At 58.5% G+C, this 56,775-nt stretch carries 54 protein-coding genes (1 of these 54 running past the window's edge); 20 read left to right on the top strand and 34 right to left on the bottom strand.

The genetic code is table 11. From position 1 onward, the window contains the following. Nucleotides 1–52: 52 nt before the first annotated feature. Nucleotides 53–901, top strand: coding sequence for an acyl-homoserine-lactone synthase (locus ACR0IK_RS00810; RefSeq protein WP_480640118.1), 849 nt, complete (start codon nt 53–55; stop codon nt 899–901). 100 nt (nt 902–1,001) lie between these two features. Here the strand turns inward: ACR0IK_RS00810 and tig are convergent, their stop codons facing one another. The 3 genes from tig to ACR0IK_RS00795 all read right to left on the bottom strand — a co-directional run bounded on the left by tig (nt 1,002) and on the right by ACR0IK_RS00795 (nt 5,489). Next, nucleotides 1,002–2,333 (bottom strand): trigger factor, encoded by a 1,332-nt coding sequence (tig, locus tag ACR0IK_RS00805; protein WP_480640116.1) that lies wholly within the window; start codon nt 2,331–2,333, stop codon nt 1,002–1,004. Between the two features lie 182 nt (nt 2,334–2,515). After that, on the bottom strand, nt 2,516–3,640 hold the full coding sequence (locus ACR0IK_RS00800; RefSeq protein WP_480640114.1) for a porin: 1,125 nt from the start codon (nt 3,638–3,640) through the stop codon (nt 2,516–2,518). 304 nt (nt 3,641–3,944) lie between these two features. Next, on the bottom strand, nt 3,945–5,489 hold the full coding sequence (locus ACR0IK_RS00795; RefSeq protein WP_480640112.1) for an NAD(P)H-hydrate dehydratase: 1,545 nt from the start codon (nt 5,487–5,489) through the stop codon (nt 3,945–3,947). Nucleotides 5,490–5,658: 169 nt separating this feature from the next. Between ACR0IK_RS00795 and ACR0IK_RS00790 the strand changes: the two genes are divergently transcribed. The 5 genes from ACR0IK_RS00790 (at nt 5,659) to ACR0IK_RS00770 (ending at nt 10,152) form a co-directional block, all read left to right on the top strand. Next, a complete protein-coding gene (locus tag ACR0IK_RS00790; RefSeq protein ID WP_170354532.1) occupies nt 5,659–5,997 on the top strand; it encodes a P-II family nitrogen regulator in 339 nt (112 codons plus the stop codon). Nucleotides 5,998–6,029: 32 nt separating this feature from the next. Next, nucleotides 6,030–7,436 carry a type I glutamate--ammonia ligase gene (glnA, locus tag ACR0IK_RS00785; protein WP_480640110.1) on the top strand — a complete coding sequence of 469 codons (1,407 nt, stop codon included), beginning with the start codon at nt 6,030–6,032 and terminating at the stop codon, nt 7,434–7,436. A gap of 102 nt (nt 7,437–7,538) precedes the next feature. Further along, nucleotides 7,539–8,183 carry an MSMEG_1061 family FMN-dependent PPOX-type flavoprotein gene (locus tag ACR0IK_RS00780; RefSeq protein ID WP_480593372.1) on the top strand — a complete coding sequence of 215 codons (645 nt, stop codon included), beginning with the start codon at nt 7,539–7,541 and terminating at the stop codon, nt 8,181–8,183. A gap of 66 nt (nt 8,184–8,249) precedes the next feature. After that, nucleotides 8,250–9,038, top strand: a complete 789-nt coding sequence (locus tag ACR0IK_RS00775) for a lytic murein transglycosylase (RefSeq protein ID WP_480593370.1) — start codon at nt 8,250–8,252, stop codon at nt 9,036–9,038. Nucleotides 9,039–9,237: 199 nt separating this feature from the next. Beyond that, complete coding sequence (locus ACR0IK_RS00770) at nt 9,238–10,152, top strand: hypothetical protein (RefSeq protein ID WP_480640107.1); 915 nt, start codon at nt 9,238–9,240, stop codon at nt 10,150–10,152. Between the two features lie 36 nt (nt 10,153–10,188). Here ACR0IK_RS00770 and ACR0IK_RS00765 read toward each other — a convergent pair whose 3' ends face one another. After that, nucleotides 10,189–10,929 (bottom strand): heme-dependent oxidative N-demethylase family protein, encoded by a 741-nt coding sequence (locus ACR0IK_RS00765; RefSeq protein WP_480640105.1) that lies wholly within the window; start codon nt 10,927–10,929, stop codon nt 10,189–10,191. Nucleotides 10,930–11,051: 122 nt separating this feature from the next. Here ACR0IK_RS00765 and dddP point away from each other — a divergent pair, with 122 nt between their 5' ends. Continuing rightward, entirely contained in the window at nt 11,052–12,395 is a 1,344-nt protein-coding gene (gene dddP, locus ACR0IK_RS00760) for a dimethylsulfonioproprionate lyase DddP (RefSeq protein ID WP_480640103.1), read from the top strand. Nucleotides 12,396–12,399: 4 nt separating this feature from the next. Here the strand turns inward: dddP and ACR0IK_RS00755 are convergent, their stop codons facing one another. Further along, nucleotides 12,400–12,588 carry a hypothetical protein gene (locus ACR0IK_RS00755; protein WP_480640101.1) on the bottom strand — a complete coding sequence of 63 codons (189 nt, stop codon included), beginning with the start codon at nt 12,586–12,588 and terminating at the stop codon, nt 12,400–12,402. Between the two features lie 236 nt (nt 12,589–12,824). On the opposite strand from ACR0IK_RS00755, the gene ACR0IK_RS00750 reads away from it, so the two are divergent. Next, a complete protein-coding gene (locus ACR0IK_RS00750; RefSeq protein WP_480640099.1) occupies nt 12,825–14,039 on the top strand; it encodes a bifunctional alpha/beta hydrolase/OsmC family protein in 1,215 nt (404 codons plus the stop codon). A 10-nt stretch (nt 14,040–14,049) separates the two neighbouring features. Here the strand turns inward: ACR0IK_RS00750 and ACR0IK_RS00745 are convergent, their stop codons facing one another. Both ACR0IK_RS00745 and ACR0IK_RS00740 read right to left on the bottom strand, forming a co-directional pair. After that, the gene (locus ACR0IK_RS00745; protein ID WP_480640097.1) at nt 14,050–14,388 is read right to left on the bottom strand and encodes a hypothetical protein; all 339 of its coding nucleotides are present in this window, start codon (nt 14,386–14,388) and stop codon (nt 14,050–14,052) included. A 12-nt stretch (nt 14,389–14,400) separates the two neighbouring features. Further along, complete coding sequence (locus ACR0IK_RS00740) at nt 14,401–14,961, bottom strand: hypothetical protein (RefSeq protein WP_480593355.1); 561 nt, start codon at nt 14,959–14,961, stop codon at nt 14,401–14,403. A gap of 350 nt (nt 14,962–15,311) precedes the next feature. Between ACR0IK_RS00740 and purB the strand changes: the two genes are divergently transcribed. From purB to ACR0IK_RS00715, 5 genes are all read left to right on the top strand, one after another. Then, nucleotides 15,312–16,616: an adenylosuccinate lyase gene (gene purB / locus ACR0IK_RS00735; protein WP_480640095.1), complete on the top strand. Its 1,305-nt coding sequence runs from the start codon at nt 15,312–15,314 to the stop codon at nt 16,614–16,616. Nucleotides 16,617–16,739: 123 nt separating this feature from the next. After that, a complete protein-coding gene (locus ACR0IK_RS00730) occupies nt 16,740–16,892 on the top strand; it encodes a chitin-binding domain-containing protein (RefSeq protein ID WP_480640093.1) in 153 nt (50 codons plus the stop codon). 103 nt (nt 16,893–16,995) lie between these two features. Next, the gene (locus ACR0IK_RS00725; RefSeq protein WP_480640091.1) at nt 16,996–17,541 is read left to right on the top strand and encodes a tetratricopeptide repeat protein; all 546 of its coding nucleotides are present in this window, start codon (nt 16,996–16,998) and stop codon (nt 17,539–17,541) included. Between the two features lie 68 nt (nt 17,542–17,609). Next, entirely contained in the window at nt 17,610–18,698 is a 1,089-nt protein-coding gene (locus ACR0IK_RS00720) for a flagellar motor switch protein FliG (RefSeq protein WP_480640089.1), read from the top strand. 92 nt (nt 18,699–18,790) lie between these two features. Beyond that, nucleotides 18,791–19,714, top strand: a complete 924-nt coding sequence (locus ACR0IK_RS00715; protein ID WP_480593347.1) for a lysophospholipid acyltransferase family protein — start codon at nt 18,791–18,793, stop codon at nt 19,712–19,714. Here the strand turns inward: ACR0IK_RS00715 and ACR0IK_RS00710 are convergent, their stop codons facing one another. Then, nucleotides 19,715–20,416 carry a DUF1223 domain-containing protein gene (locus ACR0IK_RS00710; protein ID WP_480640087.1) on the bottom strand — a complete coding sequence of 234 codons (702 nt, stop codon included), beginning with the start codon at nt 20,414–20,416 and terminating at the stop codon, nt 19,715–19,717. Between the two features lie 239 nt (nt 20,417–20,655). Between ACR0IK_RS00710 and acnA the strand changes: the two genes are divergently transcribed. Continuing rightward, on the top strand, nt 20,656–23,346 hold the full coding sequence (acnA, locus tag ACR0IK_RS00705) for an aconitate hydratase AcnA (RefSeq protein ID WP_480640085.1): 2,691 nt from the start codon (nt 20,656–20,658) through the stop codon (nt 23,344–23,346). Nucleotides 23,347–23,461: 115 nt separating this feature from the next. Here acnA and ACR0IK_RS00700 read toward each other — a convergent pair whose 3' ends face one another. The 10 genes from ACR0IK_RS00700 to yajC all read right to left on the bottom strand — a co-directional run bounded on the left by ACR0IK_RS00700 (nt 23,462) and on the right by yajC (nt 30,369). Then, the gene (locus ACR0IK_RS00700) at nt 23,462–23,998 is read right to left on the bottom strand and encodes a DsbE family thiol:disulfide interchange protein (RefSeq protein WP_480593341.1); all 537 of its coding nucleotides are present in this window, start codon (nt 23,996–23,998) and stop codon (nt 23,462–23,464) included. Next, complete coding sequence (ccmD, locus tag ACR0IK_RS00695; protein ID WP_480593339.1) at nt 23,991–24,149, bottom strand: heme exporter protein CcmD; 159 nt, start codon at nt 24,147–24,149, stop codon at nt 23,991–23,993. The genes ACR0IK_RS00700 and ccmD overlap by 8 nt, the downstream gene beginning before the upstream one ends. Continuing rightward, nucleotides 24,146–24,919 (bottom strand): heme ABC transporter permease, encoded by a 774-nt coding sequence (locus ACR0IK_RS00690; protein WP_480593337.1) that lies wholly within the window; start codon nt 24,917–24,919, stop codon nt 24,146–24,148. The genes ccmD and ACR0IK_RS00690 overlap by 4 nt, the downstream gene beginning before the upstream one ends. A gap of 61 nt (nt 24,920–24,980) precedes the next feature. Further along, nucleotides 24,981–25,637, bottom strand: a complete 657-nt coding sequence (gene ccmB / locus ACR0IK_RS00685; RefSeq protein ID WP_170399925.1) for a heme exporter protein CcmB — start codon at nt 25,635–25,637, stop codon at nt 24,981–24,983. After that, entirely contained in the window at nt 25,634–26,248 is a 615-nt protein-coding gene (ccmA, locus tag ACR0IK_RS00680) for a heme ABC exporter ATP-binding protein CcmA (RefSeq protein WP_480640082.1), read from the bottom strand. The genes ccmB and ccmA overlap by 4 nt, the downstream gene beginning before the upstream one ends. A gap of 66 nt (nt 26,249–26,314) precedes the next feature. Continuing rightward, nucleotides 26,315–26,668 carry an Mth938-like domain-containing protein gene (locus tag ACR0IK_RS00675; RefSeq protein WP_480640080.1) on the bottom strand — a complete coding sequence of 118 codons (354 nt, stop codon included), beginning with the start codon at nt 26,666–26,668 and terminating at the stop codon, nt 26,315–26,317. Between the two features lie 9 nt (nt 26,669–26,677). Further along, nucleotides 26,678–27,436 (bottom strand): TSUP family transporter, encoded by a 759-nt coding sequence (locus ACR0IK_RS00670; RefSeq protein WP_480640078.1) that lies wholly within the window; start codon nt 27,434–27,436, stop codon nt 26,678–26,680. After that, nucleotides 27,417–28,385, bottom strand: coding sequence for a protein translocase subunit SecF (secF, locus tag ACR0IK_RS00665; protein WP_480593329.1), 969 nt, complete (start codon nt 28,383–28,385; stop codon nt 27,417–27,419). Before secF ends, ACR0IK_RS00670 begins: the two co-directional genes overlap by 20 nt. A gap of 1 nt (nt 28,386) precedes the next feature. Then, nucleotides 28,387–30,048: a protein translocase subunit SecD gene (gene secD, locus ACR0IK_RS00660; protein WP_480593327.1), complete on the bottom strand. Its 1,662-nt coding sequence runs from the start codon at nt 30,046–30,048 to the stop codon at nt 28,387–28,389. Between the two features lie 33 nt (nt 30,049–30,081). Beyond that, on the bottom strand, nt 30,082–30,369 hold the full coding sequence (yajC, locus tag ACR0IK_RS00655; RefSeq protein WP_170399935.1) for a preprotein translocase subunit YajC: 288 nt from the start codon (nt 30,367–30,369) through the stop codon (nt 30,082–30,084). Between the two features lie 202 nt (nt 30,370–30,571). Between yajC and ACR0IK_RS00650 the strand changes: the two genes are divergently transcribed. Together ACR0IK_RS00650 and serS are read left to right on the top strand one after the other, a co-directional pair. Next, entirely contained in the window at nt 30,572–32,236 is a 1,665-nt protein-coding gene (locus tag ACR0IK_RS00650; protein WP_480640076.1) for a mechanosensitive ion channel family protein, read from the top strand. Between the two features lie 72 nt (nt 32,237–32,308). Continuing rightward, a complete protein-coding gene (serS, locus tag ACR0IK_RS00645) occupies nt 32,309–33,601 on the top strand; it encodes a serine--tRNA ligase (protein WP_480593321.1) in 1,293 nt (430 codons plus the stop codon). Between the two features lie 54 nt (nt 33,602–33,655). Here the strand turns inward: serS and ACR0IK_RS00640 are convergent, their stop codons facing one another. The 5 genes from ACR0IK_RS00640 to ACR0IK_RS00620 all read right to left on the bottom strand — a co-directional run bounded on the left by ACR0IK_RS00640 (nt 33,656) and on the right by ACR0IK_RS00620 (nt 39,183). Then, entirely contained in the window at nt 33,656–34,393 is a 738-nt protein-coding gene (locus tag ACR0IK_RS00640; RefSeq protein WP_480640073.1) for a helix-hairpin-helix domain-containing protein, read from the bottom strand. Between the two features lie 92 nt (nt 34,394–34,485). Continuing rightward, nucleotides 34,486–35,472, bottom strand: coding sequence for a fatty acid desaturase (locus ACR0IK_RS00635; RefSeq protein WP_480593316.1), 987 nt, complete (start codon nt 35,470–35,472; stop codon nt 34,486–34,488). A gap of 164 nt (nt 35,473–35,636) precedes the next feature. After that, a complete protein-coding gene (gene der / locus ACR0IK_RS00630; RefSeq protein ID WP_480593314.1) occupies nt 35,637–37,100 on the bottom strand; it encodes a ribosome biogenesis GTPase Der in 1,464 nt (487 codons plus the stop codon). Nucleotides 37,101–37,148: 48 nt separating this feature from the next. Further along, entirely contained in the window at nt 37,149–38,471 is a 1,323-nt protein-coding gene (locus ACR0IK_RS00625) for a PQQ-like beta-propeller repeat protein (protein WP_480640071.1), read from the bottom strand. Nucleotides 38,472–38,511: 40 nt separating this feature from the next. Then, on the bottom strand, nt 38,512–39,183 hold the full coding sequence (locus ACR0IK_RS00620; protein WP_480640069.1) for a hypothetical protein: 672 nt from the start codon (nt 39,181–39,183) through the stop codon (nt 38,512–38,514). Between the two features lie 224 nt (nt 39,184–39,407). On the opposite strand from ACR0IK_RS00620, the gene ACR0IK_RS00615 reads away from it, so the two are divergent. After that, nucleotides 39,408–40,640, top strand: a complete 1,233-nt coding sequence (locus ACR0IK_RS00615) for an efflux RND transporter periplasmic adaptor subunit (protein WP_480640067.1) — start codon at nt 39,408–39,410, stop codon at nt 40,638–40,640. Further along, the gene (locus tag ACR0IK_RS00610; protein WP_480640065.1) at nt 40,637–44,410 is read left to right on the top strand and encodes an efflux RND transporter permease subunit; all 3,774 of its coding nucleotides are present in this window, start codon (nt 40,637–40,639) and stop codon (nt 44,408–44,410) included. Before ACR0IK_RS00615 ends, ACR0IK_RS00610 begins: the two co-directional genes overlap by 4 nt. 45 nt (nt 44,411–44,455) lie before the next feature. Here the strand turns inward: ACR0IK_RS00610 and ACR0IK_RS00605 are convergent, their stop codons facing one another. The 4 genes from ACR0IK_RS00605 to ACR0IK_RS00590 all read right to left on the bottom strand — a co-directional run bounded on the left by ACR0IK_RS00605 (nt 44,456) and on the right by ACR0IK_RS00590 (nt 48,543). Continuing rightward, nucleotides 44,456–44,779, bottom strand: coding sequence for a hypothetical protein (locus ACR0IK_RS00605; RefSeq protein ID WP_480640063.1), 324 nt, complete (start codon nt 44,777–44,779; stop codon nt 44,456–44,458). Nucleotides 44,780–44,933: 154 nt separating this feature from the next. Further along, complete coding sequence (locus ACR0IK_RS00600) at nt 44,934–45,338, bottom strand: DUF2147 domain-containing protein (RefSeq protein WP_480593303.1); 405 nt, start codon at nt 45,336–45,338, stop codon at nt 44,934–44,936. A gap of 54 nt (nt 45,339–45,392) precedes the next feature. Further along, nucleotides 45,393–47,216, bottom strand: coding sequence for an ABCB family ABC transporter ATP-binding protein/permease (locus ACR0IK_RS00595; RefSeq protein ID WP_480640061.1), 1,824 nt, complete (start codon nt 47,214–47,216; stop codon nt 45,393–45,395). A 61-nt stretch (nt 47,217–47,277) separates the two neighbouring features. After that, nucleotides 47,278–48,543: a LysM peptidoglycan-binding domain-containing protein gene (locus ACR0IK_RS00590; RefSeq protein WP_480640059.1), complete on the bottom strand. Its 1,266-nt coding sequence runs from the start codon at nt 48,541–48,543 to the stop codon at nt 47,278–47,280. Nucleotides 48,544–48,669: 126 nt separating this feature from the next. Between ACR0IK_RS00590 and ACR0IK_RS00585 the strand changes: the two genes are divergently transcribed. Then, the gene (locus ACR0IK_RS00585) at nt 48,670–49,221 is read left to right on the top strand and encodes an LOG family protein (RefSeq protein ID WP_480640057.1); all 552 of its coding nucleotides are present in this window, start codon (nt 48,670–48,672) and stop codon (nt 49,219–49,221) included. Between the two features lie 44 nt (nt 49,222–49,265). On the opposite strand, the gene ACR0IK_RS00580 is transcribed toward ACR0IK_RS00585, so the two are convergent. The 3 genes from ACR0IK_RS00580 to ACR0IK_RS00570 all read right to left on the bottom strand — a co-directional run bounded on the left by ACR0IK_RS00580 (nt 49,266) and on the right by ACR0IK_RS00570 (nt 51,406). Next, nucleotides 49,266–49,715, bottom strand: coding sequence for a host attachment family protein (locus ACR0IK_RS00580; RefSeq protein WP_480640055.1), 450 nt, complete (start codon nt 49,713–49,715; stop codon nt 49,266–49,268). A 209-nt stretch (nt 49,716–49,924) separates the two neighbouring features. Then, complete coding sequence (locus tag ACR0IK_RS00575; RefSeq protein ID WP_480640053.1) at nt 49,925–50,803, bottom strand: metallophosphoesterase; 879 nt, start codon at nt 50,801–50,803, stop codon at nt 49,925–49,927. Between the two features lie 3 nt (nt 50,804–50,806). Next, nucleotides 50,807–51,406, bottom strand: coding sequence for a superoxide dismutase (locus ACR0IK_RS00570; RefSeq protein ID WP_480593284.1), 600 nt, complete (start codon nt 51,404–51,406; stop codon nt 50,807–50,809). A gap of 100 nt (nt 51,407–51,506) precedes the next feature. Here ACR0IK_RS00570 and ACR0IK_RS00565 point away from each other — a divergent pair, with 100 nt between their 5' ends. Next, nucleotides 51,507–52,268, top strand: a complete 762-nt coding sequence (locus ACR0IK_RS00565; RefSeq protein WP_480640050.1) for an FkbM family methyltransferase — start codon at nt 51,507–51,509, stop codon at nt 52,266–52,268. Nucleotides 52,269–52,301: 33 nt separating this feature from the next. Here the strand turns inward: ACR0IK_RS00565 and ACR0IK_RS00560 are convergent, their stop codons facing one another. The 4 genes from ACR0IK_RS00560 to ACR0IK_RS00545 all read right to left on the bottom strand — a co-directional run. Then, nucleotides 52,302–52,745, bottom strand: a complete 444-nt coding sequence (locus ACR0IK_RS00560; protein WP_480640049.1) for a hypothetical protein — start codon at nt 52,743–52,745, stop codon at nt 52,302–52,304. 368 nt (nt 52,746–53,113) lie between these two features. Beyond that, nucleotides 53,114–53,680 carry a sarcosine oxidase subunit gamma gene (locus tag ACR0IK_RS00555; RefSeq protein WP_480640047.1) on the bottom strand — a complete coding sequence of 189 codons (567 nt, stop codon included), beginning with the start codon at nt 53,678–53,680 and terminating at the stop codon, nt 53,114–53,116. Continuing rightward, on the bottom strand, nt 53,673–56,702 hold the full coding sequence (locus tag ACR0IK_RS00550; protein ID WP_480640045.1) for a sarcosine oxidase subunit alpha family protein: 3,030 nt from the start codon (nt 56,700–56,702) through the stop codon (nt 53,673–53,675). Before ACR0IK_RS00550 ends, ACR0IK_RS00555 begins: the two co-directional genes overlap by 8 nt. A gap of 67 nt (nt 56,703–56,769) precedes the next feature. Then, nucleotides 56,770–56,775, bottom strand: the 3' portion of a protein-coding gene (locus tag ACR0IK_RS00545; RefSeq protein ID WP_480597076.1) for a sarcosine oxidase subunit delta. It continues 324 nt past the right edge of the window; only the last 6 of its 330 coding nucleotides appear in the window; the start codon falls outside the window, past its right edge; it ends in the stop codon at nt 56,770–56,772.

Below are 56,775 nucleotides of genomic sequence, written 5' to 3'. Positions count from 1 at the left end.
CACGACTTGGTTAACTCTTGAGTCACGGTAACCAGACTGTAGGGGGATGGAAATGATCATCGTAATTGATGGTATCAACCAACATAAGTTTAAAGACGTCCTGGACGAAATGTTCAAACTGCGGGCACGCGTGTTCGGAGATCGCTTGGGCTGGGAAGTCAACATCGTGGATGGCCGCGAACGGGACATGTTCGACGACCTGAATCCCGCACACGTGGTCAGCATCAACGACGAGGGGGACGTCGTTGGGTGCATGCGCCTGTTGCAAACCACAGGGCCGCATATGTTGTCGGACGTATTCAATTCGATCCTGGATGGAGAACCGCCGTTGCGCAGCTCGCAGGTTTGGGAGGCGACACGGTTTTGCGTCGACACCAAAAAACTTGGCCGCGGACGCGGCAAGAACTCAGTTTCTTATGTCACCAGCGAAGTCATGATCGGTTCGTTCGAATACGCAAAAACGGCTGGTGTGCTGGATTCAATCGCCGTGATTGATCCGGTCATGAACCGCGTCCTGCAGCGATCGGGCAACGCACCCTATGACTACCTCGGCACCGCCAAACCGATGGGCAAGGTGGTTGCAATGGCTGCGATGATGGATTGTTCGGACGAGCGTATCACGGGTATTCGCGATTATGCGGGGATCGAACATGATGTCTTTCTGACGGAAGAACAGGCCCTTGCACTTTTTGCCCGCAGCCGGACCGAATCTCCTGCCAATGTTGATCACCAGCCGCTGACCGAGCTTGAAAAATACTTTGTCGAACAGATGCATTCGGCAAGGACGAAAGATGAGGTCAACGATGTACTGAAATTGATCGAGGCCCTTTCGGACCGTTTCACGCCAGAGCAGAAAAGCGCTCTGCTAAGTACCCCCCGTGCTTTTGCTCATGAGGCTTGACCCCCTCACCTCATAGTACAAAAGCCATCCACCGGAGCCGTCTGATTACCAGGCGGCTCCGCTTTTTTTGGTGCCCATGTTGTAGATGGGCGGAAGAGGGTTACTCCTCTTCCAGTGCCTCAACGGCTTTCTGCAGGTCGTCTTTGCTGACTTCCTTGTCAGCGACCTGAGCCAGTTCGACGATGTAGTCGATGACCTTGTCTTCGAAGATAGGGGCGCGCAGTTGCTGCTGCATCTGAGCGTTCTGCTGCACGAACTCAAAGAACTGACGTTCCTGGCCAGGGTACTGACGCGCCTGGTTCATGATCGCTTGGGTCATTTCAGCATCAGTAACCTCGACCTCGGCCTTCTGACCCAGTTCGGCCAGCAGCAGGCCCAAACGCACGCGGCGCTCGGCCAGCTTGTTGTGCTCGTCGGTCGGCTCGATCTCACCGTGGTCGTGGCCTTCCACATCCGGGTTTTCCTCGTGGAACAGCTGATGCGCAATCTGCTTGGCTTCTGCTTCAACCAGCGAGGGCGGCAGGTCGAAAGAAACCTTCTCGTCCAGAATATCCAGCAGAGCGCGCTTCATAACCGCGCGCGATGCACCTGCGTATTCGGCTTCCAGACGCTCTGCAATTTGGCCTTTCAGCGCTTCCAGATCTTCGGCACCGAACTTGGTGGCCAACTCGTCATTGATCTCGGCCGCAACGGGCTCCTTCACCTCTTTCACGGTGCAGGTGAAGACAGCGTCTTTACCGGCCAGATGCTCGGCACCATATTCTTCCGGGAATTTGACGTTGACGTCTTTTTCTTCCTCGGCCTTCACACCAACCAACTGCTCTTCGAAGCCGGGGATGAAGCTGTTGGAACCCAGAACCAGCGGGTAGTCTTCGGCCGATCCACCTTCGAACTCTTCGCCGTCCACTTTGCCAACGAAGTCGATCACGACCTGATCGCCGTCCTTGGCTTTGGAACCTTTGCGACGCGCTTTGAAGTTCTGAGCGGTTTCGGCCAGGTTGTTCAGTGCTTCATCGACGGCCGCGTCATCGGCTTTGACGACCAGCTTTTCAAGCTCGACCGACTTCAGGTCAACTTCTGGAATCTCGGGCAGTGCTTCATAGGACATTTCGACGTGAACGTCGTCGCCCTCTTTCCAGTCCTCGTTGGTCATTTTGACCTCGGGCTGCAGCGCAGGACGGTCACCGCTGGCTTCAAAATGCTTATTCATGGCGCCGTCGATGCTTTCCTGCATCGCTTCACCCAGCAGGCGCTGACCGAACTGCTTTTTCAGCAGTGCCATCGGCACCTTGCCTTTGCGGAAACCCTTCATCTCGACTTCAGGCTGCGCTTCGACCAGCTTTTCATTCACTTTGTCATCCAGCTCAGCCGCGGATACGACGATGTTGTAACCGCGTTTCAGACCTTCGTTCAGCGTCTCGGTAACCTGCATTATGGTAGTCCCCATAGGATTCGGGGCGCGCAAAACGGCGCGCCGGGCAAATTTGACGCCTTCTATTTGCCCAGCCGCCCACGTGCAAGGGGGCAATGCCCAATCGGCCTTGTTTTACCGACGATTTGAACAAAAAAACGCCCCGGACATAACCGGGGCGCTTGTTTGTCATATGGGCTGGATCAGAATTTCCAGAGCGCGCCCAAAACCCATGCTTCGTTGTTGTCAAAGTCGACCGTGTCGTCGAAATCGTGGTTGCGGTATTTCAGGTACGCATCGGTATTGATGCTGTCGATGCGCTGCACGACAGCGATGCCCCAGGATTTGGTGCTGGACCCGGAGTTTTCAAAATCCGAGCCGTCAAAGTAATCGATACCGACACCGGTTTTGCCCCAGGACACCCAGTCTCCTTCATAGGCCAGTTTGGTGTACCAATAGTCAGGATCGCTGGCCCCTGTCGCCGTGTCGTCACGCGTGCCCAATGCGGCCGTAAAGCTGAACCCGCTGGGCAACAGAACCGAAGCGGACCCGATTGTATCCTTCCGCTCACCCGAGCTATCATCGAAATCGCGGACCGCATATGCCACACTGGCGGCAAACTCGACGCCATTGGCGAATGTGTTTCCGTAGGAAATCGCGATATCGTAATAGTCGTCGTCATCGCTGCTGGACAGGATGTTCTGACCATAGGCAATCGCGGCCGAGAACCCGTTGAAATCGGGCGTGTCATAGCGAATACGCCCGCGACGCGCGCCATCAAAGTTGCTGGACGAGTCACCCACTGTGATATCGCTCAGGACACCGTCTGTCCCGCGATAGAAGAAGGCACCGTTTTCATCGTTAGTGAACGAGTACAAAGCCGTTCCGACATAGGACAGGTCAACCTCGGCGGCCCCGTCCGAGGCCATGCTACCTTGACCGGCCGAGAACTTGCCGTAACCACCCTTCAACGAGAAATCGACGTGGCGGATGTCTTCACGGGTCCAACCATTGGTATTGGTACCATCTTGGTTGGCCGTTCCGGTGCTTGGCAGACCCAGCCCGGTTTCAAAGCGGAACATGAACTCGTTGCTTCCGTAGGGCTGCATCAGCCGCAGGCCGACACGGCTGTTGGAAAGGTCGTTGTCCAGCAAACGAGTTTCTGTTTCTTCGCCGTCATCAACGGATACGATCGCCGGATCGAGTTGACCGTACAACAGCACATAGCCGCCGCTGCTATTTTCGTACTTCAATTCGGCTGCGGCAGGAATTGCCGTTGTCGCGGCCAGCACAGCCGCCATTGAGGACAGTTTTAGTTTCTGCGTCATTTCATTCACCTTCAAAATTCCGGCTTCCGTTGCCCCTGAATCGCGTAGTTATCGCGGACGTTCCAGCAGTTGAAACCGATACTTTCAAAGTATTGCAAACCTGCCACTCAGATCGCGAAAGCCGGACGCAATTTCTATTTTAATCAACAATTTATCTGCCACAACACCGCAGCCAGAGATCCACGCCTAAGGAATTCTGACGCCCGGCCATGCGACTGGCAAACACTCGCTTTGATCGCAGCACAAACCCATCGGCCAGTTGCCGCCGATCATCGGGTAGATCGGCCAATTACCGCTCAAGCAATCAAGTATTCAGTTCTTTAAGAATCTTAGGCAGTTGTTCGGGCAAGTCTTCGGCAATCAAACCCGGGCCAAATGCACGCGCGCACTCCACATGCAGCCATGCTGCCGTCTCCGCCGCTTGCTTCGGGCCGAACCCTCGGGCCAGCAATCCGGTGATAAACCCGGCCAGCACATCGCCCGATCCTGCGGTTGCCAACCACGGAGCGGCGAGTTCGTAGAAAGCCGCATTGATCGAACATTGCCCGTTCGGCGCGGCGATCACCGTGTCCGGCCCTTTGAACAGCACCACACACCCTGCCCTTATTGCGGCCTCACGCGTAGCATCCACCTTGGAGTAGGCCGGACCTTTGGTTGGTATTGCTGCCAGCTTTTCGGCAATGTCCGGGAACAGCCGCGAGAATTCTCCGCCATGTGGCGTCAGAACACAGTTTTTGTGGAGTAAGGAAAACAGCGCAGCCGGATCATCCGCGAACGCCGTCAATGCGTCGGCGTCCAGAACCGTTGCGCGTTCGGCCTCAAGGGCAGCCGGCACCAATTCTCGCGCACGCTCTATGCCCAATCCCGGACCGAGACACAAAGCATTCAACCGCTCATCCTTCAGCACGTCTGTCAGACCATCCGCGCCTTCAACCCGCTGCAACATGATGGCCGTCACCTGTGCCGCAACCTCCATCTGAGCAGCCGGAGGCACTGCCAAGGTCACCAAACCCGCCCCAATGCGCAACGCCCCCCGCGCCGCCAGCCTCGCGGCCCCGGTTTTCGCGGAGCCGCCTGAGAGGATGAGGGCGTGACCATGCGCGTATTTGTGAGTCTGAGGAAGTTTTTTTAAACGTTTTGGTACACCTTCAACCAAACCTAAGATCGCCCCGTCCGCCTTCTCATTCCAAACTTCATTTATGCCAATTGATTTCACGACCAGCCGACCCGATTGATTTGGTCCGCGATCTAAATAATGACCCCGCTTGGCCCGGTGAAACGCGACTGTCAGATCAGCGACCGCGAACACACCAAGCGACTTGCCACTATCTGAGCAAAGCCCAGACGGAGCATCGATGGCGACAACTTTGATCCCCCTTACTTCGATCAAGGCGTCGAAAGACTGCAAAACTTGCGCAAGCTCCCCTTCAATACGGCGAGCCAGCCCGGTTCCAAAAACAGCGTCAATGATTAGGTCTGGTTCCTTAGTTTTTGAAAGTGGCCCCTTACTTCGAAGATCGCCGACAGCGCCCAACACGCGCCAGCGCTCGTAGTTGGCTCGCGCATCTTCAGGAAGCTTCTTAGGGTTGCCATACAGAAAGACTTCGACCTCCCAACCCTGTTCTTTCAACAGCCGCGCGACAACAAATCCGTCACCGCCATTGTTCCCCGGCCCGCACAGAACCACAGCCCGGCCAGGCGATTTTGCTAGTTCCGGCCACTCTTCAAAAATCGCCTCGACAACGCCCTGCCCGGCCCACTCCATCAACTCCAGCCCAGTCACTTCACCGGACTCAATTGCGGCCTGTTCGATGGTCCGCATTTGCGCTGCAGTCAGCAATTCCGTCATCTCAAATCCCTCAGCGATTCAATTCTGATTACTTTTTGTGCAAGTCGATCAAAATTTCACCTGCCGCATATTTTCTCGGCACGCGCACGCTGCCATTTTCGCAATCAGATTGCCGACCGATCTTAGACGTGATCAGTGCCATCCTGACAAGTGTTATAGGGAGCCCGGGATGAAGAAGATCGAAGCGATCATCAAGCCGTTCAAACTGGACGAAGTGAAAGAGGCGCTGCAGGACGTGGGTGTCCAGGGCCTCAGCGTGATCGAGGTCAAAGGTTTTGGCCGCCAGAAAGGCCACACCGAACTCTATCGTGGCGCGGAATACGTCGTGGACTTTCTGCCCAAGGTGAAAGTCGAGGTCGTTTTGGATGACGATCAGGTCGATGCCGCCATCGACGCTATCGTCTCTGCGGCTAAGACGGACAAAATCGGCGACGGCAAGATCTTTGTCTCGCCCGTTGAACAAGCCATTCGCATCCGTACCGGCGAGACCGGTTCGGAAGCTCTGTAATCGAACGCACTCAAATCAGAGGAATAGAGAGTATGAGCAAGGACGCAGTTCTTCAGCTGATCAAGGACGAAGGCGCCGAATACGTCGATGTTCGCTTTACCGATCCGCGCGGCAAGTTGCAGCACGTGACCCTGATGGCCGACCAGGTTGACGAAGACTTCCTGGAAGAAGGCTTCATGTTCGACGGTTCGTCCATCGCGGGCTGGAAGTCGATCGAAGCATCGGACATGAAACTGATGGTCGATACCGACAGTGCCTATGTCGACCCATTCTACGCCGAGAAAACCATCTGTGTACACTGTTCGGTCGTCGAGCCCGACACAGGCGAAGCCTATGAGCGCGACCCGCGTGGCACCGCCCAGAAAGCCGAAGCGTACCTGAAAGCATCGGGCATCGGCGACGTCGCCTATATGGGCCCCGAAGCCGAGTTCTTCCTGTTCGACGACGTGCGTTTTTCGAACAGCATCAACAAGGTATCCTACGAAGTTGATGCAACTGATGCATCGTGGAACACTGACACCGAGTACGAGATGGGCAACATGGGCCACCGTCCGGGTGTCAAAGGTGGTTACTTCCCGGTCAACCCGATCGACGAAGCACAGGACCTGCGTTCGGAAATGCTGTCGACTATGAAGCGTCTGGGCATGAAGGTCGACAAGCACCACCACGAGGTTGCGTCCTGCCAGCACGAACTGGGCCTGATCTTTGACAGCCTGACCAAGCAGGCCGACGAACTGCAGAAGTACAAATACGTCATCCATAACGTTGCACACGCCTACGGCAAATCGGCCACTTTCATGCCGAAGCCGATCGCTGGTGACAACGGCACCGGTATGCACGTGAACATGTCGATCTGGAAAGACGGCAAGCCTCTGTTCGCTGGCGACAAATACGCCGACCTGTCGGACGAAGCGCTGTACTTCATCGGCGGTATCCTGAAGCACGCCAAGACCCTGAACGCATTCACTAACCCGGCGACCAACAGCTACAAGCGTCTGATCCCCGGCTTCGAAGCTCCCGTTCTGCGCGCCTACTCCGCCCGAAACCGTTCGGGTTGCGTCCGTATTCCGTGGACCGAAAGCCCGAAAGCCAAGCGCGTCGAAGCCCGCTTCCCCGATCCGGCTGCGAACCCCTACCTGGCGTTTGCCGCTCTGCTGATGGCCGGTCTGGACGGCATCAAGAACAAGATCGACCCGGGCGAAGCCATGGACAAGAACCTGTACGATCTGCCTGCCGAAGAATTGGCCGGCATCCCGACCGTATGCGGCTCGCTGCGCGAGGCTCTGGAAGCGCTGGCTTCGGATCACGACTTCCTGCTGCAGGGCGACGTGTTCACCAAAGACCAGATCGACGGCTACATAGCACTGAAGATGGAAGAGGTTGAAACCTACGAGCACACCCCACACCCGGTTGAATACGGCATGTACTACAGCTGCTAATCCGGTTCCGGGTTTTCATCTGCAAGGGCGTCCAATCGGGCGCCCTTGTTTCGTTTGGCACAATCTTACACATTTGTGACCATTCCGGTCAGGAGAGATTCAATGCGAACTGACGACCCCTTCTCGCAATTCTCGAACTTCGTGACTTCGGCAGAAGAACTCGAGCGAATAACCGGTGCCCCTCTGCCCCAGATCCTCGCCAAGGAAATATCGGCGCTGGATCAGATGTGCCGCGACTTTATCGCGGCCTCACCATTTTGCCTGATCGCTTCGGCCAATCCGGGCGGGCATCTGGATATTTCGCCGCGCGGAGACCCGGCAGGTTTCGTTCAGGTCATTTCGGATACGCTGATCGCCATCCCGGACCGGCCAGGCAACAAGCGCGTGGACACCTTTCATAACGTCCTGCTGGACCCGCGCGTCAGCCTGATCTTTTTTGTCCCCGGCAAGATGGAAACATTGCGCATTCGCGGCGTCGCCCGGATCTGCGCCGATCCTGAGTTGTTGAACGGGATGGCAGTGAAGGATCATGCGCCCAAGCTGGCCCTGCTTATCCTTGTCAAAACGGTGTTCGCCCATTGCCCCAAATGCGTCGTCCGTTCGAACCTGTGGCAGCCGGAAAAATGGCCGGATTCGTCGAACCTACCGAATATGAACGCGATGATGGTCAAACACGCCAAAATCGACAAAACGCCCGAGGAGTGGTTCGAGTCTATGAAAAATACCGGAGAGCTGGACCTGTATTAACTGCTTTGCGGATCGCAAGATGCAGCTTACCCTTAATCTTAGCCATTGTTTGACCGGATTTCGCTGATGTTTCGATTTGCCTTGATTTTCGCCCTGTCCTTGCCAACGCTTGCTACCGCTGCCCCCTGCGGCAACACCAGCAGCGGCTTCGAGTCCTGGAAGCAGGATTTCGCAAGGCAGGCCAAGCGGGCCGGTGTGAAAAAGAAGGGGCTGCAAGCCTTGGCGCAAACCCAATATGCCACGCGCACTATCGCGGCGGACCGCAATCAAAAAAGCTTTAAGTATTCCCTGGACAAATTCATGCGAGTGCGCGGTGCCGATACTATCGTGGCGCAGGGGCGCAAGCGCAAGGCGCGCAACCCGCAATTCTACGCCGCTCTGGAACGACAATACGGTGTCCCCAGCGGTGTGCTGATCGCCATTCACGGAATGGAAACCGGATTCGGAAACTTTATGGGCGACAGTCAGGTTGTTTCCGCAATTACGACACTGGCCTATGATTGTCGCCGATCCGAGTTCTTTATCCCCCATGCCATCGGGGCACTGAAACTGGTCGATCAAGGCAGCATTACGACGGCCACCAAGGGGGCGAAGCACGGCGAATTGGGGCACACTCAGTTTCTACCAGGCAATGCACTAGCCTATGGGGTTGATGCCACCGGCGACGGCCGCGTGGATTTCTACAACATGACCGATGCGTTAGCCTCAACAGCGAATTTTCTTCGTCAAAAAGGTTGGAAACCGGGGCGCGGCTATCAACTGGGGCAACCCAATTTCAAGGTGATTCAGGAATGGAACGCAGCCTCGGTCTATCAGCAATCCATTGCAATCATGGCTGCCCGAATCGACGGGTGAGACGCACCATTTTCCAACGCCAAGCCACCGCAATCCGGCCACATTATTGCCACAGATCTTAAGTGGCCGCTAAAATGTCTAGGTTTCCAAAGAGTAATCAATCCTTCTGATTTTTCTTTTTTTTCCATTTTCGCCAAATTCTGCCCCAGATCCGTTGTTAACCTGTTTCTCAGGACAAGATACGACAAAGGAATGCGTGGTGACTTCGCAGCACAGCTATCACGGCGGTCTTCAGTTCAACGGGGAAACCGAGGGCGCGATTGAGCGTTTCGGCGCCATCGTTGCAACGACTTTGGGAGACTATGGCCACTTGGTCGAACGCAAAAACGTGCTGAGCGAGACCGAGGCCAGCATCGTATCCAGCCAGTATTTGGTTCGCCTCACGTTGGACACTCAGGTGGTCGCCGCAGAAGACCGGTTCGGGCGCTTGGACCGTGCTGCGGGGCTAAAGACAGTGAACAGACCAGTCGTGACACTGCCGAAGAACCGGCTGACGATCACGCTTTCACCGGTATCTCCGTTGTTGGATGACAGCGAAATCTCCGAGCTCATGCTGGTGGTCGTCCTGTATCGGATGGTTGACATCTGCGCGACGCAGCGTGTCGAGTGGCTGTCACCCAACACCATTCTGACCGTTGAACAATTCATGAGCGCTTTCGACACTTTGGCGCCTTCAAAACAACGAAACAGAAAACAGATTTTCGAGGCAGTGACAGGCCCGTTCGCGGGGCTGAACATATCTGACGAAGAGAACCTGGAAGAGCCACAAAAAAAGGCGCTGACACCAGCAGCCCGGCCGATCCAGCTGTCTGATGAGCAGTTGCTCAGCATCGCTTTTCGGACAGATACTAACGAGCAGCCTACTGATGGGGACAAGGACACGCGACCCCTCGACCACGAAAAACCCAGTGATATCCTTCGACTATCCAGTTGGGGATTGACCGGGGCCGTGGCCAGCGTGTCAGTACCCATTGCGGTCTCTGTGGCCGCGGTGAACCTGATCAGGGGCGAAGATTTTCGCCTGAACACTCAGGTTCTTGCCTACACCGTCGCAATCTCCGCTCTCAGCACAAGCGGAGCTTTCGCTGGTGTCGCCAATGCGTTGGGCATGTAGAACTCAACTTCAATACCCTCCTAGGAGGCCCCGCCATCAGGCGGGGTTTTCCGTTTTGTACAGGCGCTGCACCTCCAACACGTAGGTATGTATCGTAAATACCACCGCCCGCGTTTTCGGCAGGCGCAACAATGTCTGACGTTCGCTGCGCAGGAACCGGGCAGCCCCCGGATCGCCAACCTCGCGCCGGTCATTGGCGCTGCGGGGTTGGTGCAGTTCGGCATCTTCATACCACAAAGCATTGAACCGCCAGAGCGGCCGCCCCGGTTGTATCCCGTCAAACAGGCGCTGCACCCGCCGCGCAATATTGGCGTCGTAGCCGGACACCGGGATGTGAATATCGATCAATGGTCGCATGAACTTTTCCGACAAGCACCAACTGGCGGGAAAACACAGAATGGCACCGGTCAGGACGTGTTCATCCCGGTGCTTTTGCAGGATGCAGAAATCCTCCTGAACCAGACGACACAACGTATCCAGCGGGCGTGTGTGGTCGATTTCGACGACCTGCCCGTCCGGACGGAAAACCTGATCTGTACTGCCAGGATAGGCGTGCTCCAGAACCAGGTCCAAAAGTTCCTGCGCCGCAGGTTCAGCTGCGGAGTCCAGCGCAAGAACATCCGGTCGCCGCTTCTTCAAAAGCGCCTCGCGCCGCTGCATCTGCCCGGCAAACGCATCATCGCAATGCAGCCAGTCGTCCATGCTTGCCGGTTGGATTCCCGGCAACGGGCGCGGCATTAACGGGTCATAAGGGATTGAGGTCTGCAGGATCGTCATGACATCGACCTAACACCTGTTCACCCGATTGTCGGCCCAAAAGCGACGGATGCACCGTCGCAAACCTTCAAGACGCTTGGGAAATGATTCTTCACGCTAAAACTCAGGCAGGGAGACCCACCATGAACCGGCATTACCGCGACAACCGCAAAATCGACCCGACCAAGGGCACAACACTGGGCGATGGGACCCCAAACGACAACGACCGGATCGAGATCGGTCCGACACAGTTGGCATTTGCGGAATGGGAGGCCGCCGGGCTGGCTCTGCCCGACCTGGCCCGGATGCGGGAACACCGGTGGAATCGCCTGACCAGGGCCATCGTTGACCGGGGCTTTGGCGGGTTGTTGATGTTTGATCCTCTCAACATCCGTTACGCCACCGACAGTACAAACATGCAGCTGTGGAACACTCATAACCCGTTCCGCGCAGTGTTGCTGTGTGCTGATGGCTATATGGTCATCTGGGACTATAAGAACTCACCCTTCCTGTCCAAATTCAACCCGTTGGTCCGCGAACAGCGGTCAGGCGCGGATCTGTTTTACTTCGACAGGGGCGACAAGGTGGATGTGGCAGCCGATGCGTTCTCGAACGAAGTGCGGCTGCTGATCGAGGAACATGGCGGCGACAACAAACGTCTGGCCGTCGACAAGATCATGCTGCACGGCTTGCGCGCATTGGAGGCGCAGGGATTCGAGATCATGGAGGGCGAAGAGGTCACCGAAAAAACCCGCGCTGTCAAAGGCCCGGATGAGATTCTGGCGATGCGCTGCGCAAATCACGCCTGCGAAACCGCCGTGGCCGAGATGGAGAAGTTTGCCCGCGCCAAAGTGGGCGACGGCAAGACCTCGGAAGATGATATTTGGGCAGTTCTTCATGCCGAGAACATCCGCCGCGGCGGAGAATGGATCGAAACCCGCCTGCTGGCCTCGGGGCAGCGCACCAACCCGTGGTTTCAAGAATGCGGGCCACGGATCACGCAGAAGAATGAGATCATCGCTTTTGATACCGACCTGATCGGATCTTACGGCATCTGTATCGACATCTCTCGCACATGGTGGATCGGGGATCAGAAACCTCGCCCCGACATGGTCTATGCCATGCAGCACGCCCATGAACACATCATGACCAATATGGAGATGTTGAAACCCGGCGTGATGATCCCTGAACTGACCGCCAACGCACATAAACTGGACGACAAGTTTCAGGCGCAGAAATATGGCTGCCTGATGCACGGCGTCGGCCTGTGTGATGAATGGCCGCTGGTCGCTTATCCGGATAAGGCGGTGGCGGGCTCTTACGATTATCCGCTCGAGCCCGGCATGGTCCTGTGTGTCGAAGCCGCCGTCGGAGAGGTTGGCGGCGACTTCTCGATCAAGCTTGAGGATCAGGTTTTGATCACCGAGGATGGGTATGAGAACCTCACGACCTATCCGTTCGATCCGCAGCTGATGGGACAGGTGTAAAGCCTCAATCCGGCCAGGTTGAGCGGCGCACGTTTCCGTGCCAGTCCTCAGACGGGATGGTGGCTTCGGCTGTGGTTGGTGCCGTCGGCCAGTTCTGACCCAGCGTGAATCCCAGGACTCCGGTCAGGACGATGACGATCAAAAGGTCGGGGCGAAAAACTGCGCCACGCGGGGCAGATGCGGTATGTGCCATGTTAGCCTCCTTGGCTGAAAACTTGCGGTGGCTAATACATGCGGGTTCACGATGAATAGTTAAAACGAATATTTGATGGATCTTTCATCACAAACATTGAACTTCCTCAGCGAAGCGTCAAATCCACTAATTCATATACTCCTCACTCACCTTCCCGTGACGCGTCTTACATTGGGGTTGAGCCGCCAGATCGAAGTACACAGTATTGGGTTCATCCCGACACGTAAGGAATAACCATGCCCACCGAACGCATTACCTTTGCCGGTCACGACGGCAACCAGTTGGCTGCACGCCTTGATCTGCCCGATGGGCCGGTGCTGGCAACCGCGTTGTTTGCGCATTGCTTTACCTGCTCCAAGGATATCCCGGCCGCTCGTCGCATCGCCGCCCGGCTTGCCGCGATGGGTATTGCCGTTTTACGTTTTGATTTCACCGGGCTCGGGCATTCGGGCGGAGAGTTCGCCAACACCACCTTTACCTCGAATGTCGAAGACCTGATTGCCGCCGCGCATTATCTGGCCGGGCGCGACATGGCCCCGGCCCTGCTGATCGGCCATTCCTTGGGCGGCGCTGCGGTCCTGCGCGCGCGGGCAGGTATACCCAGCGTCAAGGCGGTGGTCACGCTCGGCGCGCCCGCCGATCCCGGCCATGTCGCCTATCATTTCGAGGGCGCCCTGCCCCAGATCGAACAGGATGGATCGGCCGAGGTCATGCTGGGGGGCCGCCCCTTTCGCATTGGTAAGGCCTTTGTCGACGACATTTCGGAATCCGCTCTGAACCAGGCGATTGCCGACCTGAAAGCGGCGCTGCTGATCCTGCACGCACCGCGCGACGAAACCGTCAGCATCGACAATGCCAGCACCATCTTTCTGGCCGCCAAACACCCCAAGAGCTTTGTCACCCTGGACGATGCCGATCACCTGATCACCCGCGCCTCGGACGCTGAATACGCAGCCGATGTGATTGCAGCATGGGTGACTCGCTATATTCCCCTCAGCCCACCCGCACCGCCCCCCGGCGCGCCCGAGGGCGTAGTACGCGTGACCGAGGTTGATCCTTCGGGGTTCCTGCAGGACATCCAGTCCGGTCCGCGACACCACGCGGTGGCGGATGAGCCGGCCTCGTATGGCGGAACCGACAAAGGTATGTCGCCTTACGGGTTCGTATCTTCGGGTTTGGGGGCTTGTACGTCGATGACGATCCGCATGTATGCGCGGCGCAAGCAGTGGCCTCTGACGGGCATCACTGTCGATGTCTGCCACAACAAGGTACACGGGCAGGATGCCGGATTGGCCGGAGACGGCAAGATCGACCAATTCCGCCGCAAAATCCGGCTTGAAGGCCCGTTGGATCAGGCACAGCGCGCGCGGCTGCTGGAAATCGCAGACAAATGCCCCGTTCACAGAACGCTGGAAGGATCAGCCCATATCACAACGGAATTGCTGGCCTGACCCGAAAACGCTATCGACGCGGCGACGGGCGATGAATGGGCGGCCGAGCAACGGGCGGTCGCGCAACCGGTGGACGCGCCACAGGGGGGCGCGGTCGGGCTGGAGGTTTGGCGATCGGCGGTTTAGGCCGCACCGGTGGCTTAGCCCCGGGCGGGTTCGGTCGTACCGGTCTGTCGATATCAATATCCACATCTACATCGTGGTAATAGTCGTTCCACAGCATCGAGTCATAGAACGGGTCATAACCATACCCGACCCCAACCGTGACACCATCACAGGCCGACAGGGAAAAACTCGCGGCTCCAAGACCCAGCGCAAGAAACAGGCGTTTGATCGGTTTGGTGGTCATCAGCGCCTCTCCTTACTGCAATGCACGGAACGACGCGAAAACATCGTTCAGAACGTCGGCATAGGCTGGATCGGCACCGTCGCGCAGGATCGCCACGACAACGGCCACGCGCCCCTTTGGCAGGTCGATCACAGTAGCCGTGAAGTTGATGCCGCGCCCGTCCCGGATGCCGGTGCCGCGGATCACACGCGCAGGCAACCCGCCAATCCGAGTGTCGGTGGTGCTTGAGACCGTCGGCTCATTGACCAGAAACTTGTCGATGTCCTCCAGATACCGCAAACCGCCCTCAATCGAAGCGACGCCCGCCGGAGAGACGAACCCCATCCAGACATTGTCATCTGTCACCGGCCGCAAACCCATAACGCGCGCTACGGCACGCGGGTCCCCCAGTTCGGTGTCCTCGATCTCGCGCGGGCCGCCAGTGCGCACAGCCCAGAAGTCGGGTACCGCTAAACTGAACAACGCGCGCCCAGCATCGGTATAGGTGATCGGGGTGTCCGCCGAGGCCGGTGCCGCAACCCCAAGCCAAAGGGCGGCGCACGCAGCCAAGGAAGAGCCAGAAAAAAAACGCATATCTCAATAACCTGATGATTTCATTGACATCAGATTGCCCGCTTCTGGCCGGGCTTGTCCAGCCTCTCATACTCGGACCTGAATCCCTCGGTGTCTCGGGAAGAGAGCCGAAACTCATCTGGCACCCACAGCCGCGCAAAACGACCTGCCTTAATACCAGTTTTTCTACCAGCTCTCTGGAATTCTATTTTTGGTCAGTTGACGTCCCCGGACGGCCAAAAGCTCGATTGAAAGCGTCAAAATCAGGGCAAACCGTCTCATCTGCGCACTCGTGTCTTGTTCCCTTGTGCGGGTGCGTTTAAACCCCGCGGCATCGCCTCCTGCCAAATTACGATAAGGTGCAGCCGCCAATGATCTCACGTTATTCCCGCCCTGATATGGTCGCCATCTGGTCGCCCGAATCCAAGTTCCGCATCTGGTACGAGATCGAAGCCCACGCCTGCGACGCCATGGCCGATCTGGGCGTGATCCCGCGTGAAAATGCCGAGGCCGTGTGGAAAGCCAAGGACGTGGAATTCGACGTGGCGCGTATTGATGAAATCGAAGCCGTCACCAAACACGACGTCATCGCCTTCCTCACTCACTTGGCCGAACATGTCGGCAGTGAAGAGGCCCGTTTTGTCCACCAGGGCATGACCAGCTCGGACGTTTTGGACACCTGCTTCAATGTGCAGCTCACCCGTGCCGCAGACCTGCTGATCGCCGATCTCGAAGGTCTGCTGGCCGCTCTGAAGCGCCGCGCGATTGAACACAAGGACACCGTCCGCATCGGTCGCAGCCACGGCATCCACGCCGAGCCAACCACAATGGGCCTGACCTTTGCCCGCTTCTACGCCGAGATGGACCGCAACCTGTCCCGGATGCGAGATGCGCGTGCCGAGATCGCCACCGGCGCGATCAGCGGCGCGGTCGGCACCTTTGCCAATATCGACCCTCAGGTCGAGGAACATGTCTGCGACAAGCTGGGTCTGGTACCCGAGCCAATCAGCACGCAGGTCATCCCGCGCGACCGCCACGCCGCGTTTTTCGCCACGCTGGGCGTCATCGCCAGCAGCATCGAAAACGTCGCCATCGAAATCCGCCACATGCAGCGGACCGAGGTGCTGGAAGGGGCCGAGTTCTTCTCGATGGGTCAAAAGGGCTCCTCGGCGATGCCGCACAAGAAAAACCCGGTGCTGACCGAGAACCTGACCGGTCTGGCACGTATGGTGCGAGCAGCGGTGATCCCGGCGATGGAGAATGTAGCTCTCTGGCACGAGCGCGATATCTCGCATTCCTCGGTTGAACGCATGATCGGGCCGGATGCCACGATCACGCTGGATTTTGCGCTGGCCCGTCTGACCGGTGTGATCGACAAGATGCTGATCTTCCCCGAGAACATGATCGAGAACATGAACAAGTTCCCCGGTTTGGTCATGAGCCAGCGGGTGCTTCTGGCGCTGACACAGGCCGGTGTCAGCCGCGAAGATGCCTATGCCATGGTTCAGCGCAACGCGCTGAAGGTATGGGAACACCGCACCGATTTCAAAGAAGAGCTGCTGGCGGACGCCGACGTAACTGCTGCGCTGAGCCCCGAAGAGATCGAAGAAAAATTCGACCTCGGCTATCACACCAAGCACGTCGACACGATTTTCGCCCGCGTCTTCGGTGAATAACTCCTGACCGACCAAGCGGTTCAAAGAGGCCCGGGTTGCACGATGCGATCCGGGCCTTTGTCTTTTGCCAATACGGGTAAAATCGTCTATAGTGCTCGGGTATTTCCGAACAGGAGAAACAACATGATCCGCACGCTTATCTGCGCTTTGGTCCTTGGATGTTCCGCATCCGTCGCTCTGGCCTGCAGTGGCCATTCCAAACAAACCCAATCCTGCGCACCGGGCACTTATTGGGACGCAGACTCTCAGAACTGCGAAGAAATCGTCAACAGCTGAGAAATTCTTTCCTACCTGTGAATAAAAGCGAGCAGCCGATTGTTAGCTTTTTATCAGATCGCGCTATGCTTGATCAGAGCAGCTTTAAGAACGGAGTAGGAAAATGCGCCTCGTATTAGTTTCAGCTATTGCCCTTCAGACCTTTGCCTTCACACCGGCCCTGTATGCGGCCGGCGGTGGCGGAGCCACCACCCCGCCAAAACCGACCAACACGACAAAGAAATGCCTGTTCGGCCGCGTCTATGACAAAGATGCAGGGCGCTGCGTCAAACCGAATAAGACCAACTTCACCCAGGATGAGCTGTACGACGCGGTACGCGAGTTGGCCTATGATGGACAGTTCGAGAATGCGCAGGACATTCTGCGTATCATGGATCAGGACGACGATCGTGTACTGACCTATTGGGGTTTCACCTACCGCAAGATGGGCGAGCTTGAGCTGGCCAATACCTTCTACACCAACGCCATCGAGTCTAACCCCGACAACATCCTTGCCCGCAGCTATATGGGTCAGGGATTTGTGACCGAGGGGAAGACCGATCTGGCCATCGAGCAGTGGCGCGAGATTAAGGCGCGTGGTGGTGAAGGCACCTGGGCCGAGGCGTCCCTACGCGAGGCGATCCGAACCGGGCTGACTTATAACTACTAAACTTCAGTCTTTCTTTACCCGACTCTCCGTACTCTGCCTGTAGAACGCAACTTTGGCACCGCAGACAGATGCAGGATACGAACACTTTAGTACAGGTGGCACCGGGGGCGGCTTCGGTAGCAGATCAGAAGGACGGAGCGCCGCGTGTCGTTCCCCGTGCCCTGAGCAACCGGCAGAAGGCCGCCATCGTTGTGAGACTATTGCTGAATGAAGGTGCTGACATCCCGCTGGAAGAGCTTCCCGATGATCTGCAGGAGAAACTGACTCATCAACTGGGTCGGATGGGTCTTGTCGATCGCATCACTCTGGATGCCGTGGCACAGGAATTTGCCGAGGCGCTGGACAGCGTCGGCCTGTCCTTCCCGCATGGTCTGGCGGGGGCGCTAGATGCGGTGGATGGTAAGATTGGTTCGGCCACGGCGGCGCGGCTGCGCAAAGTTGCCGGGGTGCGCCAAATCGGTGATCCGTGGCAGCGCCTGCGTGAAATCCCTACCGAGGAACTCGCAGTGATAGCGCAGGCGGAAAGCACCGAGATTGCCGCCGTTATGCTGTCCAAACTGGAGACCGCGAAGGCCGCACAACTATTGGGTCACCTACCCGGCCCGGTCGCACGACGGATCACCTATGCAATCTCGAAAACCGCTAATGTCACCCCCGAAGCGGTCGAGCGGATCGGCTGGTCGCTGGCGGCGCAATTGGATCAGCGCCCGTCTCAGGCCTTTTCGGATGGTCCTGGCGCAAGGGTGGGTGCGATCCTGAACCAATCGGCGGCATCCACCCGGGACGGTCTGCTCACCGCGCTGGACGAGGAGGATTCGGATTTCGCCAGCGTCGTGCGCCGTTCGATCTTTACTTTTGCGCATATTCCATCCCGGATCCTACCCCGCGACGTCCCCGCGATTCTGCGCGGAGTTGATCAGGTCGATCTGGTCACAGCACTGGCAGGCGCTGTGGTCGATGACGACAAGACCGCGGCCGAATTCATGTTGTCCAACATGTCCACGCGGATGGCAGATAACCTGCGTGAAGAGGTCTCGGAAGGTGGAAAGGTCAAGCAATCCGACGCCGAAGAAGCGATGGCGAAGATCGTGGGCGCAATCCGTGCCCTTGTGGATCGAGGGACAATAACGCTGATCGAAGAAGAAAGTGAAGACTAGGCGAACGGCTCAAGCCATTGGAACGCTTGTGGTCAGGGAATGTGCCTTGTATGTCTGACCCGGCAATTCGCAACAGCCGGTGAGACCAGATTATGCCCGTCGAAAAGTCGGAACTAAGCCGCGGGGCACTTCGAAAGTATTATGTCACCGGTCTGTTTCTGAAAGGCGTGATCGGCGCGATGCGCTTGCTGCCCTATGAATTGCGCATCGCAACGATGGGGACCATCGTACGCGGCCTCGCTCCGCTGGTCGGGTTTACCGAGCGCGTGCGCAGGAACCTTAAACTGACTTGCCCCGACCTGTCGGACGCCGAGGTAAAGCGCATCTGCCGCGCCGTTCCCGACAATGCGGGCCGCGCGATCATGGAGCATTTCTCGCCCGAAGGATTCACCGAGCGTCAGAGCACTGCCAAAATCTCTGGCCCCGGTGTTGCCGCCTTTGACGCGGCCGTGGCCGAGGGACGCCCGGTGATGATGATTACGGCGCATTTCGGCCACTACCTGGCCGCCCGCATTGCCCTTCAGGCCCGCAGCGGCAAGCCGATCGGGTGCCTGTATCGCCGTATGGCAAACCCGTATTTCAACGAAGCTTATGTGGATGCGTTCTACAAAACCGGCGCACCCATGTTCGAACAGGGCCGTCGCGGCATGGTTGAAATGGTACGTTCGCTAAAGAAAAGCGGCATCATCGCCATCGTCTCGGACCTTCATGCCCATGGCGGAGAGGAACTGACGTTTTTCGGAAAACCCGCAGTCACTTCGGTTCTGAACGCAGAGCTAGCGATGAAATACAAGGCCGAGCTGATCCCCTGCTACGCTATTCGCCAGCCCAATGGCATTGATTTTGAGATCGTGCTGCACGATCCCGTTCCGCATACCGATCCGAAAACCATGACCCAGTTCACCAATGATGACCTAGAGGCCGTGGTCCGGCAGCATATGGGTCAGTGGTTCTGGATTCACAGGCGCTGGAAAGCCTGGAACGGGCTGGGCGTGCAGCCCGAGGACATGCCCTGATCATTTGACCCTGGCGGCAGCAACGATCGGGCCGTGTTCGATCCTCTGCACCAGAACAACCGTCGGAAGGTCCGAGGGCAACTCAGCGGAAAACTGTTGCGGCGCGGCCCCGTCCCACTGCCCGGCCAACTGCCAGGACTCCACGACATTGGCATAGTCCAGCTCATGCCCGGCCAGTTCTCCTCGCCGGATCGAAGCGTGGCGCATCGGGGAGTATTGTACGACCCTAACATCAAACGCCTCACCTGCGGACAACTCGACCGGGGTGACATTGATGGTCACCTCATCGCCCGACCGGGTTGCCACAACTTCTGCCTCGGGTGCGGCCGTCAGATGCGCCTTGATCAAACGCTCCAGCTCGCGCGATTGCGCGCCGACCACGTCATGCTGGCCGTTTATCACCATCTGCGGCGTATAGATCATCGAGCGCCCGCCCTGACGCGCATAAGCTCGCTGGCGTTGGGTGTGATTGGGGTTGGCGTATTCGTCCTCCCAACCGATGTAATCCCAATAGTCCACATGCAAGGCCAGACCGATCACATCATCGCGTTTGGCAAGGTCATGCATCAGCCGGTCGGCCGGAGGACAGGACGAACAGCCCTGCGAAGTAAACAACTCGACCACCACGGGGTTGTTGTCAGCCGCCGCTGGCACAGAAAGAGCAAGAGAAAGCGCGGCGGCAATGACGGCGGATCTAAGCATGTTTGACCTCAGGCTGATTATTCTTCTGTTTGCGACCGATAAGGCACCTGAATGGTTTAAACTCTTTGGACCTCACCCTCCAATCAAGGTTTCTTGAAACCGCCCCTCCCTTCACCGGTGCATGAAGCGGTGGCACCAAACCGCATTTGCGCGTCTTGGTCCTTGAACCGGGGCGAAAGGTAATAAAGATTGCTATTAGCGAACCCCGTTACCCAAGTCATTTGAGAGGGAGCCAACACATGCCCATAACAGTCGGACAGGATACCGCCAAGACACGCCGCAACCTGAACATGAATGGCAAATCCATTTCTTATTATTCGATTCCCGCCGCGCAAGAAGCCGGATTGGGCGATTTTTCGAAACTCCCTGCCGCGTTGAAAGTAGTGCTGGAAAATATGCTCCGGTTTGAGGATGACGGCTTTTCCGTCTCGGTCGATGACATCAAGGCGTTCGGCGAATGGGCAGTCAATGGTGGCAAGAACCCGCGCGAGATCGCCTATCGACCAACACGCGTGCTGATGCAGGATTTTACCGGCGTTCCCGCAGTGGTCGATCTGGCTGCAATGCGGGATGGGATCAAGGGGTTGGGTGGTGACGCGCAAAAGATTAATCCGTTGAACCCGGTGGATCTGGTCATCGACCACTCGGTGATGATCGACGAATTTGGTAATCCGCGCGCCTTCCAGATGAATGTGGATCGGGAATATGAGCGGAACATGGAGCGGTACCAGTTCCTGAAATGGGGCCAGTCGGCGTTCAACAACTTCCGCGTTGTCCCCCCCGGCACCGGTATCTGCCACCAAGTTAACCTTGAATATCTGGCCCAGACAGTCTGGACCGACACTGATCAGAACGGCGAAGAGGTCGCCTACCCCGACACGCTGGTCGGCACCGACAGCCATACCACCATGGTCAACGGCATGGCCGTTCTGGGCTGGGGCGTGGGCGGAATCGAGGCTGAAGCCGCAATGCTGGGTCAGCCGATCTCGATGCTTATCCCCGAGGTCGTGGGCTTTGAGCTGACCGGCTCTATGGTCGAAGGAACCACCGGAACTGATCTGGTTCTAAAAGTGGTCGAGATGCTGCGCGAAAAGGGTGTAGTTGGGAAGTTCGTCGAGTTTTTCGGCGAAGGTCTGGACCGCCTGCCGCTCGCCGACCGCGCGACCATCGCCAACATGGCCCCCGAATACGGCGCGACATGTGGCTTCTTCCCGATCGACGGTGAGACACTGCGCTACATGCGCAATACCGGACGTGATGAGGATCGTCTGGCATTGGTCGAAGTTTATGCCAAGGAGAACGGCTTCTGGCGCGATGAGAACTATGCGCCCATCTACACCGACACACTGTCGCTGGACATGGGCACTATCGTGCCCGCGATCTCGGGTCCGAAACGCCCTCAGGACTATGTTGCCCTGACTGACGCAAAGGCGGCCTTCCTGAACGAGATGGAGAAAACCTTCAAACGCCCGATGGGTAAGCAGGTCGAAGTCAAAGGTGAAGAATACGGCATGGAGTCGGGCAAGGTCGTGATCGCGTCGATCACTTCTTGCACCAACACCTCGAACCCTTACGTGATGATCGGCGCCGGTCTGGTGGCGAAAAAAGCGCATGAGCTGGGCCTGAACCGTCAGCCGTGGGTTAAAACATCTCTGGCCCCTGGCTCGCAGGTCGTGTCAGAGTACCTCGAGGCGGCTGGCCTGCAGCAACATCTGGACGCCATCGGCTTCAACCTTGTCGGCTATGGTTGCACCACCTGTATCGGCAATTCGGGCCCGCTTCAGAAAGAAATCAGCGAAGCGATTGCCGAGGGCGATCTGGTCGCCACATCGGTCCTGTCAGGCAACCGCAACTTCGAAGGCCGTATTTCCCCGGACGTGCGCGCAAACTATCTGGCCTCACCGCCGCTGGTGGTCGTCTACGCGCTGGCCGGCACCATGGACATTGACCTGACATCCGAACCGATTGGTCAAGACAAGAATGGCAATGACGTCTTCATGAAGGACATCTGGCCGACCCAAAGCGAGATTGCGGAACTGGTCGAACAGACCGTCACTCGTGACGCCTTCCAGTCGAAATATGCCGATGTCTTCAAGGGCGACGAGAAATGGCGAGAGGTCGAGGTTCCGCAACAGGAAACTTATGACTGGCCGCCTACTTCTACCTACATCCAGAATCCGCCCTATTTCCAGGGCATGGGGCCTGAGCCGGGCACGATCTCGAATATCGAAGGCGCCAAGGTTCTTGCCATTCTGGGCGATATGGTCACCACCGACCACATCTCGCCCGCCGGGTCCTTTGCGACCACCTCGCCTGCGGGCAAGTACCTGATGGACCGTCAGGTGCAACCACGTGAATTCAACTCCTACGGTTCGCGCCGGGGCAACCACGAGGTCATGATGCGCGGCACCTTCGCCAATATCCGCATCAAGAACGAGATGCTGGACGGCGTCGAGGGTGGCTATACCAAGGGGCCGGATGGCGAGCAGACCTCGATATATGACGCGTCGATGGACTATCAGGCGCAGGGCACGCCGCTGGTGGTCTTTGGCGGCGAGCAATACGGCGCAGGCTCGTCCCGTGACTGGGCCGCCAAAGGCACCGCGTTGCTGGGCGTGAAGGCCGTGATCGCCGAGAGCTTTGAGCGTATCCATCGCTCGAACCTGGTCGGCATGGGGGTGATCCCGTTTGAATTCACTGGTGGCGACAATCGCAAATCGCTGGGGCTAAAGGGGGATGAGACCGTCTCGATCCACGGCCTCGACTCGGTCGAACCGCTGCAAGAGGTGCCCTGCACCATCACCTATGCCGACGGCGCCGAGACGACTATCCTCCTCAAGTGCCGCATCGATACCGCGCCCGAGATCGAATACATCGAGAACGGCGGCGTTCTGCAATACGTGCTGAGAAACCTGGCAAAAGCTGGTTAAAAAAACATAGCCCCGGCCGATGAGCCGGGGCTTTTGATCGGTTCGTATCGATCCTTGCTACCGTCCAGAAACAATGCGCGTGCAGCAGGCACGCTCAGCTTAGTAACGGTCCGATTTACTGACCTGCTTTCTCTAGCGCGGGCCGGATGGTGCTTTCGATCACGCGCTGGGTGATCGGCCCGGCAAATCGCAAGATGATCGTGCCTTCGCCATCGATCACGTAGGTTTCGGGCACCCCATACAGACCCCAGTCCAGCGCCATGCGTCCTTGCTCATCCCGTCCGATGGCTTCGTACGGGTCGCCAAGATCAGTAAGGAACGCTTCGGCATTGTCCAGTGAATCCTTGTAGTTAATGCCGTAGACGGGAATGCCCTCCTGGGACAACGTCTCTAGGTTCGGATGTTCAGCGCGGCAGGGCGCGCACCAGCTGGCCCAATAGTTGACCAGCTTGACCTCGCCATCGCGCAGGGTCGCATCATCGAACATAGTCTTGCCCGGAAACTCGGTCAAAACAACAGGCGGCGCAGGCTGGCCCTGACGGGCCGATGGCAGAGTATCATCTGACCCATCTTGCAATTGCACCAATGCCGCGACCGCAAACAGGCCGAAAATCACCGGAGGCGCAATCATCAGGGGCGAGATCTTAGCCATTGCGCGTCATCCTTTGTTCGACCTTCTCCATTTCGGCCCGAACCTTGCGCCCGCGCGCAATGCTGAACACGATCAGCAGCGCCAGCAGTGCAATCGAGGCCGCATAGGACCACAGAACCGTATCTGCATACTTTCCAAGATCAGGGATCATCCGTTTACCCTCTCCCGCGCCAAAAGCGCCTTGATCCGGCGCGCCCGGATTTCCGTGCCGGTGCGATACAGAACCAGCGCGATGAACAGAAGCACGAACCCGACGATGCACAGCAGCAGCGGGTAGAAATAGATGTTGCTGACTTTCTCTTCGGTATCAGCCCCGGTCACAGCCGCCGCGCGCATTACCGACGCGCCTTGATGCAAGCCCTGATTCCAGAAATTCACCGCATAGCGGCTGAGGAGCGCAAAGACCGAGCCAACAAGACAAAGGACCGAGGTCAGATCAGCAGCTGTATCCGGGTCTTCGATGGCTTCCCAAAGGGCAACATAGCCCAGATAGAACAGGAACAGGATCAAGAACGAGGTCAGGCGCGGATCCCAGGCCCACCATGTGCCCCACATCGGCTGGCCCCAGATTGCCCCGGTCGCCAGTGCGATCAGCGTCATGACAATGCCAATGGGGGCCGCCGCACGGGCGGCCAGCGCGCTGACATGGTGACGCCGCACCAGCCAGACCAGCGAGGTTGCCAGCATCATCAGCCAGCAATTGATCGCCATCAGCGCCGCGGGCACGTGCAGGTAAATGATCTTGACGGTAGACCCCTGCTTGTAATCATCCGGCGTGAAGAAGAACCCCCAGACCAGTCCGACCACGATGCACGCAAGCGAGGTCACCCAGAAAAACGGCATCACCCGTTCGCTGGTGGCAAGGAACTTGCGCGGGTTGGCGTATTCCCAGAGGGCGTTGGCTTTGGCTGCGATAGACATGGGCCTTATCTAGTCCGAGTCGGGTGCGTTCTCAATTGACATTGGTCAAAGTTTGAACGCGTCACCGAAGGTTGATGCGCAAGACGGCTGCGCTGGCAAAGGGCAAAAGGGCAATCGTGGCCGCCGTGATCCCCGCCAGCATCAGCAGTGGCGTTTGAGTCTCCATCCCCGTTGCCCCACGGCGCGCAACTTCGGCACCGAAGATCAGGGTCGGCACGTAAAGTGGCAATACCAGCAGTGACAGCAGCAGCCCGCCGCGTTTCAAGCCCACGGTCAGGGCCGCGCCGAAGGTGCCGATGACGCTCATGGCCGGAGTGCCTATCAGGAGAGAAATCACCAGCCAGAAAAACCCAGGCACTGGCAAGTTCAGCAGCACCCCCAGAAACGGCGCGGCCAGAACCAGCGGCAGACCGGTGGTCAGCCAATGGGCCAGTGCCTTGATCGAAACCACCGATTCCAGCGGCAGCGGCGCGGTGGCCAACAGGTCCAGCGAACCGTCTTCCCAATCCAGTGCCAACAGGCGATCCAGCGACAGCAGACAGGCCAGCAGCGCGCCCAGCCACAGGATGCCTGGGGCGATAGTGGACAACAGCGAAGATTGCGGCCCCACCGAAAACGGCACCAGAACAGTCACGATTAGAAAGAACGCCAGACCAAGACCAAAGCCCCCGCCCGCGCGGAAGGCCAGTTTCAGGTCACGCAGCAACAGAGCGATCACAGGAAGCCTCCGTCGAAATCTTCGATGGGTTTGGGTTTCGCCTTGTTGGGGCCGACGTCCAAAACCTCGCCATCCAGGCCGAGGTCGATATGAGTGGCGATCAGGGCCGAGCCCCCCTGCCCCAGATGCGCCTGCACGGCATCGGCGAACATCTGCACGGCGTTTTTGTCTAGCGACACGGTGGGTTCGTCCAGCATCCAGATCGGTCGCCCGGTAACCAGCATCCGCGCCAGCCCCAACCGCCGTTTCTGCCCTGCCGACAGGTTGCCTGCGTGGCGATCCGACAGTTCTTTCAGCGCAAAGGCGTCCAGCGCAGGTTGAATCTCAGGGGTACCAAAAACCGAAGCCCAGAAGGTCAGGTTTTCCACCACCGTCAGGGTCGGCTTCAGCCCGTCGGAATGCGAGGCGTAGGCGATCTGATCCTCGGCCCCGTCGATCTGCCCGGCCAGCGGCGGCTGCAACCCGGCCAGCGTGCGCAGCAATGTTGTTTTGCCGATTCCGTTCGGCCCGCGCAGAATCAGCGCCTTGCCCGGTTGCAGCGCAAAGCTCAGCCCCTCAAGGACAGGAACGCCGCCGCGGGCGATGGCCAGATCGGTCACAGTCAGTGTCATGGGTTCCGCTTATCTGATTGCTGACAGAGGCAAAAGGCAAGATTTGCCGCAGGCTCTGCGGCAGGGTCAGACCGGCAACAACGCCAATGCAACACGTCGGCCTTCGGACAGCAGCACGTTGTAAGTGCGGCAAGCGGCCGGGGAGTTCATGATCTCCACCCCCATTCCCGCGTCCTCAAGCGCCGCACGCAGGCTGGACGGGATATGTGTCAGCGTTTCTCCGGTGCCGATGAACAGAACGTCCACCGCCTCTGACAACGCCAGCAGCGGCGCATCATCCGTGTATCCGCCCCAGTCTGCGGTTCCGACCGGCCCCGTCAGAACAGATCCATTGTAAACCTGCCCGCCAATGCGGAAAAAGCCGGGGCCATAGCCATCAACCGGAACAGCGTTGTTATAGGTGATCTCATTCAGGCGCATGGGCACCTTCTAGCCCCAAAGCGGCAGCCCCGACAAGGCCGCAACCGCGATCGCCAAATAGGCCGCAGCGCGATAGAGTTTTTCATAGGCGGGTCGGAACAACCAACCGCCCAGCCAATTGCCAAACAGATTCGGCACCGCCAACACAAGCCCCAGTGCAACTGCCGCCCAGGTCACGCGCTCCATCCCAGTCAGAAAACCAAGTATGAGAAAGTCGAACCCAAACAGGAACAATAGGATCGTGGCGCGGATCACCTCGACGGGAACGGGGCGCGACATGTAGAACAGGATCACCGCCGGGCCGGGCAAGCCCGCCACGCCACCCAGAAACCCGGCCGCTGCGCCGATGCCCGTGACCATGCCCCTACCGACATGGCCGTGGTACCGCAAACCGAGAATCAACACAGCCAGCATGAAAAGCGCCAACAGGCTGACGGTATAGCGAAATACCTCGGGCTCGACCATGGTCAACAGCCATAACCCCACAGGAAGCATAAGCGCGCACCCCGCCAACAATCGCACCAGATCCATGCGATGTACGGTTTTCCATGCTCTGCGCAGGTTCGGCAACGGGCCAAAAATATCCATGATGGTCAAGCCTATCAGGGCGCCAAATGGACCAAGAAAAGGCGTAGCGACAGGTAAGAAAATAAGCGCGGTGCCAAAGCCCGAGAATCCGCGCACGACCCCGCTGAGGAAGGCGGCGCAAAGGATAATGGCCAGCCCCGTTGGGGACTGGCCGAAAAGTTCAGGCGTCGATGTTGGCAAATTGATTGCCCGCCGTACTGGAAGGCTTGGACCAGTCGCGTTTGACCCCCAGCCACAACAGGATGGTCGAAGCCACGAAGACCGAGGAATAGGTCCCCACGATTACACCCCAGATCATCGCGAAGACAAAGCCACGGATCACGTCGCCGCCCAGCACATAGAGCGAAATCAGCGCCAGCAGCGTGGTAACCGAGGTCATCACTGTCCGGCTGAGCGTTTCGTTGATCGAGATGTTGAGAACCTCTTTTAGGTCCTTCTTTTTGTACTTCCGCAAGTTTTCACGAACGCGGTCAAAAACAACGACGGTGTCGTTCAGCGAATAGCCCACGATGGTCAGAAGCGCTGCGATAATGGCAAGATCGAAGCGGATCTGCAGCTCTGAGAAGATCCCGATGGTCAGAATCACGTCATGCACCAGCGCGGCCACGGCCCCCAACGCAAACTGCCATTCAAAGCGCAGCCAGATGTAGACCAACACCGCCCCGATGGCGAGCATAACCGCGATCACGGCGGTTTGGATCAACTCGCCCGAGACTTTAGGACCCACGGATTCGACGGAAACGAATTCGATATCCGGCACAGCGACCTTCAGCGCTTCTTCAACGGCGGTGACGGTGGCGGCCGAGACCGCCTCGGCATCCGCCTGCGCCTGAATTCGGATCATGGCGACGTTTTCGTCCGCCCCGAAGGTTGGATCGAAAATCTCGGTGATCGTCACATCGCCCAGTTCCAGCGGCGCGATGGCGTCACGGTAGGCGCCGATGTCGATCTCTTGCGTGGACTGGGTCCGGATCGTGGTCCCGCCGCGGAAGTCGATGCCAAAATTCAGCCCCTGCAGCATGAAGGACGTGAACGCCACAACCATCATCAAGGCCGAGATGCCCAACCAGACTTTCCAGCGGCTGAAGAAATCGAACGAGGTGTTCTGGGGTACCAGTTTCAGTCTCATGTCAAACCTCGATCATTTTCGGACGGCGGCGCTCGAACCACATCACGACAATCAGGCGGGTTACGAAGATCGCGGTGAAGGCCGAGGTCAGGATACCCAGACCCAGCGTGATCGCGAAACCGCGCACCGGTCCGCTGCCCATGGCAAACAGGATCACGGCGGTAATGAACGTCGTCACGTTGGCGTCGACAATAGCCGACAGCGCCTTTTCATAACCCAGCTCGATGGCACGCGCCGGACCTCGGGCGGATTTTAGTTCCTCGCGAATACGTTCAAAGATCAGCACATTGGCGTCCACCGCCATACCCACCGTCAGAACGATGCCTGCGATACCCGGCAAGGTCAGCGTCGCCCCGATCAGCGACAGCAGGCCAAAGATCAGCCCGACGTTGATGATCAGCGCAATGTTGGCGAACACGCCGAAAAGACCATAGCTGAGTGCCATGAAGCTCAAAACCGCGACAAAGGCCACTATGGTTGCGGTCTTGCCCGCGTCGATACTGTCCTGCCCCAGCTCGGGGCCGATGGTGCGTTCTTCAAGGAACTCCAGCCCGGCAGGCAAAGCACCGGCACGCAGAAGAACAGCCAGATTGGTGCTTTCCTCGACGGTGAAGTTCCCGGTTATGATACCGGACCCACCGGCAATATGCGCCTGAATTACGGGAGCCGAGATCACCTCGTCATCCAACACGATGGCGAAAGGCGCGCCAATATTGTCACGGGTGTAGTCGCCGAACTTGCGCGCGCCGGATGTATTGAACCGGAAGCTGACCGCTGGGCGGCCGTTCTGGTCGAACGAAGGCTGTGCATCCACCAGTTCCTCACCGGTTACAACCGGAGCGGATTCGATGATGTAGTACACGCCGTTTTCATCTATTGACGGAACCACTTCTTGCCCGATGCCCGGAACGGCGTCCGGGTCAGTGCCACGCCCGACAACCGGATTGAAGGTCAGCTGCGCCGTGGTGCCGATGATCCCCTTCAACTCACCCGCGCTGCCGATACCCGGAACCTGGATCAGGATACGGTCCGCGCCCTGGCGTTGAATGGTAGGCTCGCGGGTGCCAACCTCGTCGATCCGGCGGCGGATGATTTCCAGGGCTTGCCGCACGGTGCGGTCGTCCGAGGCCAGCTTCTCGGCTTCTGACAGTTGCACGACAAGAGTGTCACCTTCGGCGCGCACCTCGATATCGGTGGCACCGACGCCAGTCAGCGTCTGAACCTGACGGGCCAGACCACGCACAACCTCCAGCGCGCGGGACATCCCTTCGGGCTGGCTGATGCGAACGCGAATCTCATCGGGGGCCGATTCCTGTTTGCGGATCGTGCCGACGGTTGCGCGCTCGTCCCGCAGCGCGTCGCGCACCTCGGGCCACATCGCCTCCATCCGGGATTCGTAGACATCTTCGACCTTCACTTCGGCCAGCAGATGCGCCCCGCCGCGCAGGTCGAGGCCAAGATTGACCAGCGACGACGGCAGCCAGTTCGGCCACTGCGCCGCCTGCGCCTGCATTTCAGGGGTGTCGATGCCAAGCTCAATCGCGGCCTTGGCATCGTTGGATTGCTCGACGCGCGTATAAAACGCATTCGGCAGGGCCATCAGCAGACCGGTCACACAGACCAGCCAGATCAGAACCCGCTTCCAGGTATCAATTTGCAGCATTACCCTGCCTTTTCAAGGAATTGTCGCGCGAAGTTACTTTGCCGGTTCGGTCTTGTTCAGAACCTGAGCGATGGTCGACTTGACCACACGAACCTTGACGTTCTCGGCCAGTTCGACCTCGATTTCGTTCTCGCCTTCCTTGACCTTCGACACCTTGCCGATCAATCCACCTTGAGTGACGACCTGATCACCTCGGCGCACGGCCTCGACCATGGCCTGATGTTGCTTCATCTTCTTCTGCTGCGGACGGATCAGCAGGAAATACATGATCGCAAAGATCAGGATAAGCGGGAGAAACTGGGCGATTGCGCCACCTTCCATGGGATATTCCTTTTGGTTTGGAGATGCGGAGGGGCTCCGCGAATTTGGCGAGAACCTATGCTTTGAACCCGCCGTTTGCAAGCAAAGGCGGTACCGGAACGTATCGGTTCTGTGCAGCCGGTGCCAAGGATGTTCTAAAGCGTTGCAGATATGTCCTAGGAACGCCCGCCGACATGGATATGGTCAGAGGCAAGGAGGCCGAATGACTAGAAACATCAAACCCTTCCAGTTGTTGATGCATCTGTTGCTTTCGACCGTTGTCATTGTCCTTCTGTCCAATCCAATCGCTGCGCAGAACGCACCGGCTGAACCACAGGACACCGAGATAAGCGACACCGAAGTTTTCAAGGCGCCGGTAATTGTCGACGGCGACACGCTGTTCTTTCTTCGCGGCTCCAGCGCACTTCCCGCTCCGGAACGCGCGGTAACCGTTCAGAACAACATCATAGAGGTCGCCGAATCCTCAGAAAGCTCCGACGTCGTTGTGACGTATGAGGATACGGATCTCGGCACGCATATTCTTGTCGACGGTGTTTCGGTTTCGATAGTCACCACCGCCGACGCTGATTTGGAACAGATGGAACTGGATGTCCTCAGTTTTCTGCATGGGCGCGCCATTGAAACGGCCATCATCTCCTATCGCGCAAACCGAAGTGAACAAGCGCGGGTATCAGGCGCTATAGAGGCCGCGGCCTGGACGGTCGGATTTGCCGTCTTTGTCATAACGATCCTGTGGCTGCATCGCAGGATCAGGCGGCGCACGCTAAAATTCGTCAAACGCCACCTGAAAGACGTGGAAACCGCCACCGCCAAAAGCGTTCAGGCCGAGGCGATAGCTGCTTTGGTCCGGTATGGGCTGAACTTCGTCCTGCTGGTGATCTTCTTCTTGGGCTTTTACTACTACCTGTCCTTCGTTCTTCTGGCTTTTGCAGAAACTCGCTATTTCGCTCAATTGCTGCTGACCTATCTGACCGAGCCGGTCCTGCTGATTTTCAGGGGAATCATCAGCTATTTCCCCAATCTGATCATGCTGGGTCTGATCGCGTGGGTCACAACGTATATCATCAGGGGTATGCGCGTGTTCTTTGATGCGGTCGAGGCAGGCTCGTTCGATCTGGGTGATTTCGAGAAACACTGGGTCAGCCCTACTTTCAATATCGCCCGCGTCGTTGTCATCCTGATCGCGTTGGTTTTTGCCGTCCCCTACATCCCCGGCACGGATTCGGCCGCGTTTCAAGGTTTGACCATTCTTGTCGGCGCAATGCTTTCGCTGGGTGCAAACTCAGTCGTGTCGAACATGCTGGCAGGGCTATTCGTGATCTATCGCCGCTCGACCTCTATTGGGGACCGTATCCAGATCGGGGATCATATCGGCGATGTGGTTCAAATCAAGCTGATGGAGACGCATCTGAAATCAATCAAGAACGAGTTGATCTCAATCCCCAATGCACAATTGATGAACTCGGATGTGGTGAACTTCTCAAAAAAGACCGATGGCAACGGGTTGCTGCTGCACACCACTGTCGGCATCGGCTATGAAGAGCCCCCGGAAAAGGTCGAGGCCATGCTAATAGAGGCCGCCCATCGCACCAAAGGGATCAAGGTAAAACCTGAACCCTTTGTTTTGTGGACCGCTCTGGCAGATTACGCGATCAACTACCAGATCAACGGCTACACGACTCGCGGTAGTATCATCCCGAAAATTCGATCGGACCTGCATCGCAATATCGTGGCCGTGTTCAACGAGAACGGGGTGCAGATCATGACGCCCTCTTACATGGCCGATCCGCCCGAGCCAAAAATCCCAACCGGGGAATGGGATGGGCAGCTGGCGCATGAATCGCTCGCGGGTGCGGATAAGTCGTAACCGGTGCTACACCCTGCCTTTTAGATGGTGCATAAGCGGTTTCAGTGATTCACGCATTTAAGGATCTGAACCATGCACGACATCCGCGCCATTCGCGAAAACCCAGCCGCCTTCGACGCCGCTCTTGCGCGCCGTGGGGACGCGCCGGTGTCGTCAGATTTGCTCAGGCTGGACGAAAGCCGCCGCGCCAAGATTCTTGCCGCTGAAACGGCGCAGGCCGAACAGAACAAGGCCAGCAAAGAGGTTGGAGCTGCCAAGGGCCGCGGCGATGAGGCCGAGTTCGAACGGCTGCGCGCTCTGGTAGCCGAGAAAAAGGCCGAGATCGCCCGGATGCAAACCGAGGCCAAGGACCTGGACGCTCTGCTGACGGACCAGCTGATCCGCATTGCCAACCTGCCCGCCGAGGACGTGCCCGCAGGCGCGGATGAGAACGACAATGTCGAGATCAACCGCTGGGGCACCCCGCGCGAGCTGGGTTTTGCCCCAAAAGAGCATTTCGAGATCGAAGCCGTGCAGAACGGCATGGACTTTGAGACCGCGGCCAAACTCTCGGGCTCGCGCTTTGTACTGCTGTCCGGTGGCGTCGCCCGCATTCACCGGGCGCTGGCCCAATTCATGCTGGACACGCATATCAACGAAAACGAACTGACCGAGGTTAATGGACCGGTTCTGGTTCTGTCCGAGATGATGCAGGGCACCGGCCAACTGCCAAAATTCGGCGAGGACAGCTATCAGACCCGTGAAGGCTGGTGGTTGATCCCGACCTCCGAAGTTTCGCTGACCAATATCGTCAACGATACGATGATCGAGGAAAGCTACCTGCCCCGCCGCTACACCGCGCATTCGCTGTGCTTCCGCTCCGAAGCCGGATCTGCGGGCAAGGACACCCGCGGGATGCTGCGCCAACACCAGTTCGAAAAGGTCGAGATGGTTTCGGTCACTCATCCGGATAAATCGGATGAGGAACAAAAGCGTATGCTGCGCTGTGCCGAGGGTATTCTGGAAAAGTTGGGCGTTCCCTATCGCACCATGATCCTGTGCACCGGTGACATGGGCTTTGGCGCGCGCCGGACCTATGACATCGAGGCGTGGCTGCCGGGTCAGGACACCTATCGCGAGATCAGCTCGGTCTCGACCTGCGGTGACTTTCAGGCCCGTCGCATGAATGCGCGCTTCCGCCCCGAGGGCGGCGGCAAGCCGGAATATGTCCATACACTGAACGGCTCGGGTCTAGCCGTTGGGCGCTGCTTGATCGCCGTGCTGGAAAACGGCCAGAATGCCGACGGCACCGTGACCCTGCCCGAGGTTCTGGCCCCCTATCTGGGTGGCAAGCTGACGCTGCAACTGGACGGCTCGCTGGCCTAGAAATACCGGCGCCGAAAGCAGCGCCGGTTCGATAATCCAAAGGGCGGAGAGGGCTTACTTCTTCGCCTTTTTCTTATCCTTCTTCTTGTTTTTGTTTTTTTCTTTCTTCTTGTCGTCTTTTTTCTTCTGATCTTTTTTCTTGCCGTCCTTCTTGGACTTTTTGTCCTTTTTCGACTTGGCTTTCACCTTGTCCTTGGCCTTCGAGAACACGGCTTCCATCTCTTGCAGCTTTTTGGCGGCCTTTTCGGCTTTGGCTTTTGCCTTGGCCTTCTTGCGGGCTTTTGCTTCGGCGGCCTCGGCAGCGGCTTTTTCTTCGGCGGCCTTACGCGCGGCGTCTTCTGCAGCTTTGCGCGCGGCCTCTTCTGCGCGTTTTTCGGCGGCTGCAGCTGCTACAGTTTTGCGCGGCGCAGCGCGGCGCGTGGCAGGCTTGCGCGCCGGACTGCGGCGAGTGGTAGTTTTTGCAGCGGCTTGTTTTGTTGCTGCGGGTTTTCTGGCTGCAGTTTTGGCAGCAGCTGTTTTGACCGCTGCGGGCTTTCTGGCCGGAGTCCTGGCTGCAGCTGGTTTGGCCGCCGCAGGTTTTCTGGCCGGAGTTTTGGCTGCAGCTGGTTTGGCCGCAATCGCTTCTTTCGCAGCAGCAATCAGAAGCGGAGCCCGCGCCGCCCCAATTCGGGGGACTTTGGTAAGGTCAGCTGGGCTGGCTTTGGCTATGGCTTCGGCGGTTTTAAAACCATTGGCGCTCAGCGCCTGTGCCATCGCCTCACCCACACCCTTAACTTCTGTCACTGCGGTCATTTTTTGTCCTTTCTTTCTCCCTGTAAACAACTATATATACACCGTATATACACAACAGCAAGCCGATGGGCGATCAAAGCCGCCGCAAAGTATCAACTGCTGTGCGCCAGCGTACCGGTTGTGTCCTTTTTCGGAAATGGCACGAGGCGTTTGGCATCCTCGTCCCAGAGTTTCAAATTCAGCGCCGCCACGGCCTCGGGGAATTTGATCCGGCGCGGCGTGTATTCGGGCGGCAGGTTATAGTGGCACGCCCGCAACCGGTAAGACGGAATGCGAGCGTTGAAGTGATGAATATCGTGTAACGTAATGCACGCTACGGCGTTGTCGAACCACCAGCCGAAATCCAATGCCGACGAGCCCTGCAGCGCCGCCAGTTGCGGATCGAGGTCCGGACGGCGGTCCCAATAGGTGTCCTCGAAATTGTGCTGCAGATAGACGAGGAACACGCCCAGCATCCCACCCAGCAGAGAGAAGACCAGCCAGACCAGAATGCCCGTCGTGCCTGCGATCAGGTAAAGCAGGCCCAGAAACACCACGATGGACAGGTTGTGCAACACCACGCCCTTGACCCCGAACCGCACCGTGTTCTTGGGCCAGCGATAGCGGATGAAATAGGTAAACAGTGCACCGACCGGGACCAGAACGAACGGGTTGCGATAAAGACGATAGAACAATCGGGTTTTCCAATCCGCCTCGTTCCATTCGCGCAGGGTCATGGTATGAATCTCACCGGTTTCGCGATGTTCCAGATTGCCGATGCCCGCATGGTGCAGGTTGTGGTTCTGCTTCATTACCTCGAACGGCGCGAAGGTGAACGGAGACAGCCCGTGCCCGGCCCATTCGTTCTGTTCACGAGTTTCGAACAGAGAATGGTGACCGCAGTCGTGCTGCAGCACATAGAGGCGCACAGCGGAAAAGGCGAACACAACCCCAGCGGGGATCATGACATACCAGCGGTCGACATACGCGATGGCCAGCGCCAGCGACGAGAAATAAACCGCGAATGTTCCAAAATAGCTTAGGGCGGCCAGCCGGTTATCCTGCACCGCATATTGTCGTGTATATTCCCGCAAGTTCATTCAGCCTGTCCCCACGATTGGCCAAGTTAAATTCACATCGAAACTATTTGCGTCTTCCTCGAATTCAAGTCACGCGCACAGAAACACATGCACACAGGCGAATGCTAGCCTGCGGCAACGGGACTGTCACGCCCTTCAACCAAAAATGCTGAAAATTGGCGCAGTTACGCGCGACCCTTGAGATGTTTGGCCAACGCGCCCGCGTTTTTCTTTCGCCGCCCCTTATAGGGGTTCTTGTCACCCTGCCCGCGCAACGTCAGGCGGATCGGCGTTCCCGGCATGTCGAAATCCTCGCGCAGGCCGTTGACCAGATAGCGCGTATAGCTGTCCGGCATCTTGTCCGGGTGCGAGCACATGACCACGAACCCGGGGGGACGGGTCTTGGCCTGTGTCATATAGCGCAGCTTGATCCGGCGGCCTTGAGGGGCTGGCGGCGGGTGCTGTTCGAGCATGGCCGTCAGCCAACGGTTCAGCGCCGCAGTGGGAACACGGCGATTCCAAACGTCATGAGCGCGCAGGATTGCAGCGCGCAGTCGCTCCAGCCCGCGGCCGGTCTTGGCCGACACGGTGACCAGCGGCGCGCCGCGCAGTTGCGGCAACAGGCGCTCGAAGGACTCTTTCAGATCGCGCAGCTTTTCCTGCTTGTCCTCTTCAATGTCCCACTTGTTCACTGCAACGACCACGGCGCGGCCTTCGCGTTCCGCCAGATCGGCGATGCGCAGGTCTTGCTGTTCGAACGGAATGGCTGCGTCCAGCAGTACCACCACAACTTCGGCAAATTTCACGGCGCGCAAGCCATCGGACACCGAAAGCTTTTCCAGCTTTTCCTGCACCTTGGCCTTTTTGCGCATCCCGGCGGTGTCGAAAATCCGCATCGGGGTGCTGTCACCATCCGGGTCGGCCCAGTCGAACCGCAGGCTGATCGCGTCGCGCGTGATCCCGGCCTCGGGGCCGGTCAGCAGACGGTCTTCGCCAACGATCTTGTTGATCAGGGTCGATTTTCCGGCGTTCGGACGCCCCACGACCGCGACCTGCAGTGGCTTGGCCGCAGTGATCAAAGGGGTTTCACCCTCTCCATCCTCATCCAGTTGGATATCAGTTTCCGGAGCGTCATCCTCGGCCTTCTCCGCCGCTGCATCGGCCAGAGGCATCAACTGCGCATAAAGGTCGGTCATCCCCTCGCCATGTTCCCCCGACAGGCGAACGGGTTCACCAAGGCCAAGGTTATAGGCCTCAAGCACACCGGCATCCGCCGCGTTGCCCTCAGCCTTGTTGGCGGCAAGGATCACGTGCTTGGATCGTTTGCGCAGAATCTCGGCGAACATCTCATCGGTGGGCGTCAGGCCCACGCGGGCGTCAATCATGAACAGGCAGACATCGGCCATGTCCACCGCGCGCTCGGTCAGACGGCGCATCCTGCCCTGCAGGCTGTCGTCGGTCGCGTCCTCAAGACCCGCCGTGTCGATCACAGTAAAACGCAGATCGCCCAGACGCCCTTCGCCTTCGCGCAGGTCACGCGTTACCCCGGGCTGGTCGTCGACCAAGGCCAGTCGTTTGCCCACAAGGCGGTTGAACAGGGTGGATTTGCCCACATTCGGGCGCCCCACGATGGCGAGGGTCAGCGACATGATACTCAACTTTCAAGACTCAGACGCGCCCTTTAACGCATCTTTCGGTCAACGGAAAGCGTGTAGATCACCTTTGGACGACACGACATAAAGCGTCTGCCCAGCCACAACCGGGGCCGTGGTGGCACCGCCTGGCACCTCTACTCTGTTGACCAGCGTGCCGTCGACCGGGTTGTAGAACCTTAGGAACCCGTCATTAGAGGCGATGACTATCCGCCCACCTGCCAGAATCGGGCCGTAATGGGCGACGATCGGGCCGCGCCGTCCCCGCTTATCTTTGACGAAACCCGGCAGGTCCTGCGCCCAGACGATGGAACCGTCCGCGATGTTCAGCCGAACCAGCTGGCTGCGATCACTGATCAGAAACAGACTGTTGCCCGCTGGCCAGACCGTATCAACCGCGCCTTCATCCGCAGTCCAGACCCGCTCGCCCGAGCCCGTGTCGAACGCCACGGTCCGACCCGAGTGGTTACCGATATAGATCTTGTCGCCAACGACCATGGGTCCACCAGTCACATCAACGATCTGCGCCGCAGCACGTCCCCGGCGTCCACCCGCAACCGAAGCGTTCCAGCGACGGATGCCGCCCTTGCGGAAGGTCGCGGCCACGTCACCCGAGCCAAAGGCAAAGACCGCAAACTCAGACGCAATGACCGGAGCCGGGGCACCGAGTACATTGCCGACGCTCGGTGTGCCCTGAATCTGCCAGGCGATGCGGCCATCCTTGGTGTTCACGGCCCAGCCAGTTTCGTCGCCCGCAACCAGATACAGCAGGCCCTCATTGACCAGAGGCGCACCGCTGCCAGTAGCATTCAGGCGTTTCTGCCACTTGATCGCGCCGGATTTCGCATCCAGAGCCGTCAGCCGTCCAAACCCCGACGACACGTAGAGCGCACCATTGGCATACGCCAGCCCGCCCCCCGTCGCATCTGAATCCCCGTCGGTTGGCGGGATCAGGTTCTTGCTCCACGCCACCTGCCCCTGCGGTGTCACTGCGGATACGGTTGCGCCGGAATCCAGCGTATAGATCAAACCACCAGCAACGACGGGCTCAGCGGTGATGCGCCGTTTCCGCGAATCTCCATCACCAATCGAGGTAGACCAAACGCGCTGTGGCGTGGCACGCAAGGCAGCATTGGTGGTGCGATAGGCAGGCGTTCCGGCGCTTTGCGACCAGTTCGCGTTCGCCTTTTGCGCCGGAAGGCTGATCGGCTTCGAGCCTCGTGTTTCGGTGGCTTCGGAATCCGAGGCCGGGCGGATATCCTCACGCGGGCCGGGCAGTATGACCTCGGGCTCTTCACAGGCAGCAAGCGCCGTCAGCGATAATGCCGCAACCGACAATCCAATGCGGGAGAAAAGACTTGTCACCATGATGCTCCGAAATCGCCTGTCATTCATTATTGCCGCTGTATCAGCCCTGTTGGGCCACCAGCGGTTCCGGTTCGCCGCCAAGCGCGACAATCAACTGTGCAGCACGCTGCTGAAGGTCAACACCGATCTCTGCGTCCTGACGCATCGCCTGCAGCCGCTCGATCGCCGCATCGGCGTTGCCCTCGGAGATGTCGATCAGAGCCAGCTGCTCCTCGGCCAGCAACCGTAATGGTGCCCCCGGAGCAGCGAGTGCTTCGAACTGCTGGCGCCGGTCGGCCACCGGCAGGGTGTCGCTTTGCAGCAGCAGCGCCTTGAAAGCAGCAATGGCACGGTAGATTTCCGGCAGATCGCCCTGCACCGCGACGGCATTCAGGCTGTTCACAGCCTCTTCGCGTGATCCAGCCTCGATCTGCGACGAGGACAACAGCAAGTTCAGGACGGCGTCACCACCGGGCGTGACCGCATCGATGCTGGCCAAGCTGGCCGCACGTTCATCCGAGTCATTCTGCGTCAACGCGCCCAGAATCTCATCGCCGAGCTTTTCTGCCTGACTGGTGGTCCGAGCCTTGCGGATCTCATTGAAGGCGGCACCGCCCACGATCAGGATCACGGCCAGAACGCCGACCCACCCCCAGCGGCGCAGCAGCAGGAACAGGCGGTCGCGGCGGACCTCTTCGGTCACCTCATCAATAAAACTGTCGGTGTCGCTCATCCTGCTCCCCGGGCTGTAACCAGTTCATATGGCGCCATGTCATACCCCGCCGTCTTTGCCAAGCCAAGGGCCGGAATTCGCACATTTTCACCGCGACACGCCGTCCTTGCGCAAAAAAATAATCCGAACTATCCAGTTTAGTGTAGAAATGGTACGCGCCTGACCCCATTTTCAGGCATACACGCCGTAGGACAATCGGCGGCGAATTCTGGGAGATTCTTTGTATGCGTTTGATTTCATTCGTGAATGCAATTTTGGTTATTGCAGCGCTGTTCTTTCTGGTCTTCGAACGGGACGCGCTGTTTGCCTTCGCCGGTCGCGGCGACTCTGAGGCAGACACGGCATCCAACACGGAATCAGGAGACGACGTGACGTCAGACCAGAACGCCATTGGCGTTGTTGTCCTGCGATCCGCAGCACGGGAAATTGACAGCGCCGTGCTGTTGCGCGGGCAAACAAAGGCCAACCGTCAGGTTGAAGTTCTGGCCGAAACGACCTCGACGGTGATTTCGGAACCCAAGCGCAAGGGAACCTTCGTCGAAGCGGGCGACCTACTGTGCGAGCTGGACCCCGGCACCCGCCCCGCCAGCTTGGCCGAGGCTGAAGCTGCCCGACTTGAGGCGGAAAGCCGAATCCCCGAGGCCGAGGCCCGCCTGGAAGAGGCCCATGCCTTAGTCGCCGAGGCACAGATCAATTTGACGGCAGCCCAGAAACTGTCGGAAACCGGGTTCGGATCGGAAACCCGCCGGATTTCCAGCGAGGCCGCGATGCGCTCGGCCGAAGCCGGTGTAAAGACTGCCGAGGCCGGTCTGGAAGCCACGCGAGCCGGCATCGAAGCCGCCATCGCCGAGGTCAAGGCCGCCCAGCGCGAGATTGACCGCCAGACCATCGAAGCCCCGTTCAAAGGGCTGCTGGAGAGCGACACAGCGGAACTGGGCAGCCTGATGCAACCCGGCTCGCTCTGTGCCACGGTCATTCAGTTAGACCCGATCAAACTGGTCGGTTTCGTGCCCGAGGTCGACGTGAACAAGATCCTTGTCGGCTCAGAAGCCTCGGCGCAGCTTGTTACCGGTCTTCAGGTCGCTGGTCGTGTCACGTTCCTGAGCCGGTCGGCGGATGAAACCACCCGCACATTCGAGGTTGAGATCACTGTCCCCAATCCAGAGCTCAACATTCGCGACGGTCAAACTGCCGATATCCGCATTTCGGCCGAAGGGGCAAAGGCGCATCTTCTGCCGCAATCTGCCCTGACACTGAACAACGAAGGTCAGGTTGGCGTCCGCACCGTAGGCGCTGAAAACGTAGTCGGTTTCATGCCGATCCGCCTGCTGCGCGACACCGCCGAAGGCGTCTGGGTCGACGGGCTGCCGGAAACCGCAGATGTCATCGTTGTCGGGCAGGAGTTCGTGACGCAGGGCGTCACCGTCAAGCCCACCTATCGGGAAGCTGCACAATGACAGGTTTAGTAGGATGGGCCGCTGACAGGGCCCGCATGGTTCTGGCCTTCATCGCGATCTCGCTGGTTGTCGGCGGGTTTGCCTATGTCAGCCTGCCAAAGGAAGGTGAACCGGATATCGAAATCCCGGCCCTGTTCGTCTCGGTCCAGTTTCCCGGCATTTCCGCCGAGGACTCGGAGAATCTGCTGATCAAGCCGATGGAAACCGAGCTGGCGGATCTGGACGGTCTGAAGGAAATGACCGCCACCGCGGCAGAAGGATACGCCGGTATCGCGCTCGAGTTCGACTTTGGTTGGGACAAAACCGCCATCATGGCGGATGTGCGCGACGCAATGAACAGCGCGCAGGCTGATTTCCCGGAAGGGGCCGAGCAGTATTCGTTGTTCGAAATCAACTTTTCCGAGTTCCCCATCGTCATCGTCAACCTTACCGGCGCCGTACCCGAACGCACGATGGCGCGCATTGCAAAAGATTTGCAGGACGATCTGGAAGCACTGGATTCGGTGCTTGAGGCCGGGATCGCAGGCAATCGCGATGAGTTGCTAGAGGTCATCATCGACCCCCTGCGGCTCGAGGCTTATGACGTGTCGGCGGATGAACTGATCAGTGTCGTGCAAAACAACAACCAACTGATCGCCGCAGGAGAGGTCGATACCGCGCAGGGTACATTCTCGGTCAAAATCCCGTCGTCGTTCAAAACCGCCGAGGATGTCTACAGCCTGCCCGTCAAGGTGAATGGTGACCGCGTCGTGACAATGGGTGAGTTGGCGCAGATCAACTATACCTTCGAAGACCGCGAAGGCACCGCCCGGTTCGACGGCGAATCCACCGTGGCCCTGCAGGTGGTCAAACGCAAAGGCTTTAACCTGATCGACACCGTGGCGCAGGTGCAAGAAGCCCTCGCCGCCGCACAGGAGAAATGGCCCGCCGAACTGCGTGCAGCCGTCGATGTCGGCACTTCGAACGACCAGAGCCGTATCGTCGACTCGATGGTGCGCCAGCTTGAGGGCTCGGTTCTGACCGCCATTGCGCTGGTTATGATCGTGGTTCTGGCCTCTCTGGGTACGCGCGCCGCGCTGCTGGTGGGTTTTGCGATCCCGACATCGTTCCTGCTGAGCTTTGCGTTTCTGGCCATCATGGGTGTGAGCATATCGAACATGGTGATGTTCGGGCTGATCCTGGCTGTCGGTATGCTGGTCGACGGGGCCATCGTGGTCGTGGAATACGCCGACAAGCGCATCAGCGAAGGCATCGGCCCTATGCACGCCTATGTCGAGGCGGCACAGCGGATGTTCTGGCCCATCGTGTCGTCCACTGCGACGACGCTGTGTGCCTTCCTTCCGATGCTGTTCTGGCCCGGTGTGCCCGGTGAATTCATGAAGATGCTGCCGATCACTTTGATCTTTGTGCTGTCCTCGTCACTGATCGTCGCGCTGATCTACCTGCCGGTCGTCGGCGGTGTGTCCGGACGGATGAGCCGCACCTTCGACCGCACCTCCAACTGGCTGCGCGGTGTAGCCCCCTGGTGGGTGCGCGCAGTGCTGGTGCCGCCGTCGCTCTACATGATCTTCCTTGGCGCAATGCAAATGCTGAACCCCGATTACCTGTTGCCCGGGGGCGTGGTGTCGGGTGCACTGCTGTTCATCGCAGGCGGCTTTGCCGGTTCGGTGACCCTGAGCGCCGCCAAGATCGAACGCCATCACGAAGAACGTGTCCATACCGCGCGCGAGCACACGCCATTCGGCTACGTGGTCAAATTCCTGGTCGGTAACCCGATCATGCCTGTGGTTTCGATTGCCGTCATCGCCCTCAGCGTCGTGGGGGTGATGACCTATTTCATGAACAACAACCGTGGCGTGGAGTTCTTCGTCGAAACCGAACCGGAACAGGCCACCGCCTATGTCCGCGCGCGGGGCAACCTGTCGCTGCAGGAAAAAGACGCATTGGTACTGGCCGCCGAAGAAGTGATCAGTGCGCACCCGGCCGTGACCAACGTGTTCGCCTTTGCCGGTGAAGGGGGGCTGAATCAGAACAACGGCGGCGCGCAGGCACCGGCCGATACCGTAGGTCGCGTACAGTTCGAAATCACCCCGTGGGAAGACCGGCCCAAGCAAACCGAGCCCGCCTTATTCGGGCTGTTCGACCGCGAAATCATCGCTCCGGAATATGATGGTGACTTCGTTTTGGACGAGCTGAACATGGAACTCGCCAAACTGCCCGGTTTCATCGTGGAAATCCTGCCGCTGGAACAGGGGCCGGCCTCGGCCAAGCCTGTACATTTGCGCATCAAGGCTGACGGTTGGGAAGAATTGACCACCGCCACCGAAGCCGCGCGGGCTGTGTTCGACGAAACACCGGGCCTGATCAAGATCGAAGACACCATGCCCCTGCCCGGCATCGACTGGCAGATCGACGTGGACGTTGCCAAGGCGGGTCGGTTCGGAGCCGACGTCGCCACCGTCGGCGCCATGGTGCAATTGGTGACCCGCGGTATCCTGCTGGGCGAAATGCGCCCCGACAGCACCGATGAAGAGGTCGAAATCCGCGTCCGCCTACCCGAGGAAGACCGGGTGCTGTCTACGCTGGACTCGCTCAAGGTACGTACCCCCGACGGGCTGGTGCCGCTGTCGAACTTCGTCACTCGCCAACCAGTGGCCAAACTGGCCGAGATCAACCGGATCGACCAGCAGCGGTATTACGACGTGAAGGCGGATGTTGAGCCGGGCTTGTCCAAGGTGGTTGTTGATGGTCCGGATGGAATCGAACAACGTCTCGCCGTCGTCCGCGCAATCGAAGAAGGCGCCGAATCCAACGGGACAACCATCAACGGCCCGGACGGCTCGGTATACGAGCTGTTCCAATTAACCGGTGCAGAAAGCGTCGATGACCTGCGCGCCGCTATCGAAGACAGCGAAGCGCGGTTTGCTCTGGTCAACCCGAACGAGCGTATCGCTCTGCTGACCGAATGGCTGAACACCGAACCGTTCTCGAGCGCGGTCAGCTGGGAATGGACCGGCGATCAGGAGGATCAGGAAGAATCCGGCGCCTTCCTGAAAAGCGCATTCCTGGGCGCGCTGGGTCTGATGTTCGTGATCCTGCTGGCTCAGTTCAACTCGCTTTATAACTCGGTGCTGGTGTTGCTGGCGGTCGTGCTGTCGACCACAGGGGTTCTGATCGGGATGATCGTCATGCAGCAACCGTTCTCGATCATCATGACCGGTACGGGCATCGTGGCGCTGGCGGGAATCGTGGTGAACAACAACATCGTTCTGATCGACACCTATCAGGAATACAGCCGCTATATGCCCCGGATCGAGGCGATTGTTCGCACAGCCGAGGCTCGCATTCGCCCGGTTCTGCTGACCACCCTCACCACGATGGCCGGTCTGACACCAATGATGTTTGGCCTGTCGCTGGACTTCATCAATGGCGGCTATTCGATCAACAGCCCGACTGCGCTGTGGTGGAAACAGCTGGCCACTGCGGTGGTGTTCGGGCTGGGAATCGCGACGGTTCTGACGCTGATCGTGACGCCTTCCCTGCTGGCGCTACGGGTATGGGTGACGACCTATACGGTATGGTTGGGCCGGGTGCTTGCCCGCGCGACATCTGGCAAGTCCAGCCAGATCGCGCAGGATATGGCAATTGGCAAAGCCGTCCGTCAGGCACAAGCGACCGAAGTTGTTTGGGACGACGAAACACCTCCTGCAACCAAGGATGCTCAAAAAAACGAGCATCCGCCGGGTCCGCCCCTGAAAGCAGCAGAATAAAATATGGCGAGCCCGACGGCTCGCCATACTTCGTTTCAAATCGGCTTAGTCCGTAAAGACGTATTCACCCAGATCGCACAGGTCCAAGCCATACTCTTCGGCTGTGGATCCATCTGAGAACGCCCCGCGAATGTCGTAAACACAGGTGGTCAGGCCGTCAGCAATCAGTACGTCCGCCTCGTATCCCGGCGCGATGAAATCGCCCTGCAGCAGGTTCGACTCCCAATTGTCCGACGCACTTGACGAGACGTTGAATTCGACCAGATCAACGCTGCTTTTATTGCCTAGCAGAAAAACCAGATCCTCGGCGGACGCAGTAGACGCGAAAACTGACGCCAAGATGATCGGCGCAGCAAAAAACTTCTTCATTAGGTGTTTCCCTGATTTACTGTCCAACACCACTCTGTTGGTACGGCTCGTCATACCCTTCCAACACCGTTGATCAAATGACAATCAGCCACGATCAGACTGGTAACCGAAATGTTGTACATTCGTGCAACAGAACCCTGCCGGAACAAGTGTATCACTTAGACAAACGGGTCCACTTCTGATGCCCGCAGACGGCATGCTCGCATCCGCGCACGGTCAGGGTGTCCCCACTCAGCGTCATCTGCGGCACGACGTCCACATTGACCATGGGAATCCAGAAATCCCCGCCACCGTATTTACCGCCGCCTTCGCTGGCCACATCCCAGAAAAGCTTCTTACCGATGTTGGGGGTCTGCACCTCTTTGCCGGATGTGTCATAGGCCGACTGAATCTGGCCGCAGAACTTGTCTCCGCAGGCCGAAATCTTGATATGAGAGATCAGCTTCTTCCGGTCCGGCTCGGTTTTCCAGACGCCGACGATGGGATCAGCGGCTGCAAAAGCCGGCGTCAAAATGGCGAGCGCGGTTGCTATAGCTACAAATCGAACGAGTTTTCGCATCACACCACCTCCTCCTATACGCGGTTATCATAGCACATCCCCGCGCCGCGCAGGTCACGCGGCCTGAGCGTCCGATTGCTGGCGGCTCCACAACTGCGCATAGCGGCCTTCGCGTTGCAGCAGTTCGTCATGGGTGCCCTGTTCAAGGATTTCGCCCTGCTCCAGCACGACGATGCGATCAGCCTCTGCGATGGTGCTGAGACGGTGCGCGATGGTCAGCACGGTTCGCCCTTCCCCGGCCCGGGCCAGTGCGTCCTTGATGTCCTGCTCGGTATCGGTATCCAGCGCCGAGGTCGCCTCGTCCAGCAACAGGATCGGAGGGTTCTTGAGCAGCGTGCGGGCGATGCCAACCCGTTGTTTTTCACCACCCGACAGTTTCAACCCACGTTCGCCCACCTTGGTGTCATACCCTTCGGGCAGCGTAACGACGAAATCGTGGATCTGGGCGGCTTTGGCGGCGGCCTCGACCTCTTCCTGCGAGGCACCGTCGCGGCCATAGGCGATGTTATAGCGGATGGTGTCGTTGAACAGCACCGTGTCCTGCGGCACCACACCGATGGCGGAATGCAGGCTGTTCTGCGTCACGTCACGCACGTCCTGGCCGTCGATCTTCAGCGCACCGCCGGTCACGTCGTAGAACCTGAACAGCAGCCGCCCGATGGTGGACTTGCCCGAGCCCGTCGCCCCGACGATAGCCACCGTCTGACCCGCCGGTACCGTCAGCGAGATGCCCTTGAGAATTTCCCGATCCGCGTCATAGCCGAAATGGACATTGTCCAGCGTAACCGCACCGCCATTGACCACTAGGTCCGGCGCGTCGGGTTTGTCGGTAACTTCGGCGGGTTGCTCCAAGAGGTCAAACATCTGCCCCATGTCCACCAAAGACTGACGGATTTCCCGGTACACCGTGCCCAGAAAGTTCAGCGGCACGGTGATCTGGATCATGTAGGCGTTGACCATGACGAAATCGCCCACGGTCAACGAGCCGTTCTGAACCCCAACAGCCGCCAGAACCATCACCCCGATCAGCCCGCATGTAATCAGGAAAGACTGACCAAAATTCAGGAAGGCCAGCGAGTAAGCCGTTTTCAGCGCCGCCCCGGCATAAGCCTTCATCGACACGTCATAGCGTTCAGCTTCGCGCTGTTCCGCATTGAAATACTTGACGGTTTCAAAGTTCAGCAGACTGTCGATGGCGCGTTGGTTGGCCTCGGTGTCCTGATCATTCATCTCGCGTCGCAGCTTCACGCGCCATTCGGTGACGGCGAAGGTGAACCAGATATAGAAGCCGATGGTCACGGCCACGACGACCAGATACCAGACATCGAACAGCCACATCAGGATGATCGCCACCAGCAGCAGTTCCAGGATCAGCGGTCCGATGGAGAACAGCAGGAAGCGCAGCAGAAACTCTACGCCTTTGACACCGCGCTCAATGATCCGGCTGAGGCCCCCGGTGCGGCGCGTCACGTGATAGCGCATCGATAGTTGGTGAATGTGCTGGAACGTCTCCAAGGCCAGTGCACGCAAGGCGCGCTGCCCCACCGGGGCAAAGGCCGCGTCGCGCAACTGTTGAAAACCAACGGTCATCATCCGCGCCACACCATAGGCAACAGTCAGGCCCACGGCCCCCAATGCCAGCGGCGGCACGCCCTCACCGGCCAGCGCGTCGACTGCGCCCTTGTACAGGATCGGGGTGCAGACTGCGATCAGCTTGGCCAGCACCAGCATCGAAAGTGCGATCACGACCCGACGTTTAACCCAGGTCTCATCCTCGGGCCAGAGATACGGCGCGACCTTGCGGATCGTGCGCCAACCGGACTGGCGTTCGTCAGTTTGGGGCGTGTCGTCGGAATGCATCGGGGCTGTTCGTCTCATCACTTACCTGATCTGCGGTCAGAGATAGTCCCTGCCCTGGAAAGGGCCAGAGGCAAAGGGTTCATTCAGGGATCGTGAATATCTGACCGGGATAAATCAGGTCAGGATCGCGGATCGCATCCCGGTTGGCTTCGAACAGCCGCACATACAGAACACCATCGCCGAACCGTTCACGCGAAATTGCCCAGAGCGTGTCGCCCTTCTGCACGGTCACTGAACGAATTGACGGTGTGTCTGGAGCAAGTGCCGCCTCATCGGCCGCCTCAGCCGCGCGAAGGACCTCTTGCGGCTCGCGTTTGAACGGGGTTTCAAGGCGGCTGACCACCGTGCCGTCCGCGCCGACCTCATCCACGCGCAGGGTGTAGACGCCGGGCTCGACACCATCCAGTTCACTGCGCCATTTGCCGTCTTCAGCGGGGGTCAGGTCATCCACCAGCCGGTTGTCCAGATACAGACGTACAACCGAACCGTCCGGCACCCGGCCCGTCAGCTCGACATCACCGGTATTGGAATAGCCAATCGTGTCCAGAGCGACCTGATCCGGCGCCTGCGATTGTACCCTGGGCGCCTGCACCAGTTCGACGCCGTCTTCGCCGGATCGCAATACGGCGACCCCCTGGGGCTGAGCATCTTCTTCGGCGGCTTGCGTCGTCTGTTCGGCCTCAGCTTCTGGCGCGGGTGCATTGCCTGTTTCGGTTGGCGCGGGTGCAGCGACTGTATCTGATGCTGCGACGTCTTCGGTTTCCGTACTCTCCGGTCCGGCAGTTGCATTTTCCGCGGTTTCAACAGGCGCTGTGGGTTCGTCCCCCGGTTCAGACGCTGGCAGGGCCGCGATGACATAGTCATCCGAGCGTACCGGCTGTTCACCCTGCGTTTCCAGCGTCAGCCCGCGCGCGGTGACGGAAAACGGGATCGACAGGAATTCGGCAAACTGGCCGCTGGGGTCGACCGTGAAACTGTGGACCGGCTCACCATCCAACAGCACGTTAACCTCAGCGCCAGGCTCGGCCGTGCCGGACAGAACCGTATTTCCGTCCGGTTCGACAAATATCTGGTCCAGAGAAGGGGTGACCTGTGACGTAGCCTCTGCCGCGCCGTCTTCCTCGCCTGCAGGTGCCTCGGCTTCGAGTTCTTGTTCGGCGGGCTCAGACAAGGTGTTGTCTTCGGTGCTCGGAACCGCAACCTCGACCTGCGGTGCGGTCTCTTCGGGCGCGTCACCACGCATGCCGGACAGCAACAACCCGCCTGCTCCGACCACAACCACGATACCGGCGATCACACCCCAGACGACGGTGCCAGAGCTTGTCTCTCCCGACTCGGCGTTCATGTTTTTCCTTTCACTCCGCAGCGCAAGTGCTTTGTCTAAAACACGTTCTGCCTGACGGTTGAGCCAATCTATCAATCCCGCTATCAGGGGTCAAAACCTCAGGCACAACCCCGGAGAGTGTTCACGATGACTCAGAAATCTGTTTGTGTGTATTGCGGGTCACGTAATGGCGCAAATTCCGCCTATTCCGACGCCGCGAAGACCTTCGGCACCCTGCTGGCGCAGGAAGGCTGGCGGCTGGTCTACGGCGCCGGGGATGTCGGCCTGATGGGCGAGGTCGCGCGCGCTGCTCAATCCGCCGGAGGCGATACGTTCGGCGTGATCCCGGTTCACCTGCTACGGCGCGAAGTCGGCAAGACCGACCTGACCCGTTTTGTGATCACCGAAACGATGCACGAACGCAAAAAGGTCATGATCATGAATGCGGATGCGGTAGTGGTTCTGCCCGGTGGTCCGGGGTCGTTGGACGAGCTGTTCGAGGCCCTGACATGGCGACAACTTGGCCTGCACGAAAAACCCATTCTGGTTATGAATGTGGATGGCTACTGGGATGCACTGCGCGATCTGTTGCAGCAGGTTATCGGTCAGGGATTTGCCGACGGATCGCTGGCGGACTTCATCACCTGGGTCGATGATCCGACAGGCGCAATGTCCACCCTGCGTGGTTTCCTGACCTGATCTGGGAACGGGCGGATTCAAACCGCCCGTTGCACTTGCATTGTCTAGGCTGCCGGGCTCAGGCGGCTGGTCAGCAGCTTTTCAACCTTGTGAATAGGATGGTTGGTCAGGGTCTTATCGACCTCGGCCACAACCTTGGCCAGAACCTCGCTGTGAAGGCGACGGCGCAGCAAGCCCAGAACGTGCGGGCTGGCAACCAGCACCAGACGGTTGAATGCCCCCTTCAGCCCCTTGCGGTTCAACAGATTGGCAACATCCTGAACAAACAGGGATTTTGCATGGGTTTTCCAGTTTGGTTCTTCAACTGCCGATTTCTGGTTCGGCCCGGTATCAAAACGCCGCCCTGCCCGGTCGGTCGGGCGTGAGGACACGTCCTGCTCCTCAACCGAAACAACGACCAGATTGGGGTCTTCGGCATCGGTGATGTTTTCAACAAACAAAGCTTTTTCCCCATCGGCAATGACAACCCAAGTTCCCTGTTCAAGTGCGACCATCGTGCTCTCCTTGTTATGGCTGTTACGGCCATCCCTCATCCATCAGGCAAAGGTTCACCGCTACGCGACCAGATTGATCCGGTGCGTCGCCTGAATTTGTTTCAAATGGTTAGCGGTCTCTCCCTCCGCCTAACCTAAGGTAAGTACTGCGGGGCGTTGTGCAATCCCGTCTCAGGATGAAACTTTCTTCATCGGCGGGTTTTCTCCTGTCAGGCCGACAGTTCGATCACCGTGATCTCGGGCGTCACACCAAAACGCACTGGCAGGATCGAACACCCGATCCCCCCCGACACAACCAGATCACGATTGCCTTCGCGAACATGCCCATATGCGTAGCGGTTACCAAATCTCGAGGGCACCACGGGCGACCAACCAAACAAACGCACCTGACCACCATGCGTGTGCCCGGACAGGGTCAGCGCCACGTTTTCGGGCATTTTGGGGAAGATGTCGGGTTCATGAGCCATCATCACAACGGGCGCGTCATCGGTGACCTGCGCCATCGTTCCTGGCAAGTCATCCAACCCTTTGCCTTTTCCGTTGTGTCTGAATGCAAGCTGATCTTCCAGACCAGCCAGCCAGATGCCCAAATCGTCCAGCCGAACCGCTTCGTTGGACAGAACCCTGATGCCCTGATGCTGAAACGCCTCGGCAAATTTGTTCGGTCCTGCGCCGCGTCGCTGGGCATCCAGATCAGCCCACCAGTCGTGATTGCCCAGAACGGCGTAGACTCCGTTTCGCGCCTCCAGTTTCGCAAGCTCTGGGGCCAGATCTTTGGCGTCAACTTGTTCAGAAATAAACTTGTGATGGCCAGCATAGTCGCCCAGCAACAAGATCAGATCAGGCGCCAGAGCGTTGGTCCGCCGCACTACCTGCCGAACCCGGGCCAGCCCGACATAGGGTTCTCCGACATGCAGATCGGCAAGAACTGCGATCCTCAGAGGCTTGGCGGGCCAATCCGCGCGCTTTACACGCCATTTGCGCACGCGCAGCCGCACTAGAGGTTCAACGAAAAACCCCCAGGCGGCAATAAAAAGGCCTGCCAGCGTGGCCGCCAGCAAGCCCTTTATGAACCCCCGTCGGGTCAAGTATTACATCCGCGATGCAACGTTTTCCCAGTTCACCAGATTGTCGAGGAAGTTCGTCAGGTAAGCCGGACGCTTGTTGCGGAAGTCGATGTAGTAGGAATGCTCCCACACGTCACAACCCAGCAGCGCGGTCTGACCAAAGCACAGCGGGTTCACACCATTTTCGGTTTTGGTCACGGCCAGCGAGCCGTCGGCGTTCTTGACCAGCCACGCCCAGCCCGAGCCGAACTGACCGGCACCAGCGGCGCTGAACTGCGATTTGAATTCGTCAACCGAGCCGAAGCTTTCGGTCAGTGCCTTTTCCAGCTCACCGGGCATGGCGTTGCCACCGGGGCCCATCATCTCCCAGAACTGATTGTGGTTCCACAGCTGGCTGATGTTGTTGAAGATACCGTTCTGCGCAACAGCGTTTGCGTCATAGGTGCCAACGATGATCTCTTCCAGCGACTTGCCGTCCCACTCGGTGCCGGCGATCAGCTTGTTGCCGTTGTCGACATAGGCCTTGTGGTGCAGGTCGTGGTGATATTCCAACGTTTCCGCGGACATACCCTTGGCTGCCAGCGCGTCATGTGCATAAGGAAGATCAGGAAGTTCAAAAGCCATGTCGGCCCCCTGTGAAATAAAAGTTGCGGTTCCCAAGGGTTAAATGCTTTGGCAGCCGCCGCAGGTCAAGAGCCGAGACAAGAAAACCCGGAGGCAGGCAATGCTTACACAGGCGCGCAAGATGTTCTACCGCGCCCGCGGATACTATGCGGGCAATCTGAACGGAGAGCCGTTTCGCCTTGACCCCTATCATTCGAAATTCTGGCGCAAGGCCTCCGCCGGTGCTTGGGAACCGGAAACTTTCGCTGTGCTGGACAAGTTCCTGTCATCGGACAGTGATTTCCTGGACATCGGCGCCTGGATCGGCCCTACGGTCCTGTACGGTGCCCGCAAGGCACGGCATGTCTGGTGTTTCGAACCTGATCCCACCGCCTACCGGTATCTGGCTTGGAATCTTGATCTGAACGACATTCGCAACGTCTCGGCCTTTGGGGTGGCGCTGTCAGACCGGTTCAGCGTGGCCCGCATGGCTTCGGTGCGCGGAGAGCCGGGCGACTCCACCAGTTCCCTCCTGCATGACGGCCCGCATGGGTCTGATGCGTTGACCATTGCGTGGGATCAGTTCGCGACCACAAACGATCTGTCTGGCGTGTCGCTGGTGAAGATGGATATCGAGGGCGCGGAGTTTACAGTGCTGCCAACGCTGATCCCGTGGTTGAGGGAACACCGCCCCGCACTGTATCTCTCGACCCACGGCGGTTTACTTGAACCAGACATACGAAAGGCCCGCATGCAGGAAATCGCGGACCTCCTTTCGTTCTATTCCGATTGCAAGTCCGGCACCCAATCAGGTGTCAGCTTTGAAAGCTTGACGCGCGACCCGGCTGTGTCCGGCTTTGAAACGTTCTTGCTAACGGGTTAAAAAACCTCTTTCACCCGCCAGCATACGCCTTCTTTAATACAGAACGTCTCCGGCAATCGGCTTGCACACCCCTTTGCCATAAGGGCGGGTCGAGACGTTGGCCTGCGGGAAACCGACCTTCAAACCTATGGTATTTCGCTCTGGATCAAGCGTCGCCGTGTAACTGACCCGGTAATCGCCTGTAGCGAGTGCGCGCAGGGTAACCCGCCAGGACAATCGGTACTCACCTTTCCGCGTCTTCTTGAACTGCGCATCAACTGGAGTATTCGCCTTTATCCCCGCAAGTTCGTTTGAAGCGCGCACAGCGCCATCATAGGCCCGCGCACGTTTGTTTTCCGCATCTACGCTCAGATAAACCTTGTCTGGAACCCAACCCTGATCCTTTGTGCTGCGCAGGTCGCACTCGTAACTCTGTACCGCCGCGTGGGCTGCCGTCGTACACAAGCCAAAAGCCAGAATAAGGGACATGCGCTTCATTAAGTATACCTCGTTTCTATTGTTTGCGCCCGCACTTTGGGTCGCATTTATCTGTGATTTCATGTAGTTCGATTCTTGTCTGCGAAGAGGCCAACAAGACTTTTCCGTACTGTGTTATATTTCTTCTGCGAAGATGGCTGCATTTATGAACAGTCCAACTTCTTTAATTTTCGACATTCCCCCAAAACAACTTTCTGTCGCGCATTGCGCGAAGCCAAAGAACCACTTTCTCCAATTAGGTGCAACGCGATTCCACCGACCAACTCAGTGTTGAAAGAGGGTTTTTTACAAGATTAAGACTGCTCGGAAACAAGAAAGACCGCCCGAAGTGTCCGGGCGGTCCTAATTCTGGGCGACACATCGTAAGGTCAGTAAACCCCGACCTCACTGCCCGGCTGCGCCGCAACCTTCAGCAGTTTGAACGCGTAATCTGCGGCCGAGCGGAAACAGACGACGCGGAAGGTTTCGGCATCATCCATCCAAAACGCGCCCGCTATCTGCGCCAGCCGCGAGCGGCGGATCTGGCCGGGCTGGAATGCCTCGGCCGACAGATCGACCGGCGCGACCTTGCCCATGACCTCACGCGCGTTTGCGCCCGAGATACGGAACACCGCACGCGCGTCTGAGACGTTGACGGCGAGCGCATGTGTGCCGCTAAGCGCATTGTTCATTGCGGCCAGTTTGGCCTCGACCTCGGCGTAAGAAACAAGCACAAGCAACTCGTCAGTGGACATCCAGCAGACGCCGGTATCGCCGTTGACCAGAGCTTCGCGCTGACCGGGCATTTTCTGCCCGGTTGCGTCCTTGACGGCCTTTGCCAGTACCTTGTCGGACAGATCGCCCCGCAAGGTGATCATCCCCTGCAGGCCGCATTCCTCGACCTTGGCGATGCCGTCATAGCTGGCGTGGTTCAGTGCGCTTATGGGTTCAGACATTCTGCTTCTCCCCGTCTTTGTCAAAAAAGATCGGGTCTACGATCTTGGCTTTGTAGGTTTTACCATCCGTGCCCGGGAAATCGACGATTTCGCCCATGCGGTCGGGACCGTGTTTGATCAGGCCCATGGCGATGCCCTTGCCTAGGTTGGCCGAATAGTAGGTCGAGGTCACACGCCCGATCATGTTGCGCTGGCCATTGGCGTTGACGCCCTCACCGACTGCATAAGCACCGTCCGGGATGACGGAACCATCCACAGTCTCAAGACCCACCAGTATCCAGCGGTCCGGATCGGCCATATGGGTGCGCGAATGGGCGCGCTTGCCAAGGTAGTCCTCTTTCTTCTTGGACAGTGCCCAGTGCAGTCCCAGATCCTGCGGAATCACGGTGCCGTCGGTCTCGTCCCCGATCATGATAAAGCCCTTCTCGGCCCGCAGGATGTGCAGGCATTCGGTGCCGTAAGGCATGACACCGAATTCCTGACCTGCCGCGACAAGGGCATCCCAGAACGCCTGACCCTGAGATGCAGGGACCGCGATCTCATAGGACAACTCACCCGAGAACGAGATGCGGTAGGCCCGCGCATCGAACGCGCCGATCTTGCCATCGCGCCATTCCATGAAGGGCAGCGCCTCTTTCGACAGATCCATGCCGCCGCCCGCTTGCGCGTTCAACTTCTCCAGCACCTTGCGGGCGTTGGGGCCAACCACGGCAACCTGAGCGTATTGCTCGGTCACGTTGGCGACATAGACTTTCCAGTCCCACCACTCGGTCTGAAGCCACTCTTCCATGTGGCCATGGATACGCTCGGCTCCACCGGTGGTTGTGTGGCACAGCCAGGTGTCCTCATCGATACGGGCAACAACGCCGTCGTCGATCAGGAAACCGTTTTCCGAGCACATCAGACCATAGCGGCATTTGCCGACCTTCAGCGTGGACATCATGTTGGTGTACAGCATGTCCAGGAACTTACCGGCATCCGGGCCTTTGACGATCAGTTTGCCAAGCGTTGAAGCATCCAGCAGGCCGAGGTTTTCACGAGTGTTCTTTACCTCACGGTTCACGGCGTCATGCACGGATTCACCGGGGCGGACATAGGCATAAGTCCGGCGCCAGTGTCCGACCGGCTCCCAATCGGCGCCGTTCTTGTCGTGCCAGTCATGCATCGGCGTGCGGCGGATCGGCTGGAACACATCACCACGTGCCTCGCCGCCAATCGACGCCAGTGAGATGGGCGTGTAAGGAGGACGGAATGTGGTGGTTCCAACCTTGGGAATCTCCGCATCCAGTGCATCAGCGAGGATTGCCAAGCCGTTTATATTGCTCAGCTTACCCTGATCGGTCGCCATACCCAACGTGGTGTAACGCTTGGTGTGTTCGACACTCTCATAGCCTTCGCGCGCCGCCAGTTGGACGTCAGAGACTTTGACGTCGTTCTGGAAATCCAACCAGGACTTCATGCGCAATTGGACTTCGGCATTGGCAGGCATCAGCCAGACCGGCTCCATCGCGGCCTCTGCCGTGGTTTCTCCCTGCGGAGCCTTGGTGTTCTTCGGCTTGAAGCCAGCCGCCTTGGCTGCCGCCTTACCGGAAGCATGCGCGTCGGCCAGAACTTCACCCAATGCCAGCGGACCGTTCGACGCCCCAGCTGCCAGAACGAACCCTTCGCCATCTGCTCCCAGAGGTGGACGTGAGGGATCAGGGCGGAAATGGGCGTTTGCCTCATCCCAGATCAGCTTACCACCGCAATGCGACCACATGTGCACAACCGGAGACCAGCCGCCCGACATGGCAACCGCGTCGCATTCAACTTCTTCGCGAGCGCCGCCGATGCCTTCCTGATTGCACAGCGCGACCTTTTTAACGCGCTTGCCGCCCTTGACCTTGGCAATAGCTTTGCCCGGATCGACACGGATTCCGAGTTGACGCGCCTCTTCAGCCAGCGGACCCGCCGCAGTCCGCGCATCGACGATACGAAGAACGTCCACTCCGGCCTGTTGCAGGATAATCGCGGTCCGGTAGGCGTCGTCGTTGTTGGTGGCGACGATCACGCGTTCACCCGGGGTTACGCCCCAGTTCACAACGTAATCGCGCATGGCCGCGGCGAGCATCACGCCGGGCACATCGTTGCCTGCGAAAGACAGCGGACGTTCGATAGCACCGGTGGCGGTCACAACCTGCTTGGCGCGAATGCGCCACAGGCGGTGACGGGGACCTTGGACGCCCGGGGTGTGGTCGGTCAGGCGCTCATAGCCCAGCACATAGCCGTGGTCATAGACGCCTGCACCCATGCAGCGATTGCGCAGGGTGACATTGTCCATTGCTTCCAGTTCGGAAACCACTTGTTCCACGTACTTATCCACAGGCTCACCGTCGATAGTACCGCCATCAACCGGAGCACGGCCACCCCAATGCGCGGTCTGCTCGATCAGCATGACCTTGGCACCGGATTGCGCCGCAACTTTCGCGGCCTGCAGGCCAGCCACACCGCCACCGATCACCAGAACATCGGTGAAGTGGTAGAAGTGCTCATAGGTGTCCGCGTCACGGCTGTCCTTGTCGGGCGCTTTGCCCAAACCAGCGGACTGACGGATGAAGGGTTCGTAGACGTGTTTCCAGAACGGTTTCGGATGAATGAACGTCTTGTAGTAGAACCCGGCCGGCAGGAAGCGCGCGAATACAGTGTTCACCGCGCCGATGTCGAACTCGAGGTTCGGCCAATGGTTCTGCGAGATCGCCGTCAACCCATTGAACAGCTCGGTCGTGGTGGTGCGCTGGTTCGGCTCGAACCGGTTGCCCTGCCCCAGACCGACCAAAGCGTTCGGCTCTTCGGCACCACTGGCGACGACACCGCGCGGACGGTGGTATTTGAACGACCGGCCCACCATCATCTGATCGTTGGCCAGCAGGGCCGAGGCAAGCGTGTCGCCCTCATAGCCCTGCATCGAGGTGCCGTTGAAGGTAAAAGTGACCTGTTTCGACCGGTTAATCAGCCGGCCCTGTTTTGCGAGACGGGTGCTCATTTTGCGGACCTTTCGCAGGTGGAGGCTTCAAAGCCTCCGGCGGGAGTATTTTTGAAAAGACGGAGCATCAGGA

The sequence above is a fragment of the Ruegeria sp. BF7 genome (assembly GCF_056538605.1).
This window is presented reverse-complemented; position numbering and strand designations above follow the sequence as displayed.

Excerpts from the sequence above, each read along its gene's own strand:
- dddP (WP_480640103.1), top strand. The coding sequence starts at position 11,052 with ATGAACCGGCATTACCGCGACAACCGCAAAATCGACCCGACCAAGGGC.
- ACR0IK_RS00690 (WP_480593337.1), bottom strand. The coding sequence starts at position 24,919 with ATGTCTATCGCAGCCAAAGCCAACGCCCTCTGGGAATACGCCAACCCG.
- ACR0IK_RS00775 (WP_480593370.1), top strand. The coding sequence starts at position 8,250 with ATGTTTCGATTTGCCTTGATTTTCGCCCTGTCCTTGCCAACGCTTGCT.
- ACR0IK_RS00615 (WP_480640067.1), top strand. The coding sequence starts at position 39,408 with ATGCGTTTGATTTCATTCGTGAATGCAATTTTGGTTATTGCAGCGCTG.
- ACR0IK_RS00650 (WP_480640076.1), top strand. The coding sequence starts at position 30,572 with ATGACTAGAAACATCAAACCCTTCCAGTTGTTGATGCATCTGTTGCTT.
- ACR0IK_RS00675 (WP_480640080.1), bottom strand. The coding sequence starts at position 26,668 with ATGCGCCTGAATGAGATCACCTATAACAACGCTGTTCCGGTTGATGGC.
- ACR0IK_RS00700 (WP_480593341.1), bottom strand. The coding sequence starts at position 23,998 with ATGGCTAAGATCTCGCCCCTGATGATTGCGCCTCCGGTGATTTTCGGC.
- ACR0IK_RS00580 (WP_480640055.1), bottom strand. The coding sequence starts at position 49,715 with ATGGTCGCACTTGAACAGGGAACTTGGGTTGTCATTGCCGATGGGGAA.
- acnA (WP_480640085.1), top strand. The coding sequence starts at position 20,656 with ATGCCCATAACAGTCGGACAGGATACCGCCAAGACACGCCGCAACCTG.
- ACR0IK_RS00715 (WP_480593347.1), top strand. The coding sequence starts at position 18,791 with ATGCCCGTCGAAAAGTCGGAACTAAGCCGCGGGGCACTTCGAAAGTAT.
- ACR0IK_RS00750 (WP_480640099.1), top strand. The coding sequence starts at position 12,825 with ATGCCCACCGAACGCATTACCTTTGCCGGTCACGACGGCAACCAGTTG.
- ACR0IK_RS00565 (WP_480640050.1), top strand. The coding sequence starts at position 51,507 with ATGCTTACACAGGCGCGCAAGATGTTCTACCGCGCCCGCGGATACTAT.
- ACR0IK_RS00765 (WP_480640105.1), bottom strand. The coding sequence starts at position 10,929 with ATGACGATCCTGCAGACCTCAATCCCTTATGACCCGTTAATGCCGCGC.
- ccmD (WP_480593339.1), bottom strand. The coding sequence starts at position 24,149 with ATGATCCCTGATCTTGGAAAGTATGCAGATACGGTTCTGTGGTCCTAT.
- ACR0IK_RS00555 (WP_480640047.1), bottom strand. The coding sequence starts at position 53,680 with ATGTCTGAACCCATAAGCGCACTGAACCACGCCAGCTATGACGGCATC.
- ACR0IK_RS00800 (WP_480640114.1), bottom strand. The coding sequence starts at position 3,640 with ATGACGCAGAAACTAAAACTGTCCTCAATGGCGGCTGTGCTGGCCGCG.
- glnA (WP_480640110.1), top strand. The coding sequence starts at position 6,030 with ATGAGCAAGGACGCAGTTCTTCAGCTGATCAAGGACGAAGGCGCCGAA.
- ACR0IK_RS00810 (WP_480640118.1), top strand. The coding sequence starts at position 53 with ATGATCATCGTAATTGATGGTATCAACCAACATAAGTTTAAAGACGTC.
- ACR0IK_RS00640 (WP_480640073.1), bottom strand. The coding sequence starts at position 34,393 with ATGACCGCAGTGACAGAAGTTAAGGGTGTGGGTGAGGCGATGGCACAG.
- ACR0IK_RS00740 (WP_480593355.1), bottom strand. The coding sequence starts at position 14,961 with ATGCGTTTTTTTTCTGGCTCTTCCTTGGCTGCGTGCGCCGCCCTTTGG.
- ccmA (WP_480640082.1), bottom strand. The coding sequence starts at position 26,248 with ATGACACTGACTGTGACCGATCTGGCCATCGCCCGCGGCGGCGTTCCT.
- ACR0IK_RS00780 (WP_480593372.1), top strand. The coding sequence starts at position 7,539 with ATGCGAACTGACGACCCCTTCTCGCAATTCTCGAACTTCGTGACTTCG.
- ACR0IK_RS00560 (WP_480640049.1), bottom strand. The coding sequence starts at position 52,745 with ATGAAGCGCATGTCCCTTATTCTGGCTTTTGGCTTGTGTACGACGGCA.
- ACR0IK_RS00730 (WP_480640093.1), top strand. The coding sequence starts at position 16,740 with ATGATCCGCACGCTTATCTGCGCTTTGGTCCTTGGATGTTCCGCATCC.
- ACR0IK_RS00585 (WP_480640057.1), top strand. The coding sequence starts at position 48,670 with ATGACTCAGAAATCTGTTTGTGTGTATTGCGGGTCACGTAATGGCGCA.
- ACR0IK_RS00595 (WP_480640061.1), bottom strand. The coding sequence starts at position 47,216 with ATGAGACGAACAGCCCCGATGCATTCCGACGACACGCCCCAAACTGAC.
- ACR0IK_RS00550 (WP_480640045.1), bottom strand. The coding sequence starts at position 56,702 with ATGAGCACCCGTCTCGCAAAACAGGGCCGGCTGATTAACCGGTCGAAA.
- ACR0IK_RS00635 (WP_480593316.1), bottom strand. The coding sequence starts at position 35,472 with ATGAACTTGCGGGAATATACACGACAATATGCGGTGCAGGATAACCGG.
- ACR0IK_RS00570 (WP_480593284.1), bottom strand. The coding sequence starts at position 51,406 with ATGGCTTTTGAACTTCCTGATCTTCCTTATGCACATGACGCGCTGGCA.
- ACR0IK_RS00795 (WP_480640112.1), bottom strand. The coding sequence starts at position 5,489 with ATGACGGAATTGCTGACTGCAGCGCAAATGCGGACCATCGAACAGGCC.
- yajC (WP_170399935.1), bottom strand. The coding sequence starts at position 30,369 with ATGGAAGGTGGCGCAATCGCCCAGTTTCTCCCGCTTATCCTGATCTTT.
- der (WP_480593314.1), bottom strand. The coding sequence starts at position 37,100 with ATGTCGCTGACCCTCGCCATCGTGGGGCGCCCGAATGTGGGCAAATCC.
- ACR0IK_RS00625 (WP_480640071.1), bottom strand. The coding sequence starts at position 38,471 with ATGGTGACAAGTCTTTTCTCCCGCATTGGATTGTCGGTTGCGGCATTA.
- ACR0IK_RS00745 (WP_480640097.1), bottom strand. The coding sequence starts at position 14,388 with ATGACCACCAAACCGATCAAACGCCTGTTTCTTGCGCTGGGTCTTGGA.
- secF (WP_480593329.1), bottom strand. The coding sequence starts at position 28,385 with ATGAGACTGAAACTGGTACCCCAGAACACCTCGTTCGATTTCTTCAGC.
- ACR0IK_RS00710 (WP_480640087.1), bottom strand. The coding sequence starts at position 20,416 with ATGCTTAGATCCGCCGTCATTGCCGCCGCGCTTTCTCTTGCTCTTTCT.
- ACR0IK_RS00600 (WP_480593303.1), bottom strand. The coding sequence starts at position 45,338 with ATGCGAAAACTCGTTCGATTTGTAGCTATAGCAACCGCGCTCGCCATT.
- serS (WP_480593321.1), top strand. The coding sequence starts at position 32,309 with ATGCACGACATCCGCGCCATTCGCGAAAACCCAGCCGCCTTCGACGCC.
- ACR0IK_RS00790 (WP_170354532.1), top strand. The coding sequence starts at position 5,659 with ATGAAGAAGATCGAAGCGATCATCAAGCCGTTCAAACTGGACGAAGTG.
- ACR0IK_RS00590 (WP_480640059.1), bottom strand. The coding sequence starts at position 48,543 with ATGAACGCCGAGTCGGGAGAGACAAGCTCTGGCACCGTCGTCTGGGGT.
- ACR0IK_RS00720 (WP_480640089.1), top strand. The coding sequence starts at position 17,610 with ATGCAGGATACGAACACTTTAGTACAGGTGGCACCGGGGGCGGCTTCG.
- ACR0IK_RS00725 (WP_480640091.1), top strand. The coding sequence starts at position 16,996 with ATGCGCCTCGTATTAGTTTCAGCTATTGCCCTTCAGACCTTTGCCTTC.
- secD (WP_480593327.1), bottom strand. The coding sequence starts at position 30,048 with ATGCTGCAAATTGATACCTGGAAGCGGGTTCTGATCTGGCTGGTCTGT.
- ACR0IK_RS00605 (WP_480640063.1), bottom strand. The coding sequence starts at position 44,779 with ATGAAGAAGTTTTTTGCTGCGCCGATCATCTTGGCGTCAGTTTTCGCG.
- ACR0IK_RS00610 (WP_480640065.1), top strand. The coding sequence starts at position 40,637 with ATGACAGGTTTAGTAGGATGGGCCGCTGACAGGGCCCGCATGGTTCTG.
- ACR0IK_RS00755 (WP_480640101.1), bottom strand. The coding sequence starts at position 12,588 with ATGGCACATACCGCATCTGCCCCGCGTGGCGCAGTTTTTCGCCCCGAC.
- tig (WP_480640116.1), bottom strand. The coding sequence starts at position 2,333 with ATGCAGGTTACCGAGACGCTGAACGAAGGTCTGAAACGCGGTTACAAC.
- purB (WP_480640095.1), top strand. The coding sequence starts at position 15,312 with ATGATCTCACGTTATTCCCGCCCTGATATGGTCGCCATCTGGTCGCCC.
- ACR0IK_RS00620 (WP_480640069.1), bottom strand. The coding sequence starts at position 39,183 with ATGAGCGACACCGACAGTTTTATTGATGAGGTGACCGAAGAGGTCCGC.